Origin of the sequence: Colwellia hornerae (genome assembly GCF_007954355.1) — a bacterium.
In the GTDB taxonomy this organism is placed as follows: Bacteria; Pseudomonadota; Gammaproteobacteria; order Enterobacterales; family Alteromonadaceae; genus Colwellia_A; species Colwellia_A hornerae.
In genome coordinates this window covers 1-57,671 of record NZ_VOLR01000021.1, presented here as the reverse complement: position 1 = coordinate 57,671, position 57,671 = coordinate 1, and the positions used below count along the sequence as shown (strand labels likewise).

Here is a 57,671-nt window from a genome sequence, read left to right as displayed (position 1 = left end):
TATATCAGTTAAAGGAAAATAATGTTTTAACTTTGGCTAGTATTTGCTTATTATTTTTGCACTTAATTATTTCTCAGCTTAGCAGGTAATTTCATGTCTCATTCAAGCAGTGCAAACCGTCCCTCGTTTAAATGGCAAGATCCACTTTTATTGGAATCTTTATTGTCTGAAGAGGAGCGAATGATCCGTGACAGTGCTCATCAATATTGCCAAGAAAAACTAATGCCAAGAATATTAATGGCTAACCGAAATGAAGTGTTTGATGTTGAAATTATGCGCGAACTAGGTGCACTGGGCTTATTAGGCGCTACATTACCTGAAAAATATGGCTGTGCAGGCGTGAATTATGTTACTTACGGCTTAATTGCAAGAGAAGTTGAACGTGTAGATAGTGGTTACCGTAGTGCGATGAGCGTGCAATCATCTTTAGTTATGCATCCAATCTATGCTTACGGCAGTGAAGAGCAACGGATGAAATATTTACCTAAACTAGCATCTGGTGAATACATTGGTTGTTTCGGTTTAACTGAGCCTAATTCAGGCTCAGATCCAGGTAGCTTAACTACACATGCTACTGCGGTTGATGGCGGTTATCGCATTACGGGTAATAAAATGTGGATCACGAACTCTCCCGTTGCAGATATTTTTGTGGTTTGGGCCAAACTTGATGGCGTGATTCGTGGTTTTGTTTTAGAAAAAGGCATGGAAGGTTTAAGTGCACCAAAAATTGAAGGTAAATTTTCATTACGAGCATCCATTACCGGTGAAATCGTTATGGATAACGTTTTTGTACCTAGCGATAATATGTTACCAAATGTTAAAGGTTTATCTGGCCCATTTGGTTGTTTAAACAAAGCACGCTATGGCATTGCTTGGGGCGCTTTAGGTGCTGCAGAATTTTGTTGGCATGGTGCTCGACAATACACACTAGACCGTGAACAATTTGGTCGTCCTTTGGCGGCAACACAGTTAATTCAGAAAAAATTAGCCGATATGCAAACTGATATCACCACGGGGTTATTAGCTTGCTTACAAGTGGGGCGTTTAATGGATTCGGATCAATTAGCACCCGAAGCTATTTCGCTTATCAAACGTAATTCATGTGGTAAAGCATTAGAAATTGCTCGCACGGCTCGTGATATGCACGGTGGTAACGGTATTGCCGATGAGTATCATATTATTCGCCATATGATGAACCTTGAAGCGGTTAATACTTATGAGGGTACTCATGATGTGCATGCCCTGATACTAGGTAGAGCACAAACTGGTTTACAAGCATTTTACTAAAACACTGATTAAGGCGTATTTAATACGCCTTTTATTTACGCGTTTTTTGATGCTTCATATAGCCCTATCGCATTAGTTTTAAAACACAATAATAATAATTCCTAGTGGAGATATCATGTCTGATCGTAATCAGCTGGTGAAAGAAAATTTTATTAACTTTGTTCGCGCCCAAACCTTACCTGAATCAACTTGTACTTTAACTCCTAGTGATGTTGGATTAAGTTCAGCTGAAGTTATTGATCTATTTGAAACCCAAGTAATGAGTCGCCACCTTGATTTGCAATCACGTGTGATGCAGAAAAAAGGTCAAAGTTTTTATACTATTGGTAGCTCAGGTCATGAGGGTAATGCTGCTTATGCCAAGGCATTTCGTCCGACAGATATGGCATTTTTGCATTATCGCAGTGGCGCGTTTGTTATCCAGCGCAGTAAGCAAGTACCAGGACAAACGATTTTATATGACATGCTATTGTCATTTGCGGCATCAAAAGATGACCCTATCTCTGGCGGTCGTCATAAAGTGCTTGGCAGTAAAGCGCTCTCTATTCCGCCACAAACTAGCACCATAGCGTCGCATTTGCCTAAAGCGATAGGCGCTGCATACAGTATTCCTTTAGCAAAACGTTTAGCGCATAAAGGTGAAATACCAGACGATGGCGTCATTATTTGTAATTTTGGTGATGCTTCATCGAATCACTCAACCACACAAGGGGCAATTAACAGCACAGCTTGGGCGGCTTATCAGTCTATTCCTATGCCAATTGTTTTTGTCTGTGAAGATAATGGTATTGGTATTTCAACGGCTACACCGGAAGGCTGGATCGCCGCTAATTATGAAAATAGAGCCGGTTTAACTTATCTCTATTGTGATGGCTTGAATATTTTAGATACCTATAAAACAGCCAAAGAAGCAGAACGAATTGCTCGAGAATTGCGTAAACCCGTGTTTTTACATATCCGCACTGTGCGTATTCTGGGGCATGCGGGCTCTGATGCTGAGTTTGTTTACCGTGATATTGCTGACATTACGGCAACAGAGTTTCAAGACCCTTTATTACACACCGCTCGCATTATTTTAGAAAACAATATCTTAACGGCTGAAGAGCTGATCGGCATTTATCAAAACGTTGAAAAGCGCATTGAAGTTATTGCTGAAAATGCCGCTAGCAAAGAAAAACTGGCCAGTGCAGATGCCGTAATGGCAAGCATTATACCTAGTCTGACTAAAGCACGTAGTTCAGTGTTAGTTAGCGATAAAGCTCGCGCAGAAATTTTTAAACATGAGAAACATAACCTGCCTAAAAAACAGCATTTAGCAAAATTAATTAACTGGGCATTGATGGACTTAATGGCTGAATATCCCAGTATTGTTATGTGCGGTGAAGATATTGGCAAAAAAGGCGGCGTTTATAACGTTACGGCAAAGTTATGTGAACGTTTTGGCAAAAGCCGAGTGATCAACACCTTGCTAGATGAGCAAACGATTTTAGGTACCGCTATTGGTTTGGCGCACAACGGTTTTTTACCTATCCCTGAAATTCAATTTTTAGCTTATGTGCACAACGCTGAAGATCAAATTCGTGGCGAAGCGGCGACATTACCGTTTTTCTCAAATGGGCAATTTACTAATCCCATGGTGATCCGCATTGCGGGTTTGGCTTACCAAAAAGGTTTTGGTGGTCATTTTCATAATGATAACTCTTTTGCCGTTTTTCGGGATATTCCAGGATTAATCATCGCTTGTCCGTCAAATGGTGCCGATGCAGTTGAAATGATGCGTGCCAGTGTACGTTTAGCACAAGAGCAACAACGTATGGTGATATTTTTAGAGCCAATAGCGCTTTACATGGCGAAAGACTTACACCAAGAAGGTGATGGTTTATGGACCTTTGAGTATCAGCCTCCTGAATTGGCAGGCAGCAGTATCGATTTAGGCATTAAGGTTGCTGGCTCAGGCAAACAACTGTGTATCTTAACGTATGGCAATGGCAATTATTTATCGCGCCAAGCACAAGCAAAATTAGCAGAGCAGGGAATTGATGCACGTGTTGTTGATTTACGTTGGTTAGCACCATTAGATGAAAAAGGTATTTTGGCGCAAGTGAATGATTGTGAGCACGTGCTTATTGTTGATGAATGTCGTCAAACGGGCTCAATTAGTGAAGCGCTAGTGACTTTAATTCATGAGAAAACAAGTGAATGCCCTAAAATAAAACGCGTTACCGCAAGTGATAGCTTTATTCCTCTAGGCGCTGCAGCCTATGAGGTATTACCATCGGTTAAGAATATTGTCGATGCTGCGAAGGAGATTTGCCAATGAGTTCGTCAATAAAAACTACCGATAAAGCACCAGTAAAAGCCATGAATAAGAAAAAGCAAAGAGCGGTAGTTATTTGCCCTGGCCGAGGTACATACAATAAAGAAGAACTAGGGTATTTACAGCGTTTTCATAGTGATAAAACAGAAATAGTTTCATTAATTGATGATTTTCGTGACAGCCAAGGGCAAATGAAAGTTTCTGAACTTGATGGTATGGAAAATTACAGCATGCGTACCCATACTGCCGGTGAAAATGCTTCGGCACTTATTTATGCTTGTGCATTATCAGATTATCAAGCCATTAATAAAGACGAGTTTGATATTGTCGCGGTTACTGGCAACTCTATGGGTTGGTATATAGCATTAGCGGTTGCTGGCGCATTAAAACCCAAACAAGCTATTAAGCTAATTAATACCATGGGTTCGATGATGACAAAAGGTGTGATTGGTGGACAAATGATTTATCCAATCATTAACGATGAGTGGAATATTGAGCGAGAACAAGAACACCAGGTTATGCAATGGTTAGCACAAGCAAATCAACAAAGAGATTGTGAAGTTTATGTCTCGATTAATTTAGGTGGTTATATAATTTTTGGTGGTAACAAGGCAGGTTTGAAAGCGTTAGAAGCGTTACTGCCTGTGGTGCAAGACCGTTATCCAATGAATTTATTTAACCATGCAGCTTTTCATACACCGCTGCTAAGTGATGTTTCAAAACGGGCGGTTGAACTATTGCCCGCACAACTGTTTAATGCCCCTGAAATACCGTTAATTGATGGCTTAGGCAAAGTTTGGCAACCTTATAGTTGCGATGTTGAGCAATTACATAACTACACGCTTAAGACACAAGTGGTAGAGCCTTATAACTTTTCAAAAGCGATCGAGGTAGCCATTAAAGAGTTTGCGCCCGATAAGCTTATTATTTTGGGCCCAGGTGCTACCTTAGGTGGTGCAGTGGCGCAGAGTTTGATCAGCCATCATTGGCTTAATTTACAAAGCAAAGCTAATTTTATAGCGCAGCAAAAGGAGAACCCTTTTATACTCGCCATGGGATTATTAGAGCAACGTAAAAAGGTCGTATTATAAGTTTAAAATAACAACTAAACATTCTTGTATAAAACTAACTCAAGTTTCGTGATTCAAATATAATAAAAAATGATAATAATTTTAAATTAGACGATGTCTCAATGTGGTAAATACTGGTTAACTAGACAACGTAAAAAACCAAAAGAGACATCGAATGGATTCTGCGACAAACATCTTAAACTTATCATCACTAACGGCTGACCTATTTGAACAAGCAAACCTTAAGATCGACAATACTTTCAATTCAACATGGAAGAGCACTGGCTTTAATATAATTTTACGTCAAGCTAAGTTTTCTTAGCGCTCAGGCAAATCTGCTGATAACGTTGTTTATCTGTTGATGCTTTGGCTAAAAGTAGACTCTGTTAGACTGTTTTCAATAAATACTTTATTAAGTTTTCCGCAACAAAAAAGACGCCTTATATGACCTACTCAACCGCGAACTGTCCGTTTCCTACTGTGATGATATTTTGGTATTGCAGTCAGGAAAGTCGGCATTGTTGACGTAAACTACTGTTTATTCTTTAGGTCAACTGATAGCCCAGGCTGTGTGAAAACTCTCAGCTTACAATTTTTATGCGACGCTACGTAAATTCAAAGGTAGTTTGACACCAAACTTACTACAGATTCAAATCTTCAGAGCCTTTTTTCGTTAATATTTCCGAATTACGCAAGTTCAAAATAGTTTTCACACAGCCTGAGCCATTAGCTGACATTAAGCCTTTGCAAAGCCATGATGAAATACAGCGTAATACTAGCCGAAATTTACTGCTCGTTTGTAGGGCAGGTTTAAGCTAATAGCCGTCAGTGGTATTCTAACCTGAAACTAATTCTTAGCTACAAAACTAAGGTCTAAACGTCTATTTTAAACATTTAGGCCCAGTTGATTCTAACTAATTGAGCAAACAACTTTAGCTAATTAAAGGTCTGTTTTTGTTTGAATTTGTCAGTTTTTTTACAGTTAAATAAGCAATAGGTAAAATCATATACATAATAGGCAGCCACATAAGGGCAATAAGAGGTCCAACTTCCTTATTACTTAACGATGATAATTGAAGAGTAATAACGCCGTAAAGATATGGGCTAAGCATTAAGGCTAAAGATAAAATAGAGAATATTAATGTATTAAATTGATATTTTTGATCTAATTTGAATAAAGAAAGTAATGCTAAACATGCCCAAATAGCTGAATGTGAATCGACTAAGTGCATAAGAGGCAAGCTTTCAAAAATACTATTAGATGTGAAACTCCAGAATTTAGGCTCAAAGAAAAGTAAGTGAATGTTCCCGTTATACCAAAAATCATCATTAAAAAATTCTTTACTGGCATATGATAGAGATGTAATCGCAACATACAGTGTTGCTAAGATACTAATAGCTAAAATAACTGTTAAAGCAGAAAGTAATCTTTGTTTGATAAATAAATACCTAATACACGTAGTTAATGACTGACTCCAAAACCAACGATTTGCCATAACATCACCTTTTTCCTTTAATATGTATAGATTAAACTCTTCTTCTAAATCACCACATATTTCATCCTTGACATGTTTAGGTAATGATATATTTAATAGTAACTTAGCCAATTTGGGTGGATTTGATTTCTTATTGTCCATATCAACACGCTCCCATAGAAAAGAAGTCAGGTAACTTTTCCCACATTAGCTCAAGTTTATCCTTAGTGTATTTCAAATTAGTTATGCCATCTGATGTCAACTTAAAGTAACGTTTAGCTTTACCGCCTCTTTCTGCTTTAGCTTCCCCTTTTTTAGATGTGATTAGCCCTTTTTTTTCTAAACGCTCAACGGTTGAATATAATGCTCCAATAGACACATCTCGATCAATAGTATTTTTAAGATGTCTGCGTACAGTAACACCGTAAGCATCTTCACCTAAATGCATCACACTTAATAAGACTAAGTGTTCAAACTCTCCAAGATAAGATTTTTTGTTAGCCATAATCAACTCAATCCATACAATAATAACTACATAATAGAACTTATTAATTGTATGTCAATAATTAAATCTACTTAATAGTTTTAATTGAAATAAAATGGGTCTTAGCAATTAATTAAAGCTAATGACATTCATTGCCGATACGCTTTTAGTACTTTTTGAGCATACAAATATAATTACGTGACTGGCGGCTATGGTGGCTTTGTTGCCAGTCAGGTTGAGCGACTTACGGGCAAATCCATCATCAAAAGTTCCATATACTCATCTGTGGGGAACGTCAGCTCGTATCAAAGTGATCGTTATGACGGATGATTTTTATTCGTAAATTTAGACTGCTTTGTGGCAGGTACTACCCTTAAACGTAATAATTCCAGTTGCCATATTTATTCAATTTCTACAATTGCCATCGATCTATGAAGATAATAAATAAGTAAAGAGATGAGTTATAAAACGGTTGGTTCCATCATAAATAGATAAAAATATATGCTCGATTGATAAAGTAAATCAAAGTTTTATTATTATAATAATTTACACTTTGATGACTTTTAACTATCGGGTTGATGAACACAATGTTTTCTACACTATCATTGGCAGTAAAGATTAATGCTGCATTAGTACTTATCGCAATAGCGTTTTTAAGTACCACAGTCATATTCTTTTATTATGATGAAAAAGAGCTCAGTGAAGATCTTGTTGAACGCAATCTAGAAAGTTTAGCACTTAATTATTTTGACTCTGTGAACACTATGATGTTAACCGGGACAATAGTAAATCGTCAGTTAATACAAAATAAAATACTGAGCCAAGATGAAATTGTTGAGGCACGTATTATTCGAGCGCCTGCTTTAACGGCTATTTTTGGTGATGGTTTTGCTGATCAAAAAGCGGTTGATGATTTTGAACAACAAGGTATAAACGGCACTAAAGCGTTCGATGTTTTTGAACGAAACGGTAAGCGAATGATGAGTTTTATTTCGCCTATACGTGCCAGTTCAGATTACCGTGGTACTAACTGTTTAACCTGTCATCAAGTCAAAGAAAATGAAATATTAGGTGCGGTGAAAGTAACTTATGATCTGTCTCAAGTTGACCAGCAAATTATCAGTTCTATAACTCAAGCGGGGATCTTACAGCTAGCTATTACTGTTGTTAGTTTTTGGTTATTAAGTTTGACGATAAAAACGTTAATTTTTAATCGCCTTAAACGGCTTAGAAAAACCATTAACGATGTTGAAGATAATTTAGATTTAAACCAAGAAATTAAAGTGCACCATGATGATGAATTAGGTGCGGTCAGTGTGGCATTAAATGGCATGATGAAAAAATTTAGCTCGAGCTTTTTATCCATCTCATCATCGACAGAGAAATTAATTGATTCAGCAAAAAGTGTTGATGAAATATCTAATTTAATGCGAGCCGCTGTTCTCGAACAAAAAAATGGCACCGATTCTGTAGCGGCTGCAATTAATGAATTAGATTCATCAGCCAGTGAAGTACACCGTAATACCCAAACAGCGGCTGAGAATTCAGTATCGGTTCGTACAAAGGCAACTCAAGGATTAGAATTAGTCGAAAAAGCAAAAGAGGGTATTGGTTTATTGCGTGATAAGGTAATTGATAATACCGCCATGATCTCGGCATTAAGCGATAAAACCCATGAAGTGGGGGGCGTGTTAGAGGTGATAACCAGTATTGCCGAACAAACGAACTTATTGGCATTAAATGCGGCTATTGAAGCAGCAAGAGCTGGAGAGCAAGGGCGAGGCTTTGCAGTGGTTGCCGATGAAGTTCGCTCATTAGCCACACGTACCAGAGAATCTATTGATCAAATCCAGTTGACAATTAGGGGATTACAAATTGATGCAGGTAATGCTGTTAACTCTATGAATGATGTTAGCCAGCAGGCAAATGAAAAGGCAGAAGATGTAACGAATGTCGCCAGCTTATTAGTGGAAATAACGTCTCAAATTACTGAGCTTGATGACTTAAATACACAAATTGCTAGTGCAGCTCAACAACAAAATTTAGCGGCGGATGAAATTAATGTCAATGTTGTCAATATTAGTAATGTAGCTGAAAAATCTAGTAAAGACGCAATACGTGGTAAAGAGATAAGTGAACAGTTACTCGAGTTAGCTTACGCGCTTAATCAGCAATTATCGCAATTTAAAATATAATACTTACAGGGTAACTAACAAAAAATGGCTGTGTTTAATTATCATCAACACGCTATTTTTATTATACCATTATTGATTATTAAGGAGAGTTTCACGATGTCAGCAGATAAAGACAACGAAAGTTGCACGACCAAAGTAATAACTACAGAGTTAACTCAAACTAAAAAAGGTCTTTTACAAAAATTGGCTAAAGTTAGCGGTATTATTTGTTTTATTCTTGCCATCATTTGTGGCGGAATTTTAACTTTTTCAGAAAATAGTGACGAGGTATTTCGAGCAACGATGGCAGCAACAACATTTTTCTTTTTTATGGTATCACTTGTATTATCAACTATTGCTAATACTAATTTACCTAATTTGAAGGTAGGTGGTTAACGTTATCGAATAAAAAGCCTCTTTGTAAGAGGCTTTTTATTTTATATAGTGGGTAGCCATACTTATTAGTAATAGGCGTCGGTATTATTATGTGCTTGAGGGTCTTCTATAATTTCTTCGAAGTCTACTTCAAAGCTATTGTTTTCTTCTGTATTTGCCATGTAAATAGTGCGCGTTGAACCGTCAATCCACGTTACTGTGCCACTACCTTTTTTACTACCGCATTTCATACCAATATGAATATCATGAAATTTCATTGATCCTCCTCGCCTAAATTGCTGTTTTGATATTGATTAATAAACCCTATGTAACTTAGATTTATAATAGATTGATTAGTTCAATTAATCTGCTGAATGAGCATGTTTACTTAAACAGGTAATATTTCATTATAAAGATAAAGTGACTTAGGTCTAGAGTCAATTAGGCAAAAAACTCACAACCGAGCACTGTTGACTTTCTAGCCCCTGTTACTGCTGGGATATTTCCATAGATTTTTTTGTCATAAGCGAATGCTAGCCAAGCAAATGCCATGGCCTCAAGTGCGTTATTATTCAGCTTTAGTGAATGTATCTTATTCACATTAAAGTTGTTAAGCTCTTGTTTTAAAAGCTTATAACAAAAATTATTCTCGACTCCTCCTCCGCATAAATATACATCTGCTGAATTTGATGTTTTTTTAATGTCGGCTGCTATAGAACAAGCAGTAAGGGCAGTAAGGGTTGCTTGAACGTCGACAGTGCTTATTTGCAAAGGTGCGAGAAAGCGTGCTAACCATTGCAAAGTAAAGTATTCACGACCAGTGCTTTTAGGTGCTGATAATGAAAAGTAGTTATCACTGAGTAACTGCATTAATAGTGTTTGGTTAATTGTTCCAGATCTTCCCCAGTCGCCATTATTGTCAAATCTATTTCCTGAATGCTGAAAGCACCATGCATCTAAAAGAGCGTTCCCTGGCCCGGTATCAAAGCCTAAGACACTCTTTGCCGAATTCTTTTTAGGCAGAAAAGTGATATTAGCTATGCCGCCTATATTCACTAAAAAAGTTTCATGTTGAGTCGGTGGTAATAAAAATTGGTGAAATGCTGGTACTAAGGGAGCACCTTGTCCACCTAAGGCGATATCTTTTGTTCTAAAGTCACCAATGACTCGAATATCTGTTAATACGGCTAACGTTTGATTGCAGCCTATTTGTAAAGTGAAAGGTGCTTCAATAGCTGAATTTTGCGTTGGGCGATGTCGAATAGTTTGACCGTGATTACCGATAGCAATAATATCAGCAGATACTAAATTTTCTTGCTGTAATAATTTTTTTATTGCCTCATCAAACTGATGAGCAAGGGTAATATCAAGTGAAAATGCTCTGTCTATTTCGTTATGATTGGGCAAATAAAGATCGGTGATTTTTTGTCGAGTAGCATTGTCATAAGCTTGGTAATAGCTAGCAACTAGTTCGACACTTTCAGAAGTAAAGCTAACAAGGGCTAGGTCAATACCATCAGCGCTAGTGCCAGACATTAACCCAATATAAAACTTAGCTTTTGTCATTTATACTCGCTATTTATTATCGGGCTAAATATCTGTTAATGCGTTTGCATCGCCAATAACGCTTGCCTAGAGCCTGAAAGTTCCATTAAGCGTTGGCTTGATAATGCCGAAAACTCAGCAGCATATTTTTTATTGATCGGTTTAGCGTCAGGTAGTTTTACCGTTCTTGGATTACGGTGTACGCCATTAAGTAAAAACTCATAATGTAAATGCGATGCTTCTGACATACCCGTTGAGCCAACATAACCAATAACGTCGCCTTGCTTTACCCGTTGCCCTTTTTTCACCTTTCGTTTTGAAAAGTGTAAATATTTAGTCACAATGCCATTGCCATGCTGAATAAATACATAATTACCATTATATTTATTATAAGTTGAGTGAGTAACCTTACCATTACCGGCAGCAACTACTGGTGTGCCTTTATTTGCACGATAATCGGTACCACGATGAGCTTTCCAGCGTTTTTGAATAGGATGAAAACGTTTTGGTTTGAAATTTGAACTGATATATCTAAAGTTTACCGGCGCACGTAAAAAGGCTTTGCGCATACTTCTGCCATCGGGAGAATAATATTCGCCGTCCGTAAAGCGAATGGCTTGAAAAGGGTCGTCTTTATTAATAAATTCAGCAGCAAGAATTTTACCTGTACCTATGTGATCGCCATCAACATAACGATTTTCGAAAACGACATGAAAACTATCGCCTTCACGAATATCTAAAGCAAAATCGATATCCCAACCAAAAATATTAGCTAAGTTAATTATTTGTCCGTCGTTTAAACCAGATTCTATGCCGGCATTCCAAAAATTACTTTTTATCACACCATGCGCAATTGTTTCTCTAATTTCTACTGTTTTGGTTTCTTTGCTTGATTGATAACTGCCATCATCAAGTAATTTTACATATAGAGTTTCTGTTTTTGATAGCGGGTAGGTCAGTGCAGCTAGTTCTCCTGTCGCGTTCTGGCCTATTTGAAAGACATCACCGACATTAATTTTTTTCAATAGTTTACTGTACTTGCCCTCTGCTGAACTAACGTCGTATGTTGTTCTCGCGCTATAGCCTAGACGTTTAAATACTTTAGCAAGTGAGTCGCCACTGCGTACTTTTGCTTTTTGCCAAGTCAGTGTCTCATCGTCATTGCTAATAGAGGCGGTAATACTTTCTTTTTTTATTGATTGCTCAATATTGCTAGTGGGAGTGTCTAAGGTGATATCCTGATCTTCAGGTAAAGCTAATGCGTAACGTTTGCCTATTTCTAATGATGAATCTGTCGATTGACGACTGGCTGTTGCCTTTTCTGAGGGAATAAGCAGTAATAACAGCACAATTATGCTGAATGAGCTAATAATTACTCTATGCTGTTTTGGTAACTGTAAATAGAATTTTTTTATGATTTTCAACAGATTACAACCTAATTTCATGTATCTTAATACGATAACTATCGTTTACTATATCAAAAAATAGCCTTGAGTAAAATTTAATTACCGTAAAGATGAGTGATCTCGGGGACTCAGTGGCATTTCTCTCTTGAAAAACAAGCGGCAATAATTAAAAAATAGAACAATTGCCCTAAATATTAACTTAAGGCTTTTCACCTAAGGCATTATTGCAGTAGAATCGAGCAATAAATTATGATTATATTTTTTGGAGCTAAGTCGATGACTGATGTCAGCCAAGCGTTTGCTGAAATTGAGCGTGGTGCAGAAGAAATTTTGCTAGAGAGTGAATTACTAGAAAAATTAAAAACGGGTAAGCCACTAAAAATTAAAGCGGGGTTTGACCCTACGGCACCAGACTTACATCTAGGTCATACGGTATTAATTAATAAGTTGCGTCAGTTTCAACAACTTGGCCATGAAGTTATTTTCTTAATTGGCGATTTCACTGGCATGATAGGTGATCCAACCGGTAAAAACGTTACGCGTAAAGCGTTAACCAGAGAAGACGTGCTGGCCAATGCTGAAACCTATAAAGAACAAGTTTTTAAAATTCTAGACCCAGCTAAAACAACGGTAGCTTTTAACTCTACTTGGATGGATAAGTTAGGTGCTGCCGGTATGTTAAAACTGGCATCTCGTCAAACGGTTGCTCGTATGATGGAACGTGATGATTTTAAAAAACGTTACACCAGTGGTCAATCTATTGCCATTCATGAGTTTATGTATCCTTTAGTTCAGGGCTGGGATTCTGTAGCGTTAGAGGCTGATGTTGAACTGGGTGGCACAGATCAAAAGTTCAATTTGTTGATGGGCCGCGAATTACAAAAATCAGAAGGGCAGCGACCGCAAACTGTTTTGATGATGCCTCTTTTAGAAGGTTTAGACGGTGTACAGAAAATGTCTAAATCACTAAATAATTATATTGGTATAACGGATAGCCCAACAGAAATGTTTGGTAAAATAATGTCTATTTCTGATGTATTAATGTGGCGTTATTATGAACTGCTAAGTTTTAAGCCAATGGAAGAAATTGCGGCTTATAAAACAAAAATTGCCGAGGGAATGAACCCTCGCGATGTAAAAATCGATTTAGCCAAAGAGTTAATTGCTCGTTTTCATGATGATGCAGCAGCAGAGGCGGCACACCAAGAATTTATTAATCGTTTTCAAAAAGGCGCCATGCCTGATGAAATTGAGGAAAAGTTGGTGAATATAGTCGATGACAGTGGTGAAATCGCCATTGCTAACCTACTAAAAGAAGCCGGCTTAGTAGCGAGCACTTCAGACGCTATGCGCATGATTAAGCAAGGGGCGGCTAAAATTGAAGGTGAAAAAATTACTGACAGCAAGCTACGTGTTGCTTCGGGTACCACGGCTATTTACCAAGTCGGTAAACGTAAATTTGCTAAAGTAACAGTAAAATAACCAGATATATTTTTATCTATGTTTAAGCCAGTATTTATTACTGGTTTTTTTATAGCTCAATAACAGTTATTTGCTTTGCCAACTAAAATCATAGTGACCTTTTATTCTTGACGCTTGTTGATTGTATCGGTCCTTAAATAAAGTTGGCTGTTTAATCCTTATTCGTCGAAATTTTTTACACTAGCGTTCAATATGGTAGTATTTATAGAGCATTTTTATGCTAGTTTATTGTCTAATAAGAAGTTTTTTGAATTTGGAATGATTTGTGCATTATTTTTAATATCGAGTTAAGATGATTGCCCGATAGATTCCACTCATTTAAGTTGTCGAGTTGTTACTTTGTTGAACCAAATATTAAATACAGTATTGAGCCGCACTATGGAAAATAAATCCGAGAGAAATAACTTAATCGAACGGCGACAATATTTTGATGGCAGTGAGCCAGAATCTGATAATAATTGGAAACAATTGACGCTAGCCCAACGTTTTGCTGCACTAAGTTTAACTAAATATGGTTACGAACTCCGCTTTACTCGTTTTACATCGAGCGGCAGTAGTGCTGTCCTTGTTTTAAAAAATGGTACACCAGCTACAATAAGTGAAGACGGCGACATTAATACCACGCCGGATATCCATATACGATAGTGATGCTAGTTACCGCCATTGATACTATTGTTACCATTAATACCACCAGCATTAATACCACCACCATTACTCTACCGGCACTGTGTTCGTCTCAGTTAAGTTGTCTCAGTTAAGTTAGCTACTTTTGCTACTACTGCCGGCGCCATTGATACTATTGTTACCATTAATACCAACAGCATTACTACCACCAGCATTAATACCACCACCATTACTCTACCGGCACTGTGTTTGTCTCAGTTAAGTTAGCTACTTTTGTTACTACTGCCGGCGCCATTGATACTATTGTTACCATTACTACCACCAGCATTAATACCACCACCATTACTCTACCGGCACTGTGGTTGTCTCAGTTAAGTTGTCTCAGTTAAGTTAGCCACTCTTGATACTACTGGTACTGTCGTTATTCTTAGACGCTCACTGTTAGTTCATTTTATGGCACTTTTGTTTTAACCCTATACTTTTTAGGGCTATTTTTCTTTTGTTTATTGATCTACATCAGATCACTATTTCACCTTGAGCGTAATATATGCGACATATTGTCGCAGTAGCACCCTTTAGGTTTACTGAATTAAAAATTAAATAAAAGAACGTTAAGTCATGGCTAAAAATAGAGTGAATACATCTAAAATTAACAGTTTACTACTAATGCTTTTGACATTTTTATCTGTAGTCATGCCCGCACAAGCTTTGTTTGTTAGCCCGCCTAAAGACCCTATTCCGCTTATCCATGAAATATTTCCAGCAGCAACATCAATATCAGATAAGCAAGGTGAACCATTAATTTGGACCATATATAAAGAAAAAGACATTATTGGCTATGCTTTTGAAACTAACGATTTAGCTAAAATGCCTGCCTACTCGGGGGAACCCGTAAACATGTTGGTAGCGATTAGTCCTCTAGGTGTTTATTTAGGGGCAAAAGTGCTCGAGCATCATGAGCCTATTATTCTTGCAGGTATCCCTGAAACTAAACTTTATGAATTTGCTGATCAATATAATGGTTTAAAAGTAAGTGACCGATTAAAGGTCGGTGGCAATAACAAGGAAGGTGTAATCCATATTGATGGCCTTTCTGGTGCAACTGTTACCGTCATGGTGATGAATGTCGCTATTACTAAAGCGGCAACTAAAGTCGCTCGCTCCTTAGGTATTATTAAAGCTAGCCAAGACATTATTCAACCAATGTCGACAATATATCCAGACTTTTATCTCAAGGCTGATTGGCAAACGCTGGTTGGTGACGGTTCAATTCGTAAATTAGCGTTAAATAGAAAAGCCATAGATGAAGCTTTTATAGGTACTCGCGTTGAACATATTGATGAAGCGAGTGACAAGCAAAAACAAGACTTGTTTGCTGAAATTTACTTCGCTCAAGCAGATATTCCATCCGTTGGTCGTAACTTATTAGGCGATAGTGAATATAAGTGGCTAATGGGAAGTCTCAAAGAAGATGAACATGCCATTGTCATGCTGGGAAATGGCTATTCCTATAAAGGGTCGGGTTATGTGCGAGGTGGTATTTTTGATCGTATTCAAATACTACAAAATAACGAAGCCTTTGCCTTTCGTGATTTAGATCATAACCGTGTTACTGATCTTTATATTGCTGGCGCACCTAAATTTAAAGAAATGTCATTATTTATTGTCCGCGGCAAGCATCAGTTTAACCCGGGGGTTGATTGGCAGGTAGAATTACTTGTTCGCCGCCAATTAGGCGCAGTTGATAGCTTATTTACCTCTTTTAAAGGCGATTATCATACATTAGATAAATACGTTGACCGCCCAGCTGTTATTTATCCTGAGCCAGAGTTAACTTTGATTCAAGAAGTTTGGCAAGAGAAAGAAGCTGAAGTCATTATCTTGATAATTCTACTTGCTATCGTTGTTATGAGTTTGTTTTTTCAAGATATATTGGTACGCCATCCAACCTTTATGCACAACTTCCGTCATTTGTTTTTGATTATCACCGTCGTCTTTATTGGTTGGTCATGGGGTGGGCAGTTGTCTGTGGTCAATGTGTTTACTTTCTTACAAGCCTTAATGTCTGATTTTTCCTGGGATCTATTCTTACTCGACCCGATTATATTTATTTTATGGGGAGCGGCAGCCGTTACTATGATTTTATGGGGCCGGGCGGTTTATTGTGGCTGGTTGTGCCCATTTGGTGCCTTACAAGAGTTGATGAATATCTTTGCTCGCTACATAAAAATACCACAATTTGAATTACCTTGGGCCGTTCATGAAAGATTATGGGCCATTAAATATCTTATTTTATTAGCACTTTTTGGTTTGTCGATGGAATCATTATCATTGGCTGAGCATTTCGCTGAAGTTGAACCTTTTAAAACCACGTTCTTATTAAAGTTTGATCGAGAATGGCCATTTGTTTTATATGCATCAGCACTTTTGATTATCAATATCTTTAATCGCAAATTCTTTTGTCGTTACTTGTGCCCATTAGGCGCTGCATTATCAACCAGTAATAGCATTCGTTTATTTAGCTGGTTACGTCGTCGCCCGGAATGTGGTCAGCCGTGTAAAACCTGCGCTAAAGAATGTGAAATTCAAGCTATTGATCCTAATGGCGTGATCAATATGCGCGAGTGTCACTATTGTCTCGATTGCCAAGTCACTTATTTTAACGATGAGAAATGCCCGCCATTGAAAAAATTAGCGCGCAAAAAAGCAAAGTATAAAGAAACAGAAATAGAAACGGTAAATGTCGGTTAGCAAGTAAATAAAAGTAAGCTTTGAAATAAAGATTAAAAAATTAACCATAATGGAGAAGAGTAATGAGTAATGACGATAAAAGCTCTAATAACGTAGAGTTAGAGAACATAGGTAGACGTAAGTTTTTTGGTAAAACAGCGATATTAGGTGCTGGTGTTGTTGCTGCTCCAATGACGGCAGCTATGTTTGCGAGCACGGCAAAGGCTAATGCTGCAGAATATTCAAAAAACAAAGCATTTGTTCATCCAGGTGACCTTGATGAATACTATGGTTTTTGGTCTGGCGGTCAATCCGGCGAAGTGCGTATTATGGGTATTCCATCAATGCGTGAGTTAATGCGTATTCCGGTCTTTAATATCGATAGTGCGACAGGTTGGGGCTTAACAAATGAGTCAAAGCGTATTAAAGGCGACAGTGCCAACATTATGGTTGGTGATACGCATCATCCTCATATGAGTATGACTGACGGTCGTTACAACGGTAAATATGTTTTCATTAACGATAAATCAAATACACGTGTAGCGCGTATTCGCTGTGATGTAATGAAAACGGATAAAATGCTTACCGTTCCTAACACACAGGCGATTCACGGTTTACGTGTACAAAAAGTCCCTTATACCAAGTACATAGTGTGTAATGGCGAATTTGAGGTGCCAATTGTCAACGACGGTAAAGCCTCTTTGGAAGATGTTAGTACTTATCGTTCAATATATAACGTGATTGATGCAGAAACGATGGAAATGGCTTTCCAAGTTATTGTCGATGGTAATTTAGATAACACCGACGCTGATTACGATGGAAAATATTTTGCATCGACATGTTACAACTCAGAAATGGGGATGAGCTTAGGTGAAATGATCACATCTGAACGCGATCATGTTGTTGTATTTAGTCTAGCGCGTTGTGAAGCCGCGGTTAAGGCGGGTAAATTCAAAACCTATAATGGTAACAATGTACCGGTTTTAGATGGTCGTAAAGGCTCTCAATTAACGCGTTATATTCCTGTTCCTAAATCACCACATGGCTTGAACACGTCACCTAATGGCGAGTACTTCATCGCTAACGGTAAATTATCACCAACCGTTTCAATTATCTCAATTAAAAAATTAGATGCATTGTTTGCTGATGAAATTAAACCGCGTGATACGATTATTGCTGAACCGGAATTAGGTTTAGGTCCACTTCATACCGCATTTGATAACAAAGGTAATGCGTACACAACATTATTTCTTGATAGCCAGATTGCTAAGTGGAATGTCCAAGACGCTATTGATGCGCACAACGGTAAGAAAGTGAACTATATTCGTCAAAAGCTAGACGTTCATTACCAACCCGGTCACAACCACACTACAATGGGAGAAACACGTGATGCCGATGGTAAATGGTTAGTCTCTTTATGTAAGTTTTCTAAAGATAGATTCTTACCTGTTGGTCCTTTACGTCCAGAAAACGATCAATTAATTGACATTTCAGGTGATGAAATGAAAATTGTTCACGATGGACCGGCATTTGCTGAACCGCATGACTGTATGATGGTGCACCGCACTAAAATGAAACCATTAAAATTATGGCCTCGTACGGATCCAATGTTTGCGGAAACCATTGCTATAGCAAAACGTGATGGCGTAGATGTTTACTCTGAAAACAAAATTATTCGTGATGGTAAAAAAGTACGCGTTTACATGACCTCAATCGCGCCAACTTACGGTATGACTGAATTTAAAGTGAAGTTAGGTGATGAAGTGACTGTTATCGTGACTAACCTTGACAAAGTAGAAGATGTAACCCACGGTTTTTGTATGACTGATCACGGCGCGCAAATGGAAATTGGTCCACAAGCGACTGCCTCTATTACTTTTATGGCAAATAAACCCGGTGTTTATTGGTATTACTGTAATTGGTTCTGTCATGCGTTACACATGGAAATGCGCGGTCGTATGTTGGTTGAAGCTTAGTGCTAAGTTAAGTCCATTATAGTTTTAATAGGCTTAACGTCTAACGAAGTTAATCCAGATCAAGGGCATATCATTAAAAGGTGATATGCTCTTTTTACTTACAAATATTATTGATTTTTGGTGGTTTTCCCTTGGTGAAATGCAAATCAGCGTTTATATTTATTAGTCTATTTTGTCTTTTTATTAAGCCTCTTTCTGCTGAAAATATTAAGCTGACGCCACAAGATAATTTACAACAACAGCTTGATAAAGCCGTTGATGGTGATGTTGTCCTTCTTGCTCCCGGTCTTTATTTAGGCAATTTTATTATTGATCATGCCATTACACTTTCAGCCCAACAAGATGATTTAGGCAAAGTGATTATTGATGCGCAAGGTGATGGTCATGCCTTGCTACTGAAAAACTCTAACATCACTATAAAAAACCTCACCATAGTTAATTGGGGAAGTAACCTTACTGAGCAGCATTCTGCTATTTATTCTGAAAAAAAATCCAGCCATATCGTAATTGAAAATAACAAGCTTAAAGGTGATGGCTTTGGTATTTGGTTACAAAAAAGCGAACACATAAAAGTTCTTAATAATACCGTTGAAGGTAATTTGAGCTTACGTTCAGCCGATAGAGGTAACGGTATTCAGCTTTCTATCGTGAAACATGCTGAAGTCCGAGGAAATGAAATATTTAACACCCGTGATGGGCTTTATATTATTTCTAGTCAAGAGAATATTTTAGAAAATAATACCCTGCACGACTTACGATACGGCATTCATTATATGTATTCATACGACAATTCGGTGATTAATAATTTTGCTTATAACACGCGAGCTGGCTATGCGCTAATGAGTTCTAGGCGATTAATTATCAGCGGTAATACCACGATAGACAGTGAAGACTATGGTTTTTTATTTAATTATATAACACAGTCAACTATCAGTAATAATGTTGTTAAACGTGTTTGGACAAAGCCTGAAAATAAAGTATTAGGCCGTGATGGTAAAGGGCTCTTTGTTTATAATTCAGGTTATAACACCTTAAGAAACAATCTTGTGGAAGGCGCTGAAATAGGCATTCATTTAACGGCTGGTTCAGAAAACATTAAAATTTATGGTAACAGTTTTATTAATAACCCCACACAAGTGAAGTACGTTTCCAATAAAAAGCAAGAGTGGAGTATGGAGGGTAAAGGGAATTACTGGAGTAATTACCTCGGTTGGGACATGAATAACGATAACATTGGCGATGTGATGTTTGAACCAAACGATGGTATTGACAAGTTGGTTTGGCAATACCCAGAAATGAAAATGTTGATGGACAGCCCGGCGATTATTATTCTACGTTGGGTGCAACGTCAATTTCCCGTGCTAAAACCACCCGGTGTGAAGGACAGTTTTCCGTTGATGTCATCACCACACCATCAAAATACTGATGAATCTATCTCAAAAGTACAAAAAATTAATGCCGAGGCACTAAAAACTGACACGGCAGATAATCAATCTGCTGATCTGCAACACGCAGAGCATTAAGGATATAAATTGATGAACACTACAGATAAAACACCTCTGGTTAAACTGACTAACGTGGGTAAAAAATATCCAAAATTAACAGCACTAGATTCTGTTGATATGCAACTTTCGCAGGGAGAAGTTTTAGGGCTTTTTGGTCATAATGGTGCGGGTAAAACCACCATGATGAAGCTTATTCTTGGCGTTATTACGCCAAGTCATGGCAGTGTTGAAGTGATGGGGATGGCACCAGACTCTAAAGAAGCTTGGCACATGCGCGCGAAAATCGGTTACTTACCTGAAAATGTTAGTTTCTATGAGCAATTAACCGGTTTAGAAGTCCTAAGTTATTTTGCTAAACTTAAGGGCTTTGACAAAAAACATGCAATGGCTTTACTCGAGCAAGTTGGGGTTGCTCATGCTATGAAACGGCAAGTTAAAACGTATTCAAAAGGGATGAGGCAACGTTTAGGGCTAGCACAGGCCTTTATTGGCAATCCAGCACTGTTGTTACTTGATGAGCCCACTGTTGGCTTAGATCCTATCGCAACTGCTGATTTTTATAAAACGGTTGATGATCTAAAAAGCCAAGGAACCAGTGTTATTTTATGTTCACATGTTTTACCCGGTGTTGAACAACATATTGACCGAGCGATGATATTATCTTCCGGTAAAGTACTTGCTATGGCTTCGTTAGCAGAGTTACGCCAAGCAGCCGCCTTGCCCGTTACCATCAAAGTTGAAGGTTTAAATGGTTCGCTTCAAGACGACCGACAATTGGCTAAATTTTTATTAGATGACAATCATCGTGATTTATTGACAGTACCTGAGCAAGATAAATTAGCGACTTTGCGTCAATTACTGAGTTATCAAGCGATTAAAGATGTCAGGGTTGATTCAGCCAATTTAGAGCAAGTTTATCAGTTTTATTTATCACGCCATTTAGCTGACCATATCGAGCATAAAAATATTGCTAAGGAGCCCCGTTAATGAAACAAATATTAGCCGTTGCCAACAAAGAATTTCATGATGGTTTACGTAACCGTTGGCTAGTGTCAATTACCGTTATTTTTGCTATTTTGTCTATTGGTTTAACCTATTTTGGTGCTGCAGCGTCAGGGACCGTAGGCGTAACCTCTTTATCAACAACGATAGCGAGTCTGGCCAGTTTAGCGGTTTTTCTTATTCCATTAATAGCATTGCTGCTCAGTTACGACAGCTTTGTTGGTGAACAAGAAAGCGGTACCTTGTTATTGCTGTTGACTTATCCCTTAAGTAAAAGCCAACTGTTATTAGGTAAGTTTCTAGGACAAGGTGGTATTATTGCTCTTGCAACTCTTTTGGGGTTTGGCTCGTCTGCGCTAATTTTATATTATCAACTAAACGACAGTGCGGTTTTTAATGTCTTTGCTACCTTTATTGGTAGTGCTGTTTTGTTAGGTTTAAGTTTTACCGCCATCGCTTATTTGATCAGTTTATCGGTAAGTGAAAAATCAAAAGCAGCGGGTTTTGCTTTAATCACTTGGTTTTTCTTTGCGTTAGTTTTTGATCTGGCGCTGCTGGCGTTATTGGTCGGTGTCGAACAAGGCATTAGCCAGCAGGGACTCACCCAATTAATGATGCTAAACCCAGCCGATATATTTAGACTGGTTAATCTTGCCGGTTTAGATAGTGGCGATGTTAATGGCGCTTTAGCGATTGCTATAAAGTCGAGTTTGTCGCAAGGGCAATTGTTTAGTATTTTACTCGCATGGGTCATTGTACCTATCGTTATTGCCATTTTTATTTTCAGGAAAAAAACACTCTAATGAATACTTTTAAACCTAATTTACTCGTTTTATTGATGACCTTATTGTTGGCTGTACTACTGTCTGCGTGTTCTAAAAATGACGAGGTCGTCCAATCGTTACATGACGCGGTGGCAATAGAGTCTGCTGATGAATGCCATTTATGCGGTATGTTAATTTCAAACTTTAGTGGTCCTAAAGGGGAATTATTTAGAAAGGGTCTTACTCAAGCTGAAGGCAATAGCGTGAAAAAGTTTTGCTCGACCCGTGATATGTTTAGTTTTTACTTAGACCCAGAGAATAAGCGAAATGTTACCACTATGTTAGTGCACGATATGAGCAAGTCACCGTGGGAAACACCAAAAGATCAATACTTTATTGATGCCCACAGCGCATGGTTCGTTGCTGGCTCAATTAAAACTGGAGCCATGGGTAAAACACTGGCAAGCTTTAGTAAACAAAAAGATGCGCAAGCCTTCGCTGCTGAATTCGGTGGAAAAGTCATTGATTTTACCCAAGTTGATTTATCTGTGTTGATGTAAGTTATTTACAAAAAACCCTCTGCTGTCATTTTATTACTCGCGCAAATAGTTGTAATTTTTTTTCAGCAGGGTAGGCTAAAGTTATTATTTTCATTATCTATGCCTTTTATTCTTGATTAAAAATAGCCAACCAGTATCTTCTCAGCTTATTTTTTTAATAACCTTGCTATGCTTTTCAGCACTAATGCTCTCAGGTTGTACCTCATATCAACCGGCCATTTCAAAATATCAAACCAACTTTAATTTTTCAAAGGTAAGCAGCTACGCTTTTTATAAGCGTAACTCTGACTTTGGCCAGTTTCAAAATATTAGTTATACCACGCGTAACAGTATTGAATTAGCCATAGAGCAAGTATTAGATAAGAATGGTTTTATTTATAATACGCTAGATGATGCTGATATCGTGATTACCTATCACCTTGTTAATGAGAACGCTAAGGAATTATTAACCTATAATAAAGGGGTACTTTATTGTTCGCTTTGTTTGCGTGGCGGTGAAGCGCAAGCTGACAAAAAACAATGGCAAACCATACCGGGAAGTTTAATTATTGATGTTATAGACCCTGAACAAAAGCGTTCAGTTTGGCGAAGTGTTTACCCTTTGAAAATTAATGCTAAAACCGATAACAGTAGAGAGGTGCAAGTGAAAATTTATCAGGCTATTGATGCCATGATAGATAAATATCCTCATTCTCGTGATGTAAGTAAAACAAACAATGCTTAAGTGGTTAACGATAACATTGATAGCGGTAGTCGTTTTTATTACTATTTTATTAGGCTTAGGGTATTTATTAAAAGAGCATGAAATAGCAACAACCCATTTAAAACAGCAGCTTGATCAAGAAAGGGCTGCTCAAAAAAGCAAAGAAAAAAGAAATAAGTACAGACTTAACACCATTATTGAAACTTCTCTTGTTAAAGTCGCAGCTAAGACGAACACATTAACAAGTAAACCCTTACCCTCGGTAAAACAAAAAATATTGCTAGAAAATTTAACCTGCTCCTCAAAAAAACAATGTGTGCTTGTTAACATTAGCTTTGGAGAGTTAGCATGTGCCTTCGCTATTAATACCATTGGCGCTTCTTTATTAGCGAAAACTGCAGAGGAAGTGAACTCAGTTATAAAATGTCCTCGCTATCCCAACAATAGTCAATTGAGCTGTCAGCATAATTTATGTACCTACTCCAACATTAATAATTAACTCTCCTGTGGAGTTGAAGAAAGTAGCGGTTTATAATAAGGCACTTTTTACCGAGATAATAACTTTTATGACCTTTCCAAATGATGAAACAGGCCAAATTTTGGCTGAAATACAAGATGCCGGTATTGATTTGTCTATTATTCATCCCGTCGTGTTTTTTCAATTGTTCGAAAAAAAAGAGCAAGCCCAAGCAATGGCTGATTATTTAGCAGAGCATGCACCTGAAATGGAATTAGTCATTCATCCTGATGAAACGCCTAATGTTTGGGACTTGGATTGCACTGTAAAAATGCTACCTTGTTACGATGCTATTGTCGCGCAAGAAGCACAACTCGAACAACTTGCTGCAAAATATAATGGCTATAACGATGGTTGGGGAATGGAGGCTTAAGTAAAGGCATTGGACGTTTAACTTTCTTTGTAGTCGTCCCAAAAGGCATAATGATTTTTGCCTTTTCGTTTCACTGAATACATGGCTTTGTCTGCTCTCTCATAGATAGTGGCAAAGTTTTTATCGTTTTTTTCAAAAACGCATATACCAATACTTAAATTAATTGATATTTTTATCCCTTCAATTTCAGTGGGTTGAGCTAATGTTGTTAATATCGACTGAGCTAGTGATTCAAGGGCTAGTTTATTGGTTGTTTTACAAATAATAGCGAATTCATCATCACCAAATCGGGCAATTAACGCGTCTGTTGGCGCTAAAGCTTCAAAATTGCTAGTGACATGTAGTAGTAATTTATCGCCAACTTTATGCCCATAAATATCATTTATTGATTTGAAGTCGTCTAAGTCAATAAAAAATAAGCCACCACCACTATATTTACTGGTGTTGGTGTAAACTTTAAAATTATTTTGCAGTGCTTTTCTGTTCAGTAAATTAGTGAGTGGATCTAAATTAGCATATTGAGCTAATTCTAATTCATAAAGTTTTTCTTGGGTAATATCTATATGTGTACCTGTCATACGTAAAGGATTATTATTGTCATCAAATTCAATAACCCTGCCGCGATCAGATACCCATACATCATCACCGGTCTTGTGCTTCATACGGTAAATCATATGAAAATAAGGTGTTATACCCGCTAAATGTGCTTCAAGTGCCGCGATAACTTTTTCTTTATCATCCGGGTGTAAGTTGTTTTTCCAAGAGGATACGGTTGATTCAATTTCATTGGTTTCAAAGCCACACATGCTGCCAAATGCTTGATCTAATATTTTCAGTTGCCCGGAAGGTATATGTTGTTCCCAGATAAATAACCCCGTTCTATCTAGAGCAGCGGACAAAGACTCATTTAATTTCTTATTCTCACCTTTAATAATCACACTTTCTTGAGTTAATAATAATATTTTGTCAGAAAGCTTTTCGATAATTTGATCTTTTTCAGTCATAAAATAGTTCGATGAGTGTCAATAATGGCTTAGTCGCTTAATAAAAGCATTAAACGGTTAGATATTCGCCTTTTATTATCTCTTAATTAACTAACAGAAACAAATAACTTATCGACATCTGTAAAACACAAAGCGGCCATTATTTACTTTCTTCTTTTTCAGCGATATGAAAAGCGGGTAATGACACTCGCCAATAAATAGCGGCTAGTCTTAGCGTCAGTGCGCCGATGATTGCAGAAATAATAGCGATATTTTCTGGCCAAGCCAAGTATCGAAATAAAGCGTATAAAGAGCCACCTAATATTGCAGCGGTAGCATAAATTTCTTTTTGTAAGATCATTGGAATAACATTACATATTACATCACGGATCATTCCGCCAGCGACGCCGGTAATGGTGCCCATTACCACTGCAACAAAAACAGGAGCCCCCAAAGCTAATGATTTTTCAGTACCTAAAACAGCAAATAATGCTAAACCAAACGCATCAGCAATCAGCAAGAAGCGTTTTGGAATGCGCTTAGGACGGCGAATAATGATAATAGTTAACACTGCAGTCAATAAAATAACATAAAGATAAATGGGATTGGCAACCCAAAAGACTGGCGTATCTAAAGTAATATCGCGGATGGTTCCGCCGCCAATAGCCGTCACCGCAGCTAAAACAACAACACCAAAAGGGTCAAGTTTGTAACGTCCAGCCATTAATGCACCCGAAAGGGCAAAGACAACAATACCAAACAAATCTAACCAGTAAAGTAGTTCATACATATGTGTTACCTATTGATATTGAATGAGTAAATGAATAAAGTCAGCAGTGCTAAAAATAGAAAACAAAAATAGAACACTTGGCTAATACGTTTACTGGCATGAATAATATCAGTAGCTTGAGGCTGCCTGCCGTGATCGTTGTAACTTGCTTTACGTAATTTTATATTTTGATACATAGCTACGCCGCCAAGTTTAACCTCTAATGACAAGGCAAATAAATTGAGCACATAGCTATTATTTAATTGAAAAAAGTAGTGGCGATTTAACCGATAAAACAAAACGAAATTTTTGCCAATACAACCAAATAGCAGGATTAATGAAAATATACGGCTAGGCAGCCATTGTATAATGTTGACGATAAAAGCAATACTGTCGCCAAAAGGCTGAAAACTCTTTTGTTTGTTATTCCAGCTGTAATGCATCTCAATGAGCAGTCGACAAACTAAAGCAGTAAGTGGACCGAAAAGTAAAAATATCAAGCTAATGGTGAATAAATTTTGCACCGCTCGAAGCAATAACATTTCAATACAGCTCTTTGCTAAGCCTAAAGACGAAAGCTGATCGGTATTACGCAACAGCCAGGGATTTAATAACTGTTTAGCTTCGAAATTTTTGTTGGCGACAATTAACTTGGCAATCTCTTTACTTGTTTTCCCTAGTTGCAGAGATCCTAAAGCAAGATAAAGTAAAAATCCCTGCCAAAGCCAAGTGGCTTCAACAAAAGCTTCAAATAACCAAAGAATAATCACTAAAGGCGTTAGGCTAACTAAAATAGCAATTAAGCCAGAAATAAAACGCTGACGGTCAGTATTTTTACTTTTATTTACTTTTTTGGCGAGCTGATCACAAAATAAACGAAAAAATTGTAAAGGCTCATGACTCGCCAAATAGCCAGTAAAAACCTTAATCAAAATAACACTATAAAGCATCACAACAGAATAGGCGAAAGGGCTGATTTCCATTAAATTTGGCAGATTATTAGCAGTCATATTTATACCAATTCCCTTAAATTATTGCTCAATTGTGTGGTTCAAAATACTCCAAACCTGCGTTGCTCTCAAGGCCAAGAGCAGCGATTAGTTAATCGATGCCTTGCTTTGATTTATTTTTCCTGTGCGAGCAAGACCACAAACTTAATGGAGATGGTGTTCTTTGAACTTGAGGATTAAGTTAACTTTTTACCCTGCAATGCGTTCAACATATTCTCAACTAGCTGAGATGAATTAACCGAGGCTGTTTCTAAATAGGCTTCAAAGGAGGTAGGAGACTCTTTACCTGCTATATCAGACATAGACCGAATAACCACAAAAGGTATCTTAAATTGATGACAAGTATGAGCGATTGCGGCACCTTCCATTTCAACTGCCGCCATGGTTGGAAAGTTTGCACGTGCTTTAGCAATGTCATCATCGGCGGTCATAAAGGTATCACCTGTGGTGATTAAACCCAGTAATGTCTGAATGTTTTCTAACTCCGCAACACCTGCTTGTGCAGCCTTAACGAGCGTAGGGTGAGGAATATAAGCAGCCGGATTACCCGGTAATTGACCCATTTCATAACCAAACGCGGTTACATCAACATCGTGATAGCGAACTTCAGAACTAATGACAATATCGCCCACTTTTAATGATTGTTCAAAGCCGCCGGCAGAGCCAGTATTAACAATAAAATCAGGCTGAAACTTATCAATTAAAATCGCAGTTGCTAATGCCGCGGCTACCTTACCAATACCCGATTGAACAATAACGACATCACTGCCGTTGAGTTGCCCTTGATAAAAGGTATAACCTGCATGTTCGGTTGTTTCTGCATGGGTTAATTTTGCTTTTAAAATAGCAACTTCTGGCTCCATTGCGCCAATTATTCCTGCTTTCATTTTATTTCCAATTCGTTGATTACCTCTAATAAAACAATTATAACGTGAAGATCCGCCAATGTCGTACATTTATGTTCAGGATGAACGGTATAACGCGGTGCCATGGATGGCAAAGAGCGTATATGTTCAGGATGACCATTCTTAGGCATCCTGCCTTCATGGCATTAGTGCGTCCCTGCACGTCGATGGCAAAGAGCGTATATGTTCAGGATGACCTTTCTTAGGCATCCTGCCTTTATGGCATGAATACTTTTATACACTATGATGTAAATTGAAGGTAAAACAAAAAAGTCAGCGATTTACATCACTGACTTTTTATTTTAATAACAGGTTAATTTTAGCGTTTAATGAGGTAATGCGGCTACTTGTGGTGCAGGAATACGTTGCGACATCGCATTACCTGTTGATGAGCCTAATTGCGCGCGAGCGGCAATAGGAGATAAGGCGCCAACTTCTTCTCTATTTCTACTCGGGCGAGGCTTTAACATTGGAGCAGGAATAATTTTTCCTTTAATTTTTGGCTCTGGTGGTCTATTACCTAAAAGTCGGCTGTAAATACAAGCGCGGATCTCGTCAACGGTATAATTAGTTTTCACTTTAATACGAATATGAGGAATTGAAGATGCTTCTAAAGCGCCGCTGACAAACCAATCTTTTTTGATTTTATAGCCTTTGCCTTGGGTATCAACTAAATCAATTACGCCACATAGCTTCATACTCTCACGATCACAAATAGCAAAGTCTAAGTATTTACTTTCGGCATTCGCCGAGGCTGTTTGGCTGGCTCTGTTCGACACACCATGACGAATAGTAACAATGTCAGCAAGTTTTACTCGATTAATAATACGATATTTACCACCAAGGGCTTGTTCGAGCAAATTCTGAAAATTCTTCTCTGCTGGTGTAAAAAGACTTTGCTTTTTATCAAATGGAAAAGGAAAACTATTGTCGTTTAAGCGGCTAGCTAACAAAGCGACAATAACAATTAGGCTGATCATGGCAAAGAGAATTAATTCCATACACTGCTCCGGCGGTTCAAATTCTTGACGGTATTCTTGATAACAGTTGGTTAAGCAGAATTTGTGCCATAGATTATAATTTCGCTAGATTGTTTTAATATCAATTGAGTAGGCAGAATTTATGCGATATGTTTTAAGGAAAATGGACTGTTTCATCATGGCGAAAAGGGGAGGGGGATAAAAAGACTCTCGTTAATATTTATGCAGAGTCTTTATTATATGTTGAGCTAATAATTATGCTGGATATTTTGCTTCAAGTGCGGCATAAAGTTGTTGCTGAAAATCGCTGGCACTGGCATCTAAGGTATTAACTAAATTCGCTAATACTTCGTTGTCTTCTTCGCCATGCCAAACTTTTATGTATGTCCCTTCTTTATAACCGTGGTCTTGGCGGAAAAAATTCAAGGTGTTCTTGCCAACATATTGACGAAATAATTCATCAAGGTCCATATTCATCAAACGCATACAGTCGGCTAAGGCAATAGCATCAAAACTTTTGTTAGTAACTGCCGCTGAGGCTAAGTTTTCAAGGGCGATTTTAAAATCTTTTTCACCTGAGCTTTCAGAGAGCTCTGCTGCTAGCGTGTCAGTAATACTTGCCACGGTTTCGCCAGTCATTAAACGTAAGCTTAAACCAAAATGAAATATATCAACCAATTCTAGTTGTACTTGCGCAATATCTATTGCTTGATGTTTCCACCATTTCCAGCCGTGATGGTCTAACATTTCAGCACACTCAACCCAAATGGCGCGATACCACTCATAACCATTTTCTTGCCAGGTATCACTAACACGAGTATTCATCGCGTCTTGCATGGTTAGCATTTGTTTTATTTGATTTTGTGCTGCTGAATTTGCGCTCATTTTTTTCTCTATTATTTGTAAATATCTATTGCGACTATTTTGCCGTAGAGGAAAGAAACAAGCAAACAAACGATGGTAATTTAATTAAAAAACTACCGCTAACTCAATTCCGCTAAAGGCATGGTTTTTTGCTCGCCAGTTATAACCACTTATTTCACGTAAACGAACAAATCCGGTCACCTTTAGTTGTCCAATCATCAATGAACTACCGATACCGATATAGCCGTCAATATTATTGTTTGAGTATCTATGGTCGAAGTTATCATTTTCAAAATCGCTGCTATAGCGTTTGTTGTTATGCGAATACTCATCGTCATCTCTATCAAAAAAGGCAAGTTCAAGCAGATCAACACCAAATTCTGCATAAAGACTAAAATCAGCGAAGTAACCTACTTTCATGCCTCCTTCCCAAGCAATAAAACTATGCTGATCATTCATCGTATCGGTAACACGGGCATAGCCGAGCGAACTGGTTACTGATACACCCAAATAACTATTGCGTTTACGATGAATAACTTCAACACCGACACTTGAGTAATAATCGCTGTCATTAGCGCCCTGATGAAGATAAATACTATAATCATTGGCTGTATTAGCATAACTGTTAAGTGAAAGTAGCAAATTGAAACAGATGAAGATAAGGCTTTTTTTCATAATAATACCCGTAAAAGATGTCTAGTTATTGTCATCTTATTGCGGGTAAGTTTCAGTGATCTAATCGTTAGAATATGCTAAAAAAATGTAAGTTAGTGTCAGATTCGCCAAAAGTCAGTAAGAGGTCAGTAATCTTAGCCTTTAAAAGTGTGCTTTTACTCTAAGCCAAGCATTGCTGTTTTGTTGGTGCTGACCAAAGAAGGTATATTTTTCGTTACCCCAGAATAAATTAGCCCCAGCGGAGAATAGCCATTGATCGTTATAGCGATAAGCTATCGAAGGTTTTAGATAACCATCATTATCTGTGGGCGAATAAAAATTAAATACGCTGTAAATTAATTTTTGCTGTAATGTTCTGTAGGTTAAGCGAAAGGTTAATAATTGACGGTTTTCATCAACGTCTGTTGCTGGCGTAGCTGAATGGCTAATAAATTGCTGGTAATGTTTGGTTTGTTCAACATAAAACTGCACACTGGCGGTAAGGTTCTTAATTACTTCGCTTTCAAAACCGACTAAAAATCTGTTTTGGCCATTAGCAATAAAAGGGTTAGTGCCATTATTGTCTTCAATACTGTTATAACTGGCATATTCAGCATTAAATAACCCGCCTGCTACAGGTAGCCGAACACTTGCCCCCCAGGCATTCATTGCTGGAAAGTAAGCTTGTAATTGCTGATTGTTATTTTCTGTTATACCCACGGGCGTTGGCCAGAAGCCTCTATAGCCATATAGCGCATATTCAACGCCGTTATTGTTAGTCGCAAGACGTGCTGAAAATTGTGCTTTATTGGTTTTTTCAACCCTAAACTTATCCGCAGGAGCAACAATGGCTTTGGCCTGTGGCGAATAAAACGAAAAGCGCTCGCCGGTGATATAAATATCAGGGGTGAACTCAGGTGTCCAAGTGAGATCAAGTGAATAATTACCGACATACCAAGTACCTTTCGCACTATCTGAAGGCGCTTTTAGGTATTGGTCATCACGGCCCGAAAAGAATGATTGCCAGTTTTTGGCAAACAAATCATTAAGGAAAATATAATCACCGGTACCCCAAGTCAGAATTTGCCGACCTAATTTAACATCTGTTTTATCCGTGGGGCTAAAACGGATATTTAATTCGCGGGTTTGTAAAAAAGTATCACGTAATACGTCGTCATAGATTAACTCTGCTTTTGAAACCAGCTCAAAAGCTTCGTGACTGTAATCAAGATTAACGCGTGTGTTGATTTCACTGAGCGATGCGTTTGACTCAACAATATTGTCTTGTAGTAAATAGCCATAGCCCGCCTCAACAAAACCTGAAAACTTCCAGGGTGAAACGACTTCTTCGCTCCATTCATCACCCCAATTTTCTGTTTCGTTTGCGACAATATTACTGGCAAAACTTGCGCCACCAACAAAAAAGCTGGTCATTAGAAAAAAGAAGTTTTTTACTGATTTTTGCACAATAGACCTGTCCATTTTGTTGTTAGGCGATATAAATATTAATCGTTATGCTGAATGTATGTCAGTATTTAAACTAAGCTAGCTACTGAAAACGCTTCAGATTAATTGTTATACCATTACTTTTCGCTGATTAATCTAACCACTCTTTCGGTGGGTTGCGTAAACTGCGTTCAGAAAAAATATCATCGGGTAAGCCGACATTATATTTAACGTTTCTAAATTGCATTTCAGTATAGCTACCATCGGAATGTTGGGTTATTTTTGAATGCATAACCGTAGTAAAACCATCAATGACTGCAGTTTTTAATACTTGCAGAGAACGTGATTTTTTACCTTGGCGGTCATAGAAGTCAACTTGCATCGGTAAAAAAGTGCTCTTATCAACACTAACGATATAGTGATCAAACTCAACACTGTTTAGATCTTTTGGCTGAGCCTTAATGGTATAAAATGTATCATCAGTTTTTAACAGGGTAAAATTATCTTCTGCTGGGTTTCTACCAGAAACATCTTCATAGAAAAAATGCGCGCCAATAAATGAAGTACGTTTATCGCCGGCAGAAATACGTTTTACTAAATCGAGTGCCGGCAAATATAACCAACGGTCATCATCGCTAGCTACTTTTTTTACCACACGAAATACCGTTCCTTGCACGTCGGTCGGACGAGAGAAAAACACTAAGATGTCTTGATTACCTAAATCGGTTTGGTCTTTACGCAAAATAGTAAATTGTCGCATCTGCTTATTACCTTGCGCATCAACAATAATCATGCGGGCTTGGGCACTTCCATCGTCAGCAGAATAATATGAGGCTAAATTTGCTTGCGTAATAATTGCATTAGCATCGGTTAGATCGCCAGCATGGCTAGCAAAACTTGAAAGTGAGTAGACCAGTATCAATAGTCTTGATAAATATTTCATCTTTATATCCTATGATTTTTCAGTTTTTAGGTTTTGCTTACCAGCAAAAAGGGTCATCAATGCCGGTAATAGCACTAAAGTCACTAACGCCGACAGCGCCATAATACTCGCCAGGAAAAACCCAACGGTAATATAAGGCATTAATGGTGAGAGTAATAACGGGGTAAAGCCAACGGCAATAACAATGGCATTACGTGAAATTGCTCGGCTGGGTTCTTGAAACATTGCGGCTAATGCTGGTGCTAAACTGCCCAGCTCTTTCTCTAATTCACGAGTACGTTGTAAAAAGTGAATAGCGAAATCGATTGAAAGCCCTAAAGTCAGTGCCGACAATACTGCGATTGGCATATCGTAGTCTTTACCTATCCAGCCAATTAATCCATAGATCATCGAAATAGTCAGTGTAAGTGGCAGCATGGCTAAAATACCGTACTTGAAAGAGCGAAACAGCACGACCATCATTAAGAAAACGATGACAAATGAAGAAAGTAAACTGTCGATCATGCCGTTTACCATAGCGTCTTGCCAAACAATGTTTAAGTACGATTTACCTGCCCACTGATAACTAATGTTTTTTGGCATCGGATTGTTAGTAATGTATGCCTCTGTCCAATTAACAACTTTGGTGGTGTGCTGATTATCGCCACTGCTCATTTGAAGCCATAAGAGACTTTTTTGGTAATCTTTAGTGACGAAATGCCATAAGTCTTGTGGACGATGAGAGGACTGATATTGCAACAATGTTTGCGCAACGCCATTACTTGTTTCAGGCAAGGTAAAGTCTTTATCTTCACCAGAGAAAAGTTCCCGATTGACCGTTTTAACAATATCAGCCAAACCATTACTTTTACCCACTAAACCTGTTGCCAGTAACGCTTGTTGAAAGTCGCTTTGCCAGTTTAATAACGCGGGGTCTAGAAATACTTTGCTGTCGTTGAAAGCGTCATCAGCAATATCGACTAACTGTTCAAGAATAACCTGGTCTTGGTCAGCGGCAGAAAACGTTAAATCATCTAATAAAACCAGTAAGTTCTGATTGAATAAAGACGCTTGTTCAGCCGAACTGGCATCTTTGATAAAGGCATTAATCTGTTTTGCGCTATCGGCGTTAACAGTAAAGGTTGCCAGTACCGCTTTGAATTTTTCCAGTGCTGCACTATTTTCACCCTTGTTATTGCTAAACACTAACCAGGCATCATAAGTGCCAGCAAAGTGTTCATTAAGTACCTTGTCAGCAATTCTAATTTCATGATCCGCTTTAAACCAATTAACGGGATTATCATTAATTTCAATGCGACTAACACCTTCAATACTGACTAAAAATAAGGCAACAAAACCAATAAGAATAAGTTTGGTTTTTTGAGTAGCAAAACCACCTAGGCTTTCCAGTGCATTGGCTAGTCTGCCTTTCTTCTCCATACGCACAATAGCGTCGTGTAATTTGGCTAAAGTTTCAGGTGTTAAACGAGAGATATAAGCAGGGATGTAAATAATGGTTAGTGCAAAAGCTAATAAAATACCGGTACCAATAAAAGCGCCAAAGACTTTTACTGGCGGAATAGGGGTTAGCATTAACGAATAAAAACCGATTGCAGAGGTGATTGATGTATAAAGCATTGGCGTATATAAATGCTTCATAACACCTTTTACTACATCGCCAGCATTATCACCTGTTTTATATTTTTCAGCAAATTCAGAGAGAATGTGAACTGAGTCAACAACGGCTATTGGCATTAAGAATATAGCGATCATTGATGACATGATATGGACAGTAAAGCCCATACCAATCAATGAACCCATGACAATAATCACCGTTGCCATTGCGACGACCATAGGCGCAATTATGAGTGGAAAGTTGCGGAAAAAATACCAAAGCAAAGCAAAAATAGCCAAACCAGCCAGCGGGGCTGCAACGCCCATTTGTACAAACATCTCATAGCCAAATTGGTCTTCAGCGACAGGTAAACCGGTAATATGAAAGTCGAGATTAGCCACCAGCTCTGCGGGAAAATTGCTACTGATAGTGCGAATTTCTTCGGCAATAATATAGCTCATGTCTTTGGCTTGAATCGGCACATAAATCGCTATTGCTTTATTGTCGCCCGATACTAAGGTGTTGTTAAGCATAGGTAAACGTTTTACCGCATGCTGAATGGCCAAGCTGCCTTCGAGTGAGGATGGCGCCTGTTTCATTAAATATTCGAAGCGTATGCCGTTACTTTCACCTTGGCTATTTTTTTCTTGAGTAATATTGTCAACGACACTAAGTGATAATAAATCTTCTGCGATAACCCCCTCAATTTGCAAAACCTGTGTCGACAATTGCTCAACCACTTGCAATGCATTAGGCGTAAAAATACTATTTTGGCTAACAATACCAACGACGATCATATCGCGCATTTGAAAGTTAGCTTTTGTTTGGTTATGAAAAACGCGTGCTGGCGCATCACTGCTCAGCATATTTTCAGGGTCGGTATCTATTTTCAGGTTTGGCATCATCGCCAGACTTATTGCCACCATCAGTAAGACTAAGGTGTAAACAAGTTTAGGTTTCTCAACAGCGAGTTGCAGTAGTCTGGTGTAATTCAAAAGTGATCCTTAACTGAAAAATTATTATATTAGACAAACGTAATGTACTTTTATATTAGCACTATCTAATGTAATATCAATCAATATTTACTTTTTGCTGACAATAAAGACCCAGATGATGAATAATGAAACTCAAATAGACATAGCTGAAATGCGTGGTAATGCAACCCAAGCCGCTGAGTTACTGAAAGCGATGAGTAATGAAAACAGATTATTGATACTTTGCTATTTAGGAGAGAAAGAAATGTCGGTATCAGAGCTTAATGGTTTTATTGATCTGAGCCAGTCGAGCTTATCACAGCATTTAGCGCGCTTGAGAAAAGACGGCTTGGTAAAAACTCGCCGAGAATCACAAACAATATATTATACAATTGCCCATCCATCGATAGTAAAGTTAATCACTTTTTTACATAGTGAATTTTGTTAAAAGCTTAATTAACGGTCAAGTCACCAAGGTTTTCTCAGTAACTTGACCGCAGAGCACAATTAAATATGCTCGATAACAATACAGCCCGCCGAATAACCAGCACCAAAAGAACAGATCAAGGCTTTATCGCCAGTAACCATGTCATCATGATTCAAGTGAAAGGCAATAATAGACCCCGCTGAAGCCGTATTCGCAAACTTGTCTAAAATAATAGGTGCTTCATTGCCAATAGGGTCACGGCCTAATACTTTTTTTGCGACAAAGTTGTTCATGTTGATATTGGCTTGATGTAAAAATAACCTTTTTAAATCTTTCGCTTCAACATTTGCTGCTGCCATTTGCTCGGTAATTAATTGTGAAACCATTGGCAGTACTTCTTTAAAAACCTTTCGTCCTTGCTGAACAAACATTTTGTCATTATCAAGCATGGTTTCTGGATCACACTTATTGATATGACCAAAGTTACTACGAATATTATTAGAAAAGGTCGTAATGGGCTTCTTAGTTAATATTTTAAAGCAATGGTCAGCGGTGGCGGTCGCTTGTTTTTCAACAATAATTGCCGTTGCTACATCGCCAAAAATAAAATGACTGTCGCGATCGCGTAAATTTATTTGTGGAAAGTTTAGTTCAGGGTTAATCACTAACACTGTTTTTGCGGTGTCGCCATGTAAAGCATTTGAAGCGTTCATGATACCGAAGGTTGCCGATGAACAAGCTACCAGCATATCGTAAGCCCAACCCTTACAACCCAGTTCTTTTTGTACTTCAATCGCAATTGCAGGATAAGCACGTTGTGTGTATGAACAAGCAACAATGATTAAGTCGATATCGTCAGCGGTTTTATTTGCTGCTGCCATTGCTTGTCTCGCGGCGCCAACGGCCATTTCAGCTTGTGCTGATAATTGCTCATCACTACGCTGAGGAATAAGTGGCATCATGGTTTTAGGGTCAAGCGCACCGTCTTTATACATAACGTAGCGACTTTTAATACCCGATGCTTTTTCAATGAACTCACTTGAAGACGGTTTTAAAGCCGTTAACTGCTCACTGTTAATAGCGGCGGCATTTTCAGCATTGTAATCTTCAACATATTGATTGAATGCTGTGACTAATTCGTCATTTGAAATACTGTGTGGAGGGGTGAATAGACCCGTACCACTTATCACGATTGACATGTATTTTACTCCGTTTGTAATTTTCTAGTGGTCGTACCATGAGACTTATCATCGTAAAGTACAAGCACTTCAACGCTTTTAATTGATGTGTTACGGATTATACCTGTAACGATTGAAAGTGCACTGCCAAAAAATTATCTTGCTTAATCACATTTCAACTTTAATTAAAAAGTTTTTTCCGCACCATTGCACGATAGTCTGTAGGGGTGATTTTTAATTGTTTCTTAAACAATCGTGTTAACTGTCCTTGCTCTTGGTAACCGACTTGAAAAGCGATTTCCTGAATAGATAGATTACTTGCTGATAGTAAATCTTTGACCATTTCTACACGCAATTTTTGCCAATAATGAGAAGCTTTAACACCAGTAGCATTTTTAAAGCGCCGACTAAAGGTTCGATGGCTAATGCCAAATTGTAATGCTAGTTCAGTTAAGGACAATGTCGATGAAAGGTTAGTACGCATCCAGAATTGAATTTGAGTGATTAATTCATCAGGGTGGCGATCTACTGCACCTTCCAAATAACGTTGTTCTTCATAAGGTTTTCTTATCTCATGAGAAAAATTACGCTCGACATGTTGAGCGGCTGACTCACCGTATGTTTGATGAATAATGTGTACGGTAATATCAGCTAAGGCATTTAAGCTTGCTGCACAATAAATACGTTCTGACTGGGTGATAAAGAAATCTGGTTTTAACTCAACTTGTGGATAATTTCTTTTGAATTGGTCAACATAATGCCAGTGTGTCGTTGCGGGGTGATGATCTAATAATCCCGATTCGGCAATAAAACAAACGCCAGTACCACCACCAATAAGCGTTGACCCCTGTTGCCACATACTATTGAGCCAACTAACGACTTTAGGGTGTTTTTTAATTATCGGTCTAGGGTTACGCCACAGACTAGGAATAAAAATATAATCTGGACTTTGGGCATGCTCAATATCTTTATCAGGGTAAAGCTTAATAAGTGCTCTGGTTCGCACTGGAGCTAATAGTTCGCTAACCATTTCAATACTGAGTTTAGGCGATCGCCTATCTTCTCTACGCGCAAAAGCTTCGCCTGCTCTAAGCATTTCAATCGGTAAGCTTACGCTGGTGGCTAACATATGATCATATAAAACCAAGGCAACATTGACTGTTTTTCGGCTTGTCTTTAGTGGCATATTAATAACTTTCGCACAGTTTGGCTGTTATTGTATTATTTATGGCTGAAAACGACAATTAATTGTTGGCATTTCTTTTTACACTAAGCACAAGAACTACGACTCATGTATTTAAGAGAATTATAAATGACTGCTTTACCTATTATTGTTGGCATGGGCGGCGTAAACGCTGCCGGCCGCACCTCATTTCATCAAGGCTTTCGTCGTATCGTTATCGACAAATTAACCGCAGAAGCACGCCAAGAAACTTTTGTTGGTCTTGCTACTTTGATGAATATCTTAACTTTCCAAGCAGGTCAGTTAGTTGATGCTGAGGGTAATTGCGTTGCATTAAACGAAGTAGAAGCACGTTTTGGTAAGCAAATTCTTGATGGCACCCTTATTCGTAAAATTGAAAGTAATCACTTTGACCCTGACGCAACGCATTGCCATACAAATATGGCGGCAACACCAAGCACTGAAAATATTACTTTTGAAATTAAAGAAAAAGAATTACCAAAACCCTTACCGCGCTCATGGAAAATAACCCCCTTAGCAGATAAACGTGTAAAAGTTGAAATTACCGATAACTTAGCCATTAAACATAGTAGTTATCGAGATAATCCGATTAAAGCCGCGGGACAATTACCGACCGGCTTTGAACCGTCAACATTATATAATAGCCGTTATCAGCCACGTGGCTTACAAACAACTATTTTTGGTGCGGCAGACGCTATTCATTCAACCGGCTTTAGCTGGGATGAAATTTTGGAAAAAGTCAGCCCAGACCATGTCGGGACTTATTCTTCATCAGCTTTTGGTCAAATGCAATCAGAAGGTTTAGGGGGCATGTTACAAAATCGTCTGCATGGCGATCGTGTCACCACGAAAAACTTAGCGCTGGGTTTAAACACTATGTCGGCCGATTTTATTAATGGTTATGTTACTGGCAGTGTAGGTACCACGTCGACCTCAACTGGAGCTTGTGCAAGTTTTCTTTATAACTTACGTAATGCTATTCAAGATATTAAATCAGGTCGAGTGCGTGTTGCTATTGTTGGTAGTAGTGAAAGCCCAATCACACCAGAAATTATTGAAGGTTTCGGTAACATGAGCGCATTGGCTAATGAAGAAGGTTTGAAAAAACTTGATGGCATTACTGATGGCCAAGCTGACCACCGTAATACCAGTCGCCCGTTTGGAGAAAACTGTGGTTTTACCATTGGCGAAGCAGCGCATTTTCTGGTGATTATGGATGACGAATTAGCGGTTGAACTAGGTGCTAAACCTTTGGGTTCGGTTGCTGATGTTTTCATTAATGCCGATGGTATTAAAAAATCTATTACCGCGCCAGGTCCGGGTAATTACATTACCATGGCGAAGTCGGTGGCATTAGCAAAAAGTATTTTAGGTGAAGAAGCTGTCCAGAAGCGCAGCTTTATATTAGCTCATGGTTCAAGTACGCCACAAAACCGCGTCACAGAATCGTTAATTTATCACCGTTTAGCCGAAACTTTTGATATTCATAATTGGCCAGTAGCGGCGCCTAAGGCTTATGTTGGTCATACCATAGCACCCGCAAGTGGCGACCAAATCACCATGGCGTTAGGTGTTTTTGCCCATAACATTATGCCGGGTATTACCACCATTAAATCAGTTGCCGATGATGTGTATAATGAACGTTTACATATCGCACTTGATCACTGGCAGTGTGAAGCAATGGATGTTGCTTTTATCAATTCAAAAGGCTTTGGTGGCAACAATGCCACGGCCACTTTACTTTCACCAGAGGTAACGCTTGCTATGCTGAAAAAACGTTACAGCATAGCAGAGATGACCCGTTACCAGGAAAAGTTATCTGTGGTAGAAGAGAAACAAAAAATCTATCAAGAAAAAGCCAATAACGGGCAATTTGAATTAATTTACAAGTTTGGTGTTGGGGTTTTAGGCGATGATGACATTGAAATAAATAGAGAAAATATTTCAATGACCGGCTTTACTAATAATATAGCCCTGCCGAGTGAAAACCCGTTTGCTGATATGGTGTAGCAATAACTCAACCCTTGTATTAGGTTATATTAAATAAAGAATGAAAAAGCAAAGCGTCAAAGCTTTGCTTTTTTTTACCTTTATAAACAGTATCTTTCGATCATTTTTAGTAATAGTTGTTCCGTTTTATCAATTTCGCTATGCGCTAGAAATTCATTAGGTTGATGCGCTTGATCAATGGAACCAGGACCTAACACGATAGTTTGACAACCGAGTTGTTGAATAAATGGCGCTTCGGTCGCATAGTTTACCGCACAACATGAATGACCACTTATTTCTTCGGCTACAGTCACAAAATCACTGTTTTTATTTTGTTCAAAACTGGGTGAACTCGGATCCAGCTCGCTAAATGAAATTCTATTAGGGTATTTTTCTGCCAACGGTTTTAACGCTTCACTGAGTAGTAAGATAAGTTCGCTGTCATTCATACCAGGTAGCGCACGCATATCGATGTCTAACTCGCAGTGACCACAAATTCTATTGGCATTGTCCCCGCCGTGTATTGCGCCAAAATTAAGCGTTGGCTCTTTTACATCAAAGGCTTGATTACTATAATTGTGAGCCAATTTTTCTTTGAGTTGCATTAATTGACCAATCACTTGGTGGATAATTTCTATGGCATTTACGCCTAAACTTGGTTTGCTTGAATGCCCTGACTGTCCCTGAATAGTTATGCGGTGAGACATGTGACCTTTATGCATGATGACAGGGACCAAATTTGTTGGCTCACCAATAATGGCAACATCGGGTTTTATCTGTTGATTTTGGGTGAAAAAACGTGCGCCAGCCATGGTGGTTTCTTCGTCTGCGGTCGCTAAAATATAAAGTGGTTTTTTTAACTGTTTTGCCGTTAACCCTTTACAGACTTGTAAAATAAAAGCAAAAAAACCTTTCATATCACACGTGCCTAAACCATAAAACTTATTATCTCTATCAACAATTTTTAATGGGTCTGACAGCCAACGATTTTCATCAAAAGGTACAGTGTCACTATGACCTGCGAGTAACAACCCTCCTGTACCACTACCGAGTTTTGCTAATAAGTTATATTTATTGCGCGTTTCTGGCACCGCTTGAATGTCGATACTAAAACCGAGTTGTTCAAACCAGCTTGCCAATAGTTGAATAACCGCTAAATTCCCTTGATCCCAGCTCGCTTGTGTTGAGCTAATAGATGCACTGGCAATTAGTTGTGTTAATGAATCGGTAAAGTTGGGCAAATTTTTCATAGTGGCTCACAGTTAAAAGATGAATAAATAAAAAAACCATGGGTAATTATGCTTATTTGTTGCATAACGAGTCATTGGGTGTTATTTTCCTATTCTAGTGTAAATAACCTAAATAGAGAAGGCTATTGAAAATAATTTGTTTTCTGCTTTGCTTAGGTTAATAAAAAATTAATAGATGAGGTTGTATGAAAGTCGCGGTTATTGGAGCAAGTGGTTATGTCGGTGCTGAGCTTATAAATTTATTGTCTGCGCACGATAAAATTTCCCTGGAATACTTACTGGTTTCAGAACACAGTAGCTCGGCAGATATGACATTCTCGCAACTACATCCGCGTTATTTAGGCGTATGTGATTTACCTTTAGTTTGTTTTTCACAGCCTTGGTTCGATGAAAAAGTGCCAGAACTTGATGCGGTTTTTTTTGCAACACCCCATGAATTTAGTGCTGATTGGGCACAAGCTTTTGTTGAGCAGGGTGTTAAGGTTTTCGATCTCTCTGGTGGCTTTCGTTTAAAAAATAGTGAAGATTATCCAACATTCTACGGCTTTGAACATAAAAACTTATTGGCGCTTGCGCAAGCAAAATATGGTTTAGCTGAATGGCAACAAGAAGATATTGCTAATACGCGATTAGTTGCCGTACCGGGCTGTTACCCGACAGCGAGTTTATTATCGCTTAAACCGATTACTGCAAATAATTATCACCTTGAAAACTCACTTATTGTTGTCAATGGTATTAGTGGCGTCAGTGGCGCAGGCAGAAAAGCCTCATTAGCGACCAGTTTTTATGAAGTTAGTTTAACGCCATACAATATTTTACAGCACAGACATCAACCAGAAATAAGCCAAGAAGCTAATGCAGCGGTTATTTTTAATCCCCATCTTGCACCTTATAAAAGAGGGTTATTGGCGACAGTTACTTTGCAAATTAAAGCCGGTATTACCACCAAACAAATTAACGACGCTTTTTTAAGCGCTTATCAAGATAAGCCTTTAGTGCGGTTAACTGGGGCTTGGCCCAAAATAGACAATGTCGCGAACACGCCGTTTGCTGATGTGCATTGGCAAGTTGATGAAGAAAAACAAGTCGTGGTGGTGAGTTGCGCTATCGATAATTTATTAAAAGGTGCTGCTTCACAGGCCGTACAATGCGCAAACATTTCTTTGGGTTTACCGAGTGAGTATAGTTTGCTGCATAATGTAACGTTGGGGAAGTGTTAATGACTAAGTCAATCTGTCGCAAAGTTCGTAAGCCGTTAGTGATTAAAATTGGTGGCGCTATTCTTGAAAAACAAGATGCCTTAACCGATTTATTAAAAATTATTGCTTCATTAAAGGGCCAAGCGGTAGTTTTAGTTCATGGTGGTGGTTGTGTGGTTGATGACATGCTCAGCCAAGCAGGCTTTACTACTGAGAAAAAACACGGTTTACGGGTGACACCTCAAGCACAAATGCCCTTGATTGCTGGCGCATTAGCCGGCAGTGTCAATAAAGCGATTGTTGCTACTGCAGTAAGCTTACATATGCAAGCGGTTGGCTTATCACTTCTCGATGGTGATATGGTCTCATGTAAGTTAAGCGAAAAAGGCCTAGGTATGGTCGGCGAACCTGATGCTCAAAATAGTAAATTACTCGATACCTTACTTAGCGCAAACTTCTTACCGATTATTTCTTCGATTGGCTCATTAGCCAGTGGCGAATTGGTCAATGTAAATGCGGATGATGCCGCTGTCGCTATTTGTCAGTTATTAAATGCTGAGTTGTTGTTACTTACCGACGTCAATGGTGTAAAAGATGCGCGTGGCGAATATATCGCCTCATTGAGTAAAACTCAGGCTAATACGTTAATAGAGCAAGGTGTTATTGCTGGCGGCATGACCGCAAAAGTGAATGCAGCCCTGCATGCCGCAAGTCAGTTGCGACGAAGTATCGCGGTTGCCAGTTGGCAGTCGCCTGAGCAAATCATCAATTTAATAAAGGGTGATGCAATCGGCACACGCATTCAGCCACATTAGAAATATTTAAGTCACGTTTAACTTACCGACTTTTCGGATAGGACGCATTATGTCATCAGTACCGACAAAATTAGAAAATTTTTTAGCGGATGATCAGCTAACTAAAACACAAATAATAGATCTTATTGCTTTAGCAATAAAAATTAAAAACCACCCTGGCGATTACAGTAAAGCCTTAGCGGGTAAATCTGTAGTGATGATTTTTGAGAAACCTTCATTAAGAACGCACGTAAGTTTTGACATGGGTATTAACAAATTAGGCGGCCATGCGCTATATTTAGGTCAGCAAAATGGCAAACTAGGCGAGCGCGAAAGAGTCAGTGATTACGCTAAAAATCTTTCTTGTTATGCCGATGCTATTGTTGCGCGTGTTTTTGAAAATAGTGCCATTGAAGGTTTAGCTGAGCATGCCAGTATTCCGGTGATCAATGCCTTGTGTGATATTTATCATCCGTGCCAAGCGTTAGCAGATTTTGTTACCTTGCAAGAGCATTTTGTTATAGGTAAAGGCACAGACTTAACAAAGGTCAAGCTCGCTTATATTGGCGATGGTAACAATGTTTCCAACTCGTTGATGTTTATGGCTGCAATCTTAGGGGTTGATTTTACCTTGGTTTGTCCGGCCGGACATGAGCCAAAGAATGATTTATTTGAAAAAGCAAAAGCTTTTGCAGATAAGTCAGGAAGTAAGTTGGTACTTACCTCAAATATTGATACTTTAGGGCAGCAAGATGCTATTTATACCGATACTTGGGTATCAATGGGCTTTGAAGACGCCAGTAAAAAAGCGGCACTTTTAGAAAAGTTTGCCCCTTATCAAGTAAACCATCAAATGATGAAAAACAGTGGTGCCAGTATTGTGATGCATTGCCAACCAGCACACTTAGAAGAAGAAATAACAACCGCACTTTTTGACAGTGAAATGTCGGTAGTTTTCCAAGCAGCAGAAAATAGAATGTGGGCACAAAATGCGGTACTGGTTACCTTATTAGCTAAATAATAGCGTAGAAAATATTAGGTCAGCAGCTGAAATACATTCAGTATGACAATTTATCAAGATTAGGTAGGAATAAGACAATGGCTTTAGCAAAAAAACAAATCAAAAAAGTAGTATTAGCATATTCTGGTGGATTAGATACCTCAGCGATTATCCCATGGTTAAAAGAAAATTATCAAGGCTGTGAGGTTATCGCGTTTTGTGCTGATGTCGGTCAAGGTGATGAAGAGCTTGAAGGCGTTAAAGAGAAGGCGATTGCTTCAGGAGCATCTGAATGTTACGTAGTTGATCTTAAAGAAGAATACGTAAAAGAGTATATTTACCCCATTTTAAAAACCGGTGCAGTATACGAAGGACAATATTTATTAGGTACGTCAATGGCACGACCTATTATTGCTAAAGCACACATAGAAATTGCTCTTAAAGTGGGTGCTGATGCCGTGTGTCATGGTTGTACGGGTAAAGGCAACGACCAAGTTCGTTTTGAATCTTGTTTTGCTGCACTAGCGCCAGAGCTTACTGTTATCGCGCCATGGCGTGAGTGGGACATGGTCTCACGTGAAGACTTACTTGATTATCTGGCCGAACGTAATATTCCTTGTGCGGCGTCATTGACTAAAATTTACAGTCGTGATGCGAATGCTTGGCATATTTCTCATGAAGGCGGTGAGTTAGAAGACCCTTGGTGTGAGCCATCAAAAGAAGTCTGGACCATGACGGTTGATCCGATGGATGCGCCAGATGAGCCTGAAAAAGTACAATTAAGCTTTGCTGACGGTGAGCTGGTGGCTATTGATGGTATAGACTTCTCTGGTAATGGCCAGGAAAACAGTGCGGGTGCTTATCAAGCGTTAATGTATTTAAATGCCAAAGGAGCTGCCCACGGTGTCGGTAGAATCGATATTGTCGAAAACCGTTTGGTTGGTATGAAATCTCGTGGCTGCTATGAAACGCCAGGCGGTACTATTTTAATGGCGGCTTATAAAGGCCTAGAATCGCTTATTCTCGATAAAGAATCGCTTAAATATCGTGAATCTGTTGGCCTTGAATTTTCACACGTTATTTATGATGGTCGCTGGTTTACCCCGCTGGCTAAAGCTCAATTGGCTTCTGCTGCCTCTTTTGCCGAAAAGCTAACCGGTGATGTTGTTGTTAAATTATATAAAGGCATGGCGCAAGTGATACAACGTCGCTCGCCAAATAGTTTGTATTCTGAAGCGTTTGCTACTTTTGGTGCTGACGATGTTTATGACCAAAAACATGCCGAAGGGTTTATTCGTTTATTTAGCTTGTCGAGTAGGATCACCGCACTTTCGCAAAAAGATACTGTGTTAAAGCATAAGGAAAAATAGTCATGGCTTTATGGGGCGGACGCTTTAAAGAAAAAGCGAGTTTACAATTTAAGAAGTTTAATGACTCATTGCCGGTAGATTACCGCATGGCAGTGCAAGACATTGTCGGCTCAATCGCTTGGGCACAGGCTATTCATGAAGTAGGTGTTATTGACGGTGATGAACTTGTTCGCTTAACGGCAGCGCTGCAAGAATTAAAAGCGTCGGTAGAAGAAAATCCGCAACAAATATTGTTGTCTGATGCTGAAGATATTCATAGTTGGGTAGAGATCCAGCTAATTGAAAAAACCGGTGACTTAGGGAAGAAGCTTCATACCGGGCGTAGCCGTAATGACCAAGTAGCGACTGATTTAAAACTCTGGTGTAAAGAAAAGGGCGGCGATTTACTGTTTGCTCTTGTTAATTTACAACAAGCGATGATGAATTTAGCCGAACGTGAAAAAGATACGGTATTACCGGGTTATACCCATTTACAAAGAGCGCAGCCAATAACTTTTGGTCACTGGTGTTTAGCGTATGTAGAAATGTTTAATCGTGATATCGGCCGTTTAAAAGATGCGCTTTATCGTTTAGATGTTTCGCCACTCGGCTCTGGCGCCTTAGCGGGTACCGCGTATCCGATTGACAGAAACGCACTGGCAAGTCGTTTAGGTTTTAGAACTGCCACCATGAACAGTCTTGATGCCGTTTCTGACCGCGATCATGTCATTGAATTGTTGGCCTCAGCCAGTATTTCAATGATGCATTTGTCACGCTTTGCTGAAGATTTAATTTTTTATAATTCAGGTGAAGCTGGGTTTGTAGAAATGAGTGATTTGGTGAGCTCGGGTTCATCATTAATGCCTCAGAAGAAAAATCCTGATGCCTGTGAACTTATTCGTGGTAAATCAGGGCGTGTTTTTGGCGCTTTAACGGGAATGTTAACCACCATGAAAGCGTTGGCGCTTGCCTATAATAAAGATATGCAAGAAGACAAAGAAGGTTTATTTGACGCGCTCGATACGTGGCAAGAATGTATGGAAATGGCCGTACTTGTTGCTGATGGTTTGAAAGTAAATCGCTCAAGGACATTGGCGGCGGCCCAGCAAGGCTATGCCAATGCCACTGAGCTTGCTGACTATCTCGTCGGTAAAGATATTCCATTTCGTGAAGCACATCATATTGTTGGTGAAGTCGTCTTAGCCGCTATTGATAAAGGTGTACCTTTAGAAGACTTAACGATAAGCCAACTACAAGCATTCAGCGATAGAATTGAGCAAGATGTTTATCAGCATCTTTCTATTGAATCGACGCTTAATAAACGTGAAGCGCTCGGCGGTACTTCCCGTTCACAAGTTGAAAAAGCGCTGGCGACTACGCAGTCTGGCAATGAAGCTATCTTAAATGAGCAAGTTGTTGGTGCGCCAGGTAAACAAAGAATTCAAAGGGCATTAAAGCAAGTAAAACAGCGTTTAAACGCCCAGCGTGCTGCCGCGATGTCGGTTCGTCGAGCGAGAATGTCTGATGTTGACAGTATTTATCAACTGACTAATTTTTGGGCCGATAAAGGTGAAATACTGCCACGGTCACGTGACAATATTATTCATGACATTCAGAATTTTGTTGTTGCTGAGCTTGACGGTAAAGTTGTTGGCAGTGCATCACTGTATATCTATCAAACAGGTTTAGCTGAAATACGCTCAGTTGTTTTACAAGATGATGCTCAGCAGCAAGGTCAAGGCAAAGCACTTATTCAATATTTGTTAGAGTTCGCTTATCAAATGGAATTAGAGCAAATTATTGTTTTAACTTATATTCCACAATATTTTCAGCAACTTGGTTTTAACTTAATTGATAAAAGTTCACTAGCAGATAATATTATTGAAGACAGCGAACCTAGCCCGCATAAAGACCCTGCTGACGAAGTCGCTATGGAATACATACTCAGTCAGCCTCAACAGGCATAATTTCAGTAGTCGTTTAAACTGATTTAGGCAAAGTATTCACGTTAGCTAAAATCGTAAGCGCGCTTAGCGCTTGCGATAAACAAATAGGTAGTTACAACTCAGATAATGGATAGCATCAATAATAACGATCAAAATTATGTTAAATGGTTTAGAAATGCTGCGCCCTATATTAATGCGCATCGTGGAAAAACAGTGGTACTTATGTTTGGTGGCGAAGCCGTGCTTCACCCAAATTTTGCCAATATTATTCATGATATTGCTTTGTTGCGTAGCTTGGGTGTTAAGTTAGTTTTAGTTCATGGCGCTAGACCACAGATAGAAGAACGTATGGAGCAGCGTAACATTACGCGTCATATTGAAAATAATATTAGAGTCACCGATGCTGAAACCCTGGTTGCGGTAAAGGATGCAACCGGTTCATTGCGCTTGCATATTGAGGCTTTGCTCACTATGGGCCTAGTTAATTCGCCTATGCATGGTTCGCGAATTCGGGTTAGCACCGGAAACTTTGTTATTGCTAAACCAATAGGGGTGCGTGATGGCATCGACTATAAGTATACCGGGAGCGTAAGAAGAATCGATGCGGTCGGTATTCATACTCAGCTTGATTATGGCTCGATAGTGGTATTATCGCCGATTGGTTATTCTTCTACCGGCGAGGTATTTAACTTAGCCCTTGAAGATGTTGCCACTAAAACAGCGCTCGCCCTTAAAGCGGATAAATTAATTACCTTTACTCAAGAGGATGGTTTAATTGATGAATCCGGTGAGCTTATTCGTAGTTGTAGTGTGCGCCGAGTTAAAACATTATTGGATGATAAAGATTGTCATGTCCGACAATTATTACTACGAGCCATTATTCAGAGCGGAGAAAATGGTGTAGAACGTTGTCATTGCGTGAGCTACCAAAGTGACAGTGCTTTATTACAAGAGTTATTCACCCGTGATGGCGCAGGTACTTTAATAGCCAAAGATCATGCAGAAGAAGTTTGTACGGCCAGTATCGATGATGTCGGTGGTATTTTAGAACTGATTGCACCTCTAGAAGAGGAAGGTATTTTGGTTAAACGCTCGCGTGAACTACTTGAAGTTGAAATTGATCGCTTTACGGTACTTAAAAAGGAAGATGTTATTATTGCTTGTGCTGCTTTATATCCTTATCCCGAAGCAGGTTCAGGTGAAATAGCCTGTGTGGCGATTCACCCCGATTATCGTAATGGTAATCGCGGCGAGCGCTTGATGAATGCCTTAGAAGTTAAAGCTTTTGAGCAAGACTTAAGCTCTTTATTTGTCTTAACAACGGTCAGTGGTCATTGGTTTCGTGAACAAGGTTTTATTGAAAGTTCAATGGAAGATTTACCTGAAGGTAAAAAACAGCTCTATAATTTTCAACGAAAATCTAAGGTCTATATTAAACATATTTAGTTAAATATATTACAGTATTCAGTTCAACATTTGATCATCTGCAAGAAAAAATGCCGCTTTTAAAAGCGGTATTTTTGTTTTTTAGCTGAGCTGTAAATGCTTTGTGTTTGCTTTTATCAAGATTAAAAGAGCTTTATTCTTGATAAAAGCGTACTTATGTAACAGTAATGTTTCATATTCGTTACTTTTAGGGCATATTGTTCGCCGCGCTCATTATTTGTTTGTAAGGCTTATAGTTTTCAATGGTCATATTTAGATTTTTAGTCACTTTTTTAATTTCTGCTGTGATTGCTTTACTGACTTCTTTTACCCTTAAAGCGCAAACTGATTTCGCACTCGAAAGTGGTAATAAATTTACAGCAACGTTGTTATCTGAATATGGTCAAATAAGTAACTTTCTTAATCAAGGCAATGATGAAGAAAGTACTGGCTACATAAAAATTGCACCGTCCATTTTTATTCAGACACAGGTCTCACGACATTTAATACAAATGGCAGCAAAGGTCAGTCATTATCAATTTAGCCAGTTTAGTGAAGACGACCATAATGACTTATTATTTCAACCGAGATATTTCTTCAAACTCGATGATAATAAAACCCTGTTTGCCGATATTAAGTTACAAGAAAGCTATGAGTACCGCGGTACCGCACTGTCTTTAGGTGAAGCAGAATCGCTAACAAGCGGAGATGATAAAAAAACAGTTGCTGCTAATATAGGCTATTTATATGGCCAAATTGACTCAGTGGCGAGATTAAAACTTTCAATCGGTCAACAAGACTTCCGTTATAAAACAAGAAGAGCAGAAAATAAGGCACTTGACCGTGTTGATCAAAGCGTATTGGCTAGTGTTGATTATTTACTCTCGGGAAAGACATATTTTGCTGTCGACTTAGCTTATACCCAGTCAGACTTTCAATATAATAGACCGTTAAATAAAGATGTATATGCGGTATTAGTTGGTATGAAGTGGCAATCGACAGCGATCACTCAACTGCAAGCGTTAATCGGTTATCAAAGGTTAACTTTTGAAGAGACATTGTTTGCCAGCGATACTCGCTTTAAATGGCGAATTGATATTAATTGGCAACCGATACGTTTTATAAAAATGAACATAAACACCGAACGAAATTATGAAACCACTAACCGAATTGCAGACAGTTACCGCATTGTTGATAGCACTAATTTACAAATAACTCATCAACTTACCGATTACTTTCAAACGTCGGCGCTTGTAGGGTACAGACAAGAAGAGATAGTTTATCTTGATAAAACGGCTAGTGAAGAATACTTGTACTCAGAGATAAAGTTGAATTATCAACGTAATGATTGGTTAACTATTTTTGCTGGGTTTACTTTTAAAGAACTTACAGCAAGTAACGATAGGCTAAATAATCAGGGTAACAGCTTATCGTTAGGCTTTAGTGTTGTGCTTTAGTGTTGGATAAAAATATGCGATCTTTTTTAGTATCACTGATTTTAATGCTTTGCAGTTTTTTTTGTGGGGCAAGTAATTATTTATTGGGTCCGGGCGATCAAATACATATTGTTGTCTACGGCGAAGACGATTTAACAACCGATGTGAAGATTGATAAATCTGGTTTTATATCTTTTCCCTTTTTAGCTGATATACAAGTGATAGGTTTATCGACCAAGAAGCTGGAAACCACGATAAGAAAAGGCTTGTTAGGAGATTATATTGTTGACCCACAAGTGTCTGTTTCTGTTGCTATCTATCGGCCGTTTTTTATTCATGGACAAGTTAAGCGACCGGGAGGCTATCCTTATCAAGATTATTTGACCTTGGATAAAGCCATTGCAATAGCGGGAGGATTATCCAATAGAGCGTCGACGTCCAATTGGAAAGTAACTCGACTAGTTAAAGGCGTTAAAGTAACGCTAGCAGGAAATGTTGCTACTGAAATTCATCCTGATGATATGATAAAAATAGAGCAAAGTTTTTTCTAAAATAAAAATAAAAATTGAAAAGGATTTTCGACAAATTTTATTAGCCGTATTTATATGTGGTTGTTAAAAATAATAATGAGCAGTAATGTTAAACGATAATCAAAGCATAAATTTTAATGCCCAAAACCAAGAGATAGATTTAAAAGAAGTCTTAAGACCGCTTTGGTCTCGACGGTGGCAGATTGTCTTCTTTACTTTACTCGTTTCATTAATAGTCGCGTTTTACGTTTCACTGCTTAAACCTTCTTTTAAAGCAACGGCTATTTTACAAATAGGCAGCAATAAACCCTCTAATACCTTATCGATTAATGACGCCTTTAATGAATCTAGTGCTAGTAAAGAGCAAGTTAAAACCCAGTACGAATTATTAAAGTCACGAAAATTTGCTGAGCGCGTTATTGTTAGCTTAAATTTGGTTGAACATCAGGAATTTAATAGTGGTAAATATAATGACAAAATAAGCTTTTTCGCTAACATTGGAAAGAGGAGTATCAAACCAACAGTCAGTAGTTTGATATCAACGTTTGAAGGTCGTTTAACTATTTCACCTATTGCCAGTACCGAACTGGTTAAAATAAGTTTTGTTGCACACTCGCCAAAATTAGCACAAGAAGTCGCTAATCAAATTGGTCATACTTATCTTCAATATCAGGACGAAATTCATAGCGCGTCAAAGGAGTCAACATCACAATGGCTGGTTGACCAACTTGAAGAATTAGAAAAGAAGCTGGAAACATCAGAGCAAGCACTACAAGAATATCGTGAAGCCGAAGGTATTGTTGATATTTTAGGGATTGCTGGCCTAGTGAGCTCTGAATTAACTGAGCTAACTTCTTCAGCAATTCGAGCTGAAAAAATCAAAGATGACCTAGAAGTTACTTATCAAAGCATGCAAAATCGACGAAAAAATACCGCGCAACTACTTGAACTTCAGGAAATTAGTCAGCAAAGTGATCTTGTACAATTACGGCGTGCAGATGAAAAAGCAGCACGTAAAATATTTGAGCTGTCGAAGCGTTATGGACCTAAACACCCCAAACATATTGCCGTGCAAGCAGAACTAGAGTCACTACAAAAAGGTATTGTAGAGCTTGTTGATGAAATTGTTATTTCTATTGAAAAAGACTACTTAAACTCTTCCGAAAAAGTTAAAGCGACTAAGAATCGCTTAGCAATTGCTAAAGTTGATTACTTACGCTTAAGTCGCTTACAAAATAAATTTTCACAATTGCAGCGCGAAGTAGATACCAATAAAGAACTTTATAATAATTATTTAGTCCGCTTAAAAGAAACTGACGCTATGGGTAATTATAAAGCGAATTTTTATGTACGCTTTATCGATAAAGCCATCATACCACTTAATAGATTTGCTCCCAAAAAAGCATTAATAGTGATTCTTAGCTTTATGTTATCGTTTGCGGTTATTGCTATTATTATTATTATGCGTGAGCTATCAATGGATACGCTAAATTCACGTCGAAAACTTGATAGCTTTACTGAAGCCCCCGTTCTTGCTATTTTGCCGAAGTTTCAAGCACCCAATGCAGAAAAAAAGGGTGATCCCTATTACACCGATAATCGTTTTACCGAAGCAGTACGTACCTTAAGAACCTCTTTATTGTTTAATGGTGAAAGTAAGCCAGCCAAAATAATTGCGATAACATCCTCTGTGCCAAGTGAGGGTAAGTCGACCGTGGCACTTCATTTAGCGCGTTCGTTTAGTGAAATGGAAAAGGTCTTGCTTATTGAAGCGGATATGCGACATCCAACCGTAGCGAAAAACATGAACTTGAGCCCTTATCGTCCAGGACTATCGAATTTATTAGCCAAAACACATCAGATTAATGAATGTATTATCCGTGATAAAAATTTAAAGTTAGATATTTTAACCTCAGGTATTTCTCCTGCTAACCCGCTGGTTTTTTTATCGATGAAGCGCTTTAATATGCTGATTAAAGTGTTTGGTAATTTTTATGACCGGATTATTATTGAGACTCCTCCGGTAAATGCTGTTAGTGATGCAGCAATTATTTCTAAACTCGTTGAAACGGTTTTGTATGTTGTTCACGGTGAAAAAACTAAACGTGAGCAAATTACCACAGGTTTACGTATGCTCAAGCAAGTTAATGCGCCCATAGCAGGTATTATTATTAATCACAGCCAAAGTATTGATTCTGATAAGTACCAAAATAAGTACTACAACGAACGAGCTAATAATATTGTCAAACTGCCAGTACGCAAGCAAGGTTAGTGCTTGTTTAGGTATCAATAGCCAAAACACTCAATATTAGCAGGCATTATTAATCACAGCCAAAATATTGATTCTGACAAGTACCCAAATAGGTATTACAACGAACGCGGTAGTAAATTAATATTGTCAAACTGCCAGTACGCAAGCAAGGTTAGTGCTTGTTTAGGTATCAATAGCCAAAACACTCAATATTAGCAGGCATTATTATTAATCACAGCCAAAGTATTGATTCTGACAAGTACCCAAATAGGTATTACAACGAACGCGGTAGTAAATTAATATTGTCAAACTGCCAGTACGCAAGCAAGGTTAGTGCTTGTTTAGGTATCAATAGCCAAAACACTCAATATTAGCAGGCATTATTAATCACAGCCAAAGTATTGATTCTGACAAGTACCCAAATAGGTATTACAACGAACGCGGTAGTAAATTAAGATTGTCAAACTGCCAGTACGCAAGCAAGGTTAGTGCTTGTCTAGGTATCAATAGCCAAAACACTCAATATTAGCAGGCATTATTAATCACAGCCAAAGTATTGATTCTGATAAGTACCAAAATAAGTACTACAACGAACGCGGTAGTCATTAATATTGTTAAATTGCCGGTGCTCAAACAAGGTTATTATTATTCTCGATATTAAGCACTTCCGCTTATTGAAAACTGCGGTAGAATAAGGGTAAGTTTTTACCAGTACCTACTTCTGCTTATAATATGAAATCACTGCAACAATTTTCCCTACAAAAAAATAATAGTTTTGCTGTCGACACAGTGACCCCCGTTATCTATTATCCAAAAAATGATCAAGACTTGCAGCTATTAGCTACCGTAACTAGTGGATGCTTTTATATTTTAGGAGAAGGCAGTAATACGCTATTTGTTGAAGACTTTACGCCAGTGATTATTAAGCCTGAGTTTTTAGGGATTCATGTTAAAGAAACAAATGACTATTATCAGGTCAATGCCGCGTGCGGTGAAAATTGGCATGACTTAGTCTGTTTTTGTATTAATAAGGGCATTAACGGCTTAGAAAACTTAGCGCTTATCCCTGGTAGTGTTGGCGCTGCACCAGTACAAAATATTGGCGCTTATGGTGTCGAAATTGCTGACTTTATTGAATCTGTCACTTGGTTTGATTTTGCTGAAAATAAATCACAGCACTTGTTTAAGGCTCAATGTCAATTTGGTTACCGAAATAGTATTTTCAAACAACAGCTAAAAAATAAAGGCATCATCACCGATATTACTTTACGTTTTCCAAAAAACTGGCAGCCAAAACTTAACTATCAAGGGCTAAAGGACTTACCTGAAAATACGAGTGCTAAAGCTATCATGAATGCGGTGATCGCCATAAGAAACAGTAAACTGCCTGACCCTAAGGTCATTCCAAACGCGGGCAGCTTTTTTAAAAACCCCTTGGTCAGTGCAGCACAATTTTTATCTTTAAAAAATAATCATCCAACCATCCCTTATTACCGACAAAGTAACGGTAGCGTTAAATTGGCAGCAGGCTGGTTAATTGAAAAGTCAGCGTTAAAAGGCTATCAAATGAGTGGCGCAGCCGTGCACGATAAACAAGCGTTAGTGCTAACCAACCTTGACTCAGCTAGCGGGTTAGATATAAAAAATCTTGCTATTTATGTGCAAAAAACTGTTTTTGACCTTTTTGCAATATGCCTTCAGCCTGAAGTAAGAATGATCGCAGAGCAGGGCGAAGTTACCTTAGGAGCTATAAACTGATTATGGCAAAAGTAATACGAGAACAGTTAATACAATACTTAGCCAATGGACAATTTGTTTCTGGTCAATGGCTAGGTGAGCAGCTAGGGGTTAGTCGGGCCGCAATATCTAATCATATCGCTTCGCTAATTGAGATGGGGCTTGATATTTATAGTGTGACCGGAAAAGGCTATAAACTATCTGAACCATTAACACTATTAGATGAAAAAGAAATTCAACAAAAGCTAAACGAATGGGGTCAGAAAAATAAAGTTGAAGTGCATAATATTATTGACTCAACCAATAGCTATTTACTACGTCGTTTACCCAATCAAAATCATAATTTACAAGTATGTTTAGCTGAATATCAAGATGCAGGGCGCGGTCGGCGTGGTAGGAAGTGGATTTCTCCCTTTGGTTCTCACATCTATATGTCGATGTATTGGTATTTAGAGCAAGGTATGGCGGCAGCTATGGGATTAAGTGTAGTTTCAGCATTGGCGGTCAGCGATGCGATTAAAGAACTTTATCAAATTGATGTGCAGTTAAAATGGCCCAATGATATTTATTTTGGTGGTGTTAAGCTCGCGGGTATTCTAATCGATTTGGATGGGCAGGCACTTGAACCCTGTCATTGTATTATTGGTATCGGTTTGAACATCAACATGCCACAAAAAAGCGCTGAACAAGTCGATCAACCTTGGACGGACTTGCAAGCAGCCATTACTAAAAATACAAGCAAGAGTGACGATAGCGTTATAAATACCATTGACCGAAATGCTTTAGCGGCGACGTTAATTTCCAAACTTTCATTACGGCTACAACAGCATCAACATGAGGGGTTGCTGACCATGGCCAATGAATGGGCCAAGCAAGATTTTTATTTCAATAAAGCGGTAAAGTTGATCACCGGCACGCGTGAAAAGAAAGGTATTTGTCGAGGGATTAATAACCAAGGCGCTTTGTTGCTAGAAGTTGATGGTCAAATTAGCCCGGTTTATGGCGGAGAAGTTAGCTTAAGGGCAGACTCATGAGATTATTAGTTGATATTGGCAACACTCGCACTAAATACACCTTCGAACAACAAGGTGTATTATCAATGATTCAAAGTGAACGAAATGAAGCCATTAATGAAAAGTGGCTAACTAGCCTTACAGAATCAGTAGAGTCGATTGTAATTGCGAGTGTTAGCGAAGCCTATATAATTGACGTTTTTATAAGCTATGCTCAGCAACATAATATTGAATTAGATATTATAAAAAGTGAAAGTAAACGCTTTGGCGTTACCTCAAGTTACCAACAACCGACAACGTTAGGTATTGATAGGTGGTTGACGTTACTCGCCACTAATATTTTATATCCCGATCAAAATGTCCTTATTGTTGATGCAGGAACAGCAACAACTATTGATTTACTCAATAATAAGGGGATGCATTTAGGCGGTTGGATTTTACCGGGTATCGATATTTTATTTAATAGCCTTTTATCAAATACCTCACAAGTATTGGCAACTCAAGAGCATCAAGGCAATATTTCTTTTGGTAAAAGCACCTCTGATGGTGTTAATAATGCTTGCTGGGCAGCAACACTTGGCTTTATTGAACAAGGCATCAAACAAGCGAGTAAAGAAGTGTCATTAGATAACGTCTTACTCACTGGCGGTAATGCTGAAAAAGTAGCGGCTTTATTAAACACGCAACATCGTATTATAAATGAGCTAGTCTTTATCGGCATGCAACGATTTTAAGTCACTTATGGCAAATTATATCGCTAGTTTGTGGCAACATTTAACGTTAGGCGATTAAAAAAACATCAAATGATTAAAAACATGGTTTTTTTTTGTTTTTAGGCTTGCAAGGGAGAAAACATTCCACTAGAATTCGCACCACTTAATGTAGTGCCGACTTAGCTCAGTTGGTAGAGCAACTGACTTGTAATCAGTAGGTCGCCAGTTCGACTCCGGCAGTCGGCACCATTAATAAAATTGTTGTAAAAGTATTGGAGGGGTTCCCGAGTGGCCAAAGGGATCAGATTGTAAATCTGACGGCTCAGCCTTCGGTGGTTCGAATCCACCTCCCTCCACCACTTTGCAATAATGAAGATAGAAAAGCGGACGTCGTATAGTGGTAATACCTTAGCCTTCCAAGCTAAAGCTGCGAGTTCGATTCTCGCCGTCCGCTCCATCTTTAAGTGATTGCTGATATGGCTCAGTTGGTAGAGCGCACCCTTGGTAAGGGTGAGGTCGGCAGTTCGAATCTGCCTATCAGCACCATTCCTTAAGATTTCTATCTCACTAAATTTATTTTATTTTTGTTAATTTATTTCAGAGGCATTACATAATGGCTAAAGCAAAATTTGAACGTTTAAAACCGCATGTAAACGTTGGTACTATCGGACACGTTGATCACGGTAAAACTACTTTAACAGCTGCTATCTCTGCAGTATTAACTAAAGTACACGGTGGT

The 57,671-nt window shown here is 38.5% G+C and carries 49 protein-coding genes and 4 tRNA genes; 35 read left to right on the top strand and 18 right to left on the bottom strand.

Going from position 1 to position 57,671, the window contains the following annotated elements; genetic code table 11:
* Positions 1-93 precede the first annotated feature (93 nt).
* The 3 genes from ESZ26_RS14530 (at position 94) to ESZ26_RS14520 (ending at position 4,695) form a co-directional block, all read left to right on the top strand.
* Positions 94-1,287 (top strand): acyl-CoA dehydrogenase, encoded by a 1,194-nt coding sequence (locus ESZ26_RS14530; RefSeq protein ID WP_146800183.1) that lies wholly within the window; start codon positions 94-96, stop codon positions 1,285-1,287.
* A gap of 115 nt (positions 1,288-1,402) precedes the next feature.
* Complete coding sequence (locus tag ESZ26_RS14525; protein ID WP_146800182.1) at positions 1,403-3,607, top strand: dehydrogenase E1 component subunit alpha/beta; 2,205 nt, start codon at positions 1,403-1,405, stop codon at positions 3,605-3,607.
* On the top strand, positions 3,604-4,695 hold the full coding sequence (locus ESZ26_RS14520; protein WP_146800181.1) for an ACP S-malonyltransferase: 1,092 nt from the start codon (positions 3,604-3,606) through the stop codon (positions 4,693-4,695). Before ESZ26_RS14525 ends, ESZ26_RS14520 begins: the two co-directional genes overlap by 4 nt.
* A 911-nt stretch (positions 4,696-5,606) precedes the next feature.
* Here the strand turns inward: ESZ26_RS14520 and ESZ26_RS14515 are convergent.
* The gene (locus tag ESZ26_RS14515) at positions 5,607-6,311 is read right to left on the bottom strand and encodes a permease prefix domain 2-containing transporter (RefSeq protein ID WP_146800180.1); all 705 of its coding nucleotides are present in this window, start codon (positions 6,309-6,311) and stop codon (positions 5,607-5,609) included.
* Position 6,312: 1 nt separating this feature from the next.
* Positions 6,313-6,654 carry a PadR family transcriptional regulator gene (locus ESZ26_RS14510; protein ID WP_146800179.1) on the bottom strand — a complete coding sequence of 114 codons (342 nt, stop codon included), beginning with the start codon at positions 6,652-6,654 and terminating at the stop codon, positions 6,313-6,315.
* A gap of 566 nt (positions 6,655-7,220) precedes the next feature.
* Between ESZ26_RS14510 and ESZ26_RS19135 the strand changes: the two genes are divergently transcribed.
* The gene (locus ESZ26_RS19135) at positions 7,221-8,828 is read left to right on the top strand and encodes a methyl-accepting chemotaxis protein (protein WP_170246389.1); all 1,608 of its coding nucleotides are present in this window, start codon (positions 7,221-7,223) and stop codon (positions 8,826-8,828) included.
* 96 nt (positions 8,829-8,924) lie between these two features.
* Complete coding sequence (locus ESZ26_RS14500) at positions 8,925-9,203, top strand: hypothetical protein (RefSeq protein ID WP_146800178.1); 279 nt, start codon at positions 8,925-8,927, stop codon at positions 9,201-9,203.
* A 65-nt stretch (positions 9,204-9,268) separates the two neighbouring features.
* Here ESZ26_RS14500 and ESZ26_RS14495 read toward each other — a convergent pair whose 3' ends face one another.
* From ESZ26_RS14495 to ESZ26_RS14485, 3 genes are all read right to left on the bottom strand, one after another.
* Complete coding sequence (locus ESZ26_RS14495) at positions 9,269-9,460, bottom strand: hypothetical protein (protein WP_146800177.1); 192 nt, start codon at positions 9,458-9,460, stop codon at positions 9,269-9,271.
* A gap of 163 nt (positions 9,461-9,623) precedes the next feature.
* Entirely contained in the window at positions 9,624-10,748 is a 1,125-nt protein-coding gene (locus ESZ26_RS14490) for an anhydro-N-acetylmuramic acid kinase (protein WP_146800176.1), read from the bottom strand.
* Between the two features lie 35 nt (positions 10,749-10,783).
* Positions 10,784-12,145 (bottom strand): OapA family protein, encoded by a 1,362-nt coding sequence (locus ESZ26_RS14485; RefSeq protein ID WP_146800208.1) that lies wholly within the window; start codon positions 12,143-12,145, stop codon positions 10,784-10,786.
* A gap of 264 nt (positions 12,146-12,409) precedes the next feature.
* On the opposite strand from ESZ26_RS14485, the gene tyrS reads away from it, so the two are divergent.
* From tyrS to ESZ26_RS14430, 11 genes are all read left to right on the top strand, one after another.
* Positions 12,410-13,615: a tyrosine--tRNA ligase gene (tyrS, locus tag ESZ26_RS14480; protein WP_146800207.1), complete on the top strand. Its 1,206-nt coding sequence runs from the start codon at positions 12,410-12,412 to the stop codon at positions 13,613-13,615.
* A 378-nt stretch (positions 13,616-13,993) separates the two neighbouring features.
* Positions 13,994-14,260 carry a hypothetical protein gene (locus tag ESZ26_RS14475; RefSeq protein WP_146800175.1) on the top strand — a complete coding sequence of 89 codons (267 nt, stop codon included), beginning with the start codon at positions 13,994-13,996 and terminating at the stop codon, positions 14,258-14,260.
* A 597-nt stretch (positions 14,261-14,857) separates the two neighbouring features.
* On the top strand, positions 14,858-16,990 hold the full coding sequence (gene nosR, locus ESZ26_RS14470; protein WP_146800174.1) for a transcriptional regulator NosR: 2,133 nt from the start codon (positions 14,858-14,860) through the stop codon (positions 16,988-16,990).
* 62 nt (positions 16,991-17,052) lie between these two features.
* Positions 17,053-18,945, top strand: coding sequence for a TAT-dependent nitrous-oxide reductase (gene nosZ, locus ESZ26_RS14465; RefSeq protein ID WP_146800173.1), 1,893 nt, complete (start codon positions 17,053-17,055; stop codon positions 18,943-18,945).
* Between the two features lie 134 nt (positions 18,946-19,079).
* Positions 19,080-20,468, top strand: a complete 1,389-nt coding sequence (locus tag ESZ26_RS14460) for a nitrous oxide reductase family maturation protein NosD (protein ID WP_146800206.1) — start codon at positions 19,080-19,082, stop codon at positions 20,466-20,468.
* A gap of 12 nt (positions 20,469-20,480) precedes the next feature.
* Positions 20,481-21,437, top strand: a complete 957-nt coding sequence (locus ESZ26_RS14455) for an ABC transporter ATP-binding protein (RefSeq protein WP_146800172.1) — start codon at positions 20,481-20,483, stop codon at positions 21,435-21,437.
* Positions 21,437-22,255: an ABC transporter permease gene (locus tag ESZ26_RS14450; protein ID WP_146800171.1), complete on the top strand. Its 819-nt coding sequence runs from the start codon at positions 21,437-21,439 to the stop codon at positions 22,253-22,255. The genes ESZ26_RS14455 and ESZ26_RS14450 overlap by 1 nt, the downstream gene beginning before the upstream one ends.
* Positions 22,255-22,776 carry a nitrous oxide reductase accessory protein NosL gene (locus tag ESZ26_RS14445; protein WP_146800170.1) on the top strand — a complete coding sequence of 174 codons (522 nt, stop codon included), beginning with the start codon at positions 22,255-22,257 and terminating at the stop codon, positions 22,774-22,776. Before ESZ26_RS14450 ends, ESZ26_RS14445 begins: the two co-directional genes overlap by 1 nt.
* 184 nt (positions 22,777-22,960) lie before the next feature.
* On the top strand, positions 22,961-23,500 hold the full coding sequence (locus tag ESZ26_RS14440; protein WP_146800169.1) for a DUF4136 domain-containing protein: 540 nt from the start codon (positions 22,961-22,963) through the stop codon (positions 23,498-23,500).
* Positions 23,493-23,978, top strand: a complete 486-nt coding sequence (locus ESZ26_RS14435) for a hypothetical protein (protein WP_146800168.1) — start codon at positions 23,493-23,495, stop codon at positions 23,976-23,978. The genes ESZ26_RS14440 and ESZ26_RS14435 overlap by 8 nt, the downstream gene beginning before the upstream one ends.
* A 67-nt stretch (positions 23,979-24,045) precedes the next feature.
* Positions 24,046-24,369 carry a ribonuclease E inhibitor RraB gene (locus tag ESZ26_RS14430; RefSeq protein WP_146800167.1) on the top strand — a complete coding sequence of 108 codons (324 nt, stop codon included), beginning with the start codon at positions 24,046-24,048 and terminating at the stop codon, positions 24,367-24,369.
* 17 nt (positions 24,370-24,386) lie between these two features.
* On the opposite strand, the gene ESZ26_RS14425 is transcribed toward ESZ26_RS14430, so the two are convergent.
* The 10 genes from ESZ26_RS14425 to ESZ26_RS14380 all read right to left on the bottom strand — a co-directional run bounded on the left by ESZ26_RS14425 (position 24,387) and on the right by ESZ26_RS14380 (position 35,512).
* The gene (locus ESZ26_RS14425) at positions 24,387-25,373 is read right to left on the bottom strand and encodes a sensor domain-containing diguanylate cyclase (RefSeq protein WP_146800166.1); all 987 of its coding nucleotides are present in this window, start codon (positions 25,371-25,373) and stop codon (positions 24,387-24,389) included.
* 139 nt (positions 25,374-25,512) lie between these two features.
* Positions 25,513-26,142: a trimeric intracellular cation channel family protein gene (locus tag ESZ26_RS14420; protein WP_146800165.1), complete on the bottom strand. Its 630-nt coding sequence runs from the start codon at positions 26,140-26,142 to the stop codon at positions 25,513-25,515.
* Between the two features lie 5 nt (positions 26,143-26,147).
* Complete coding sequence (locus ESZ26_RS14415; protein ID WP_223271657.1) at positions 26,148-27,131, bottom strand: cobalamin biosynthesis protein; 984 nt, start codon at positions 27,129-27,131, stop codon at positions 26,148-26,150.
* 176 nt (positions 27,132-27,307) lie between these two features.
* Positions 27,308-28,018 carry a 5'-methylthioadenosine/S-adenosylhomocysteine nucleosidase gene (gene mtnN / locus ESZ26_RS14410; protein WP_146800164.1) on the bottom strand — a complete coding sequence of 237 codons (711 nt, stop codon included), beginning with the start codon at positions 28,016-28,018 and terminating at the stop codon, positions 27,308-27,310.
* A 344-nt stretch (positions 28,019-28,362) separates the two neighbouring features.
* Complete coding sequence (locus ESZ26_RS14405) at positions 28,363-29,037, bottom strand: DUF2726 domain-containing protein (protein ID WP_146800163.1); 675 nt, start codon at positions 29,035-29,037, stop codon at positions 28,363-28,365.
* A gap of 234 nt (positions 29,038-29,271) precedes the next feature.
* Positions 29,272-29,901 carry a dUTP diphosphatase gene (locus ESZ26_RS14400; RefSeq protein ID WP_146800162.1) on the bottom strand — a complete coding sequence of 210 codons (630 nt, stop codon included), beginning with the start codon at positions 29,899-29,901 and terminating at the stop codon, positions 29,272-29,274.
* An 84-nt stretch (positions 29,902-29,985) separates the two neighbouring features.
* Entirely contained in the window at positions 29,986-30,555 is a 570-nt protein-coding gene (locus tag ESZ26_RS14395) for a hypothetical protein (protein ID WP_146800161.1), read from the bottom strand.
* A gap of 141 nt (positions 30,556-30,696) precedes the next feature.
* Positions 30,697-32,001: a hypothetical protein gene (locus ESZ26_RS14390; RefSeq protein WP_146800160.1), complete on the bottom strand. Its 1,305-nt coding sequence runs from the start codon at positions 31,999-32,001 to the stop codon at positions 30,697-30,699.
* Between the two features lie 130 nt (positions 32,002-32,131).
* Positions 32,132-32,923, bottom strand: coding sequence for an outer membrane lipoprotein-sorting protein (locus tag ESZ26_RS14385; RefSeq protein ID WP_146800159.1), 792 nt, complete (start codon positions 32,921-32,923; stop codon positions 32,132-32,134).
* Positions 32,924-32,932: 9 nt separating this feature from the next.
* On the bottom strand, positions 32,933-35,512 hold the full coding sequence (locus ESZ26_RS14380; RefSeq protein ID WP_223271656.1) for an efflux RND transporter permease subunit: 2,580 nt from the start codon (positions 35,510-35,512) through the stop codon (positions 32,933-32,935).
* A gap of 118 nt (positions 35,513-35,630) precedes the next feature.
* Here ESZ26_RS14380 and ESZ26_RS14375 point away from each other — a divergent pair, with 118 nt between their 5' ends.
* Positions 35,631-35,939 (top strand): ArsR/SmtB family transcription factor, encoded by a 309-nt coding sequence (locus tag ESZ26_RS14375; protein ID WP_083277999.1) that lies wholly within the window; start codon positions 35,631-35,633, stop codon positions 35,937-35,939.
* Positions 35,940-35,998: 59 nt separating this feature from the next.
* On the opposite strand, the gene ESZ26_RS14370 is transcribed toward ESZ26_RS14375, so the two are convergent.
* Together ESZ26_RS14370 and ESZ26_RS14365 are read right to left on the bottom strand one after the other, a co-directional pair.
* Positions 35,999-37,117 (bottom strand): beta-ketoacyl-ACP synthase III, encoded by a 1,119-nt coding sequence (locus ESZ26_RS14370; RefSeq protein WP_146800158.1) that lies wholly within the window; start codon positions 37,115-37,117, stop codon positions 35,999-36,001.
* A 160-nt stretch (positions 37,118-37,277) separates the two neighbouring features.
* Positions 37,278-38,282 (bottom strand): GlxA family transcriptional regulator, encoded by a 1,005-nt coding sequence (locus tag ESZ26_RS14365; protein ID WP_146800157.1) that lies wholly within the window; start codon positions 38,280-38,282, stop codon positions 37,278-37,280.
* A 126-nt stretch (positions 38,283-38,408) separates the two neighbouring features.
* Between ESZ26_RS14365 and ESZ26_RS14360 the strand changes: the two genes are divergently transcribed.
* Entirely contained in the window at positions 38,409-40,310 is a 1,902-nt protein-coding gene (locus ESZ26_RS14360; protein WP_146800156.1) for a beta-ketoacyl synthase, read from the top strand.
* 80 nt (positions 40,311-40,390) lie between these two features.
* Here ESZ26_RS14360 and argE read toward each other — a convergent pair whose 3' ends face one another.
* The gene (gene argE, locus ESZ26_RS14355) at positions 40,391-41,539 is read right to left on the bottom strand and encodes an acetylornithine deacetylase (RefSeq protein WP_146800155.1); all 1,149 of its coding nucleotides are present in this window, start codon (positions 41,537-41,539) and stop codon (positions 40,391-40,393) included.
* 185 nt (positions 41,540-41,724) lie between these two features.
* Between argE and argC the strand changes: the two genes are divergently transcribed.
* The 17 genes from argC to ESZ26_RS14270 all read left to right on the top strand — a co-directional run.
* On the top strand, positions 41,725-42,759 hold the full coding sequence (gene argC, locus ESZ26_RS14350; protein WP_146800154.1) for an N-acetyl-gamma-glutamyl-phosphate reductase: 1,035 nt from the start codon (positions 41,725-41,727) through the stop codon (positions 42,757-42,759).
* A complete protein-coding gene (gene argB / locus ESZ26_RS14345; protein ID WP_223271655.1) occupies positions 42,759-43,553 on the top strand; it encodes an acetylglutamate kinase in 795 nt (264 codons plus the stop codon). Before argC ends, argB begins: the two co-directional genes overlap by 1 nt.
* Positions 43,554-43,602: 49 nt before the next feature.
* The gene (locus tag ESZ26_RS14340) at positions 43,603-44,553 is read left to right on the top strand and encodes an ornithine carbamoyltransferase (RefSeq protein ID WP_146800153.1); all 951 of its coding nucleotides are present in this window, start codon (positions 43,603-43,605) and stop codon (positions 44,551-44,553) included.
* A gap of 77 nt (positions 44,554-44,630) precedes the next feature.
* Positions 44,631-45,902, top strand: coding sequence for an argininosuccinate synthase (locus tag ESZ26_RS14335; protein ID WP_146800152.1), 1,272 nt, complete (start codon positions 44,631-44,633; stop codon positions 45,900-45,902).
* A 2-nt stretch (positions 45,903-45,904) separates the two neighbouring features.
* Positions 45,905-47,848 carry an argininosuccinate lyase gene (gene argH / locus ESZ26_RS14330; protein ID WP_146800151.1) on the top strand — a complete coding sequence of 648 codons (1,944 nt, stop codon included), beginning with the start codon at positions 45,905-45,907 and terminating at the stop codon, positions 47,846-47,848.
* 105 nt (positions 47,849-47,953) lie between these two features.
* A complete protein-coding gene (gene argA / locus ESZ26_RS14325) occupies positions 47,954-49,273 on the top strand; it encodes an amino-acid N-acetyltransferase (RefSeq protein ID WP_146800150.1) in 1,320 nt (439 codons plus the stop codon).
* Positions 49,274-49,515: 242 nt separating this feature from the next.
* A complete protein-coding gene (locus tag ESZ26_RS14320; RefSeq protein WP_146800149.1) occupies positions 49,516-50,709 on the top strand; it encodes an outer membrane beta-barrel protein in 1,194 nt (397 codons plus the stop codon).
* A 14-nt stretch (positions 50,710-50,723) separates the two neighbouring features.
* Positions 50,724-51,239, top strand: a complete 516-nt coding sequence (locus tag ESZ26_RS14315) for a polysaccharide biosynthesis/export family protein (protein WP_146800148.1) — start codon at positions 50,724-50,726, stop codon at positions 51,237-51,239.
* Between the two features lie 85 nt (positions 51,240-51,324).
* On the top strand, positions 51,325-53,490 hold the full coding sequence (locus tag ESZ26_RS14310) for a GumC family protein (RefSeq protein WP_146800147.1): 2,166 nt from the start codon (positions 51,325-51,327) through the stop codon (positions 53,488-53,490).
* A gap of 711 nt (positions 53,491-54,201) precedes the next feature.
* Positions 54,202-55,227: a UDP-N-acetylmuramate dehydrogenase gene (gene murB / locus ESZ26_RS14305; protein WP_146800146.1), complete on the top strand. Its 1,026-nt coding sequence runs from the start codon at positions 54,202-54,204 to the stop codon at positions 55,225-55,227.
* A 2-nt stretch (positions 55,228-55,229) separates the two neighbouring features.
* Complete coding sequence (gene birA / locus ESZ26_RS14300) at positions 55,230-56,240, top strand: bifunctional biotin--[acetyl-CoA-carboxylase] ligase/biotin operon repressor BirA (RefSeq protein WP_146800145.1); 1,011 nt, start codon at positions 55,230-55,232, stop codon at positions 56,238-56,240.
* The gene (locus tag ESZ26_RS14295; protein WP_146800144.1) at positions 56,237-56,953 is read left to right on the top strand and encodes a type III pantothenate kinase; all 717 of its coding nucleotides are present in this window, start codon (positions 56,237-56,239) and stop codon (positions 56,951-56,953) included. Before birA ends, ESZ26_RS14295 begins: the two co-directional genes overlap by 4 nt.
* 152 nt (positions 56,954-57,105) lie before the next feature.
* A tRNA-Thr gene (locus ESZ26_RS14290) sits at positions 57,106-57,181 on the top strand.
* 25 nt (positions 57,182-57,206) lie between these two features.
* Positions 57,207-57,291 (top strand) — tRNA-Tyr (locus ESZ26_RS14285).
* Positions 57,292-57,315: 24 nt separating this feature from the next.
* A tRNA-Gly gene (locus tag ESZ26_RS14280) sits at positions 57,316-57,389 on the top strand.
* Positions 57,390-57,402: 13 nt separating this feature from the next.
* Positions 57,403-57,478: transfer RNA gene (locus ESZ26_RS14275), tRNA-Thr, on the top strand.
* A gap of 67 nt (positions 57,479-57,545) precedes the next feature.
* The coding region (locus ESZ26_RS14270) for a GTP-binding protein (RefSeq protein WP_244947087.1) at positions 57,546-57,671 on the top strand (126 nt) is incomplete at its 3' end.

Coding starts and splice junctions, on each gene's coding strand:
- ESZ26_RS14530 (WP_146800183.1), top strand. CDS start 94: ATGTCTCATTCAAGCAGTGCAAACCGTCCCTCGTTTAAATGGCAAGAT.
- ESZ26_RS14525 (WP_146800182.1), top strand. CDS start 1,403: ATGTCTGATCGTAATCAGCTGGTGAAAGAAAATTTTATTAACTTTGTT.
- ESZ26_RS14520 (WP_146800181.1), top strand. CDS start 3,604: ATGAGTTCGTCAATAAAAACTACCGATAAAGCACCAGTAAAAGCCATG.
- ESZ26_RS14515 (WP_146800180.1), bottom strand. CDS start 6,311: ATGGACAATAAGAAATCAAATCCACCCAAATTGGCTAAGTTACTATTA.
- ESZ26_RS14510 (WP_146800179.1), bottom strand. CDS start 6,654: ATGGCTAACAAAAAATCTTATCTTGGAGAGTTTGAACACTTAGTCTTA.
- ESZ26_RS19135 (WP_170246389.1), top strand. CDS start 7,221: ATGTTTTCTACACTATCATTGGCAGTAAAGATTAATGCTGCATTAGTA.
- ESZ26_RS14500 (WP_146800178.1), top strand. CDS start 8,925: ATGTCAGCAGATAAAGACAACGAAAGTTGCACGACCAAAGTAATAACT.
- ESZ26_RS14495 (WP_146800177.1), bottom strand. CDS start 9,460: ATGAAATTTCATGATATTCATATTGGTATGAAATGCGGTAGTAAAAAA.
- ESZ26_RS14490 (WP_146800176.1), bottom strand. CDS start 10,748: ATGACAAAAGCTAAGTTTTATATTGGGTTAATGTCTGGCACTAGCGCT.
- tyrS (WP_146800207.1), top strand. CDS start 12,410: ATGACTGATGTCAGCCAAGCGTTTGCTGAAATTGAGCGTGGTGCAGAA.
- ESZ26_RS14475 (WP_146800175.1), top strand. CDS start 13,994: ATGGAAAATAAATCCGAGAGAAATAACTTAATCGAACGGCGACAATAT.
- nosR (WP_146800174.1), top strand. CDS start 14,858: ATGGCTAAAAATAGAGTGAATACATCTAAAATTAACAGTTTACTACTA.
- nosZ (WP_146800173.1), top strand. CDS start 17,053: ATGAGTAATGACGATAAAAGCTCTAATAACGTAGAGTTAGAGAACATA.
- ESZ26_RS14455 (WP_146800172.1), top strand. CDS start 20,481: ATGAACACTACAGATAAAACACCTCTGGTTAAACTGACTAACGTGGGT.
- ESZ26_RS14450 (WP_146800171.1), top strand. CDS start 21,437: ATGAAACAAATATTAGCCGTTGCCAACAAAGAATTTCATGATGGTTTA.
- ESZ26_RS14445 (WP_146800170.1), top strand. CDS start 22,255: ATGAATACTTTTAAACCTAATTTACTCGTTTTATTGATGACCTTATTG.
- ESZ26_RS14440 (WP_146800169.1), top strand. CDS start 22,961: ATGCTCTCAGGTTGTACCTCATATCAACCGGCCATTTCAAAATATCAA.
- ESZ26_RS14435 (WP_146800168.1), top strand. CDS start 23,493: ATGCTTAAGTGGTTAACGATAACATTGATAGCGGTAGTCGTTTTTATT.
- ESZ26_RS14430 (WP_146800167.1), top strand. CDS start 24,046: ATGACCTTTCCAAATGATGAAACAGGCCAAATTTTGGCTGAAATACAA.
- ESZ26_RS14425 (WP_146800166.1), bottom strand. CDS start 25,373: ATGACTGAAAAAGATCAAATTATCGAAAAGCTTTCTGACAAAATATTA.
- ESZ26_RS14420 (WP_146800165.1), bottom strand. CDS start 26,142: ATGTATGAACTACTTTACTGGTTAGATTTGTTTGGTATTGTTGTCTTT.
- ESZ26_RS14415 (WP_223271657.1), bottom strand. CDS start 27,131: ATGACTGCTAATAATCTGCCAAATTTAATGGAAATCAGCCCTTTCGCC.
- mtnN (WP_146800164.1), bottom strand. CDS start 28,018: ATGAAAGCAGGAATAATTGGCGCAATGGAGCCAGAAGTTGCTATTTTA.
- ESZ26_RS14405 (WP_146800163.1), bottom strand. CDS start 29,037: ATGGAATTAATTCTCTTTGCCATGATCAGCCTAATTGTTATTGTCGCT.
- ESZ26_RS14400 (WP_146800162.1), bottom strand. CDS start 29,901: ATGAGCGCAAATTCAGCAGCACAAAATCAAATAAAACAAATGCTAACC.
- ESZ26_RS14395 (WP_146800161.1), bottom strand. CDS start 30,555: ATGAAAAAAAGCCTTATCTTCATCTGTTTCAATTTGCTACTTTCACTT.
- ESZ26_RS14385 (WP_146800159.1), bottom strand. CDS start 32,923: ATGAAATATTTATCAAGACTATTGATACTGGTCTACTCACTTTCAAGT.
- ESZ26_RS14375 (WP_083277999.1), top strand. CDS start 35,631: ATGAATAATGAAACTCAAATAGACATAGCTGAAATGCGTGGTAATGCA.
- ESZ26_RS14370 (WP_146800158.1), bottom strand. CDS start 37,117: ATGTCAATCGTGATAAGTGGTACGGGTCTATTCACCCCTCCACACAGT.
- ESZ26_RS14365 (WP_146800157.1), bottom strand. CDS start 38,282: ATGCCACTAAAGACAAGCCGAAAAACAGTCAATGTTGCCTTGGTTTTA.
- ESZ26_RS14360 (WP_146800156.1), top strand. CDS start 38,409: ATGACTGCTTTACCTATTATTGTTGGCATGGGCGGCGTAAACGCTGCC.
- argE (WP_146800155.1), bottom strand. CDS start 41,539: ATGAAAAATTTGCCCAACTTTACCGATTCATTAACACAACTAATTGCC.
- argC (WP_146800154.1), top strand. CDS start 41,725: ATGAAAGTCGCGGTTATTGGAGCAAGTGGTTATGTCGGTGCTGAGCTT.
- argB (WP_223271655.1), top strand. CDS start 42,759: ATGACTAAGTCAATCTGTCGCAAAGTTCGTAAGCCGTTAGTGATTAAA.
- ESZ26_RS14340 (WP_146800153.1), top strand. CDS start 43,603: ATGTCATCAGTACCGACAAAATTAGAAAATTTTTTAGCGGATGATCAG.
- ESZ26_RS14335 (WP_146800152.1), top strand. CDS start 44,631: ATGGCTTTAGCAAAAAAACAAATCAAAAAAGTAGTATTAGCATATTCT.
- argH (WP_146800151.1), top strand. CDS start 45,905: ATGGCTTTATGGGGCGGACGCTTTAAAGAAAAAGCGAGTTTACAATTT.
- argA (WP_146800150.1), top strand. CDS start 47,954: ATGGATAGCATCAATAATAACGATCAAAATTATGTTAAATGGTTTAGA.
- ESZ26_RS14320 (WP_146800149.1), top strand. CDS start 49,516: ATGGTCATATTTAGATTTTTAGTCACTTTTTTAATTTCTGCTGTGATT.
- ESZ26_RS14315 (WP_146800148.1), top strand. CDS start 50,724: ATGCGATCTTTTTTAGTATCACTGATTTTAATGCTTTGCAGTTTTTTT.
- ESZ26_RS14310 (WP_146800147.1), top strand. CDS start 51,325: ATGTTAAACGATAATCAAAGCATAAATTTTAATGCCCAAAACCAAGAG.
- murB (WP_146800146.1), top strand. CDS start 54,202: ATGAAATCACTGCAACAATTTTCCCTACAAAAAAATAATAGTTTTGCT.
- birA (WP_146800145.1), top strand. CDS start 55,230: ATGGCAAAAGTAATACGAGAACAGTTAATACAATACTTAGCCAATGGA.
- ESZ26_RS14295 (WP_146800144.1), top strand. CDS start 56,237: ATGAGATTATTAGTTGATATTGGCAACACTCGCACTAAATACACCTTC.